Raw genomic sequence first — 57,671 nt, forward strand, 5'->3', positions numbered from 1 at the left:
TTTTCGTCCTGTTGGACAATCAATGGTCGATTTTCCTGAAGATGACAATGAAGTTGAGGAATCTCTAATAGAATATCAAAATAGTGCAGAAAAAGTTTCCTCAGAGCCTGTTATTGCATTACTTGATGGCTTTCCCTTACAAAATCATGAATTATTAAAAGACAGGTTAATTATTGACGACCCAGATAATTATGAAACAGCATATCAGGCAAAAGAAAGAATACATGGAACAACTATGGCCTCACTTATAATACACGGGGAATTAGATAGGAATGATGATACGCTATTACGTCCAATATATGTAAGACCTATTATGAAGCCTAATCCCATGGATTTTAACGGGAATTCTGAACATATACCCGAAGATATCTTACCTGTCGACTTAATACATAGAGCAGTAAAAAGAATATTTGAAGGAGAAGGTGAAGAAAGTGCTGTTGCACCTAATATAAAAATAATAAACTTATCAATAGGTGATCAATCAAGACCTTTTGATCTTCAAATGAGCCCAATGGCAAAATTATTAGACTTTCTGTCAATAAAATATAATGTGTTATTCATTGTTAGTGCTGGAAATTATCCAGGGTCAATAAAATTAGATGTAGAAAGAGATCATTTTCAAAATGTAAAAGATGAACCTTTTATAGAACACCAAGTAATTAAGTACATTGCTAATAACATAATGGATCGGAGAATTTTATCTCCTTCAGAATCCATTAACTCTCTTTGTATTGGAGGGAGTCATACTGATGCTTCGACTGTTGCGGTAATGGGTAGAAGAGTAGATTTAATTAAGCAACCTCAGTTAATGAGCCCTTTCAGTAGGGTTGGACTAGGATACCGAAATTCAATTAAACCAGATTTATTATTTTCTGGAGGAAGACAATTATACTTAGAAAATATAATGGGTGATAATGGACAGGCTTTGTTAGATGTTGCAAAAGCAACTGTTTCACCGGGACATAGAGTTGCAATTCCAGGTTCTCAAGGAAAGTTAACAGAGGTAGCTTATACTAGGGGAACAAGTAATGCCGCTGCCCTTGCAACAAGAATGTCAGCAAAAATTTTTGAAATGTTAGTAGATTTATTAAATGGGTTTGAAAGTGGAGAAGAAATTATTAAGGACTATGGAGTTCTAATGATTAAAGCCCTTCTGGTTCATGGTGCTAGTTGGAATCAGGCGTTTTCTTTTTATAAAGAAGTTCTTGGCAGACCGGGAGACAGTACATTTAAAGACAAGCAAGTACCTAGGTTTTTAGGATATGGGTTCGTAGATGAAAATAAAATTTTTAATGGTTCAGATCAAAAAGTAACTCTGATAGGTTATAGTAAAATCAGAAAGGAAGAAGGTCAAGTATTCGAGGTACCTTTGCCACCTTCCTTAAGTAGTAAAAAGATAAAAAGAAGGTTAACAGTCACGTTAACATGGTTTACACCACAAAATTTTAACAATCAAAAATACAGAAAGGCTCAACTTTGGTTTGCTACCAATGGTGTATTAGAAGTAAACAGGAAGGAGGTACATGGTAGAGCTGTTCAAAGGGGTACCGTTCAACATGAGATATTCGAAGGTGATTCAGCAGCAGCGTTTATAGATGATGATACTCTAAATATTAAGGTTAATTGCCGTGAAGATGCAGGTGGATTAAAGAAACAAGAAATTCCATATACTATTGCAATTACCCTAGAAGTCGCCGATGGACTAGGTATTCCAATATATAATGAAGTAAGGGATCGCTTGAGGACTCGTGTTAAGGCTTAAGGCGGGGGAAATGTACTGTTTGCTATTAGGTGTAAGTCCTTTAATGCCTAACCAGTAAGATTTCAGGATTTTTGCTTACTTACTAAATCAAATGTGGTAGTCTAACAAAGAAAATGATTGTATTAGGCATCAGCAGAGCGTTGTATATGTATTACGGGAATAAGGTCTGATGAACTTTAATGATTTAGACTAAGACTACTGGTCAATGTAAACTTCTGTTAGAAGGCGAAAAAATGTCATTTTATACCTTTGTTTATTAATTTGTTAAGGAGAAATTACTGAATTCCTCACCATTTCTTTTTATTTTATCCTACAAATCGGTACGGTGAAGAAGACTTAAGTAGGATAAAAATGGTCACATAATTGGTCACACATTCCAAATAATCACTAATAATTCCGGGAAACTAACGAAGCAATAAAATGTCCATACCCCTTGATATGAGTAGGGTTACGGACATATAAGCATATACAAGGAAATTTGCCAAAGAGAATTGACAGGCATGAGGTCGGTGGTTCGAGCCCACTCGGAATCATCCTATCAGGTATTGATATGACATCATTTCAACAGAAGTGGTGTTATATTTTTTTGTTATGAACGGAATTCAGAAAAAGTTGATGTCAAAAAATTCTCTCACCAACATAAACGGATTGAACTGTATATACGAATAACAAAAAAGGTGTTAAAATTTCTTTTGATATCAACCAGATTAATAAAAATATTAATCAGAATGAAAAAAATATTAACTGAACCGAGCCAAGGGTTGCAGCAAAAGATAAAGTGTTTCGCTTGTGTTAAATTGTGTTATAATAGAATATCCGAGCTGAAAAAAGTTAGGATATAAGCTGTTAGCGAATGAGTATAATGGATAGCAGTAGCAATTTGAACGAAAAGGTGAAATATGTTGAAAATCGGAATTGATAAACTAGGTTTTTACGCACCACATTTGTATTTAGATATGACTAAGCTTGCCGCCAGCAGGAATGTTGACCCTGATAAATATACAATCGGCATCGGGCAGGATAAGATGGCGGTTGCCCCAATCACACAGGATGCAGTAACGTTAGCGGCAAATGCGGCATTGGAAATTCTCGATGACCGTGATAAGGAAGCGATCGATTTTGTTATTTTCGGGACGGAAACCGGTGTTGACAGTTCCAAGTCAGCAGGTGTTTATGTTCATGAGCTGTTGGGACTGAATCCGTATGCCCGGGCGATTGAAGTGAAACAAGCCTGCTATGGGGCGACTGCCGGCATTCAAATGGCGAAAGGTCACATTGCCATGAATCCGGACAGCAAGGTACTGGTATTAGGATCCGATATTGCACGGTATGGACTGAACACATCAGGTGAAGCAACACAGGGAGCGGGAGCAGTTGCATTGCTGATTAGTGCAGATCCCAGTATTATGACGCTGGAAGATCAGAGTGTTTATTTCACGTCTGATATTATGGATTTCTGGCGACCTGTCTACTCAGATAAAGCTTTTGCGGACGGCAAATTATCCAATGAACAATATATGGCCTTCTTTTCCAAAGTATGGGAACAGTACAAAGCCAAAACAGGTATGGAACTGAGCGATTTTGCGGCGATATGCTACCATCTGCCTTACACGAAGATGGGCTACAAAGCACTGAAAACTATTTTGGGTGAAGGATCAGAGGATGTCCAGGAACGGCTGTCAGCCAACTATAAAATGAGTACAACCTATAACCGGAATGTCGGTAATATTTACACCGGATCATTGTACTTGAGTCTGCTTTCACTAATGGAACAAGCAGAAGATTTGGCAGCCGGTTCAAGAATCGGCATGTTCAGTTACGGTTCAGGGGCAGTAGGGGAGTTTTTCACCGGTATTTTGCAGCCGAATTATCAGCAGCATTTACATGTTGATCAGCATGCTCGGCTGTTTGCATCCAGAATAGAGGTAACGGTTCCGGAGTATGAAGCGATTTTTGAGGAAACATTGCCAACGGACGGAACGACAATCGAGCTGGATATTGATCATGATCCTGCCAACATTTGTTTGGCTGGCGTAACAGATGATAAGCGTCAATATGTGAATAAACTAAATTGAATATATCTATTAGAAATGTTCAAGCCGTCAGCATGCATGATGAAAAGGTGACGGCTTTAGTAACTGATTGTGTAATGACTTCTGGGAAAAATTACAATTGAAAAAGAGGCTTAAAATGTGATAATATAAGAAACTTATCTTAAAATAAGGAGGTTTGAAAATGGCTACAAAAGCAAAGACGACCACGTATAAAAATCAGAAATTTGCAGTGCGCGAATATACACGCTGTGAGCATTGTGGCAGACCACATTCAGTATATCGAAAATTTAAGCTTTGCCGGATTTGTTTAAGAGAGTTTGCTTACAAAGGTCAAATTCCCGGCCTGAAAAAAGCAAGCTGGTAACATTAAATATTGACAAGGAAGTTGCTGCATGAAGTACAAAAGAAGTATTTTTGAATAAGAAGTCGTAAATCTGAGATAAAGGTTTACGGCTTTTTTGATCGGGTATTATAAGAATAAATTGCTCCTTTATTTTATCCGCTTTTGGACACGCTATGAATGGGTGATAACGATGAAGGCAACTGAATTGGAAACGAAGCGCTTTGATAAGGCGTTGGACGAAATACTTGATTTGTTTAACAATCTTGAGGAAGATAAACCTGTAATTCAATTTGATGCCGACGTCCTCGAGAATATTGAGCGTGCTAAAATCAAATACGGCAGTGACATGGTCGATGAAAAAATCAATACAGTTGTACACGAAATGCTTTCCTGGCTCGACCTGGAGGATGTTAAAATAGATGAAGAAGAAGACGGAAAAGTAGAGGAAGATGATGGTGAAGAATGATGTTGGAAATGGTTGATTGGCAGATGATGATATGTCAATATATACCAAGTTCAATCAAAACGATGTAATTAGGGGGAATTTTAATGAAAGGTGTAACTGTATTACAGTCAGGCGGTTCAAACCAGATGGAACTGGCTGATTTGTCAGTGCCGGAATCTGGCCAGGATGATTTGCTTATCAAGGTTCATTCTGCAGCTGTGAACAGGACAGATATCATGACGCGGGAAGGTAAAGCAGGATATGCCGTTAACCCGATCCTGGGTGTTGAAGTGGCTGGAACGGTCGTTGAAGCAGCCGGCAGTGGGTCTTTCTCTGCTGGTGATAGGGTTATGGGGCTTGTGAACGGTGGTGGATATGCCGAATATGCAGTTATGCCGGCTAATCGCGCCATGAAAATTCCGGATTCTATATCATCTGCGGAAGCGGCTGCTATACCGGAAGTATTTCTGACAGCCTATCAAACATTATTTTGGATCGGTAAATTGCAGAAACAGGAAGCGGTCCTGATCCATGCAGGTGCAAGCGGCGTAGGGACAGCCGCCATTCAGCTCGCCAAACAGCTGTCTGATGCCAAGGTGATTGTCACTGCCGGCTCCAGAAGGAAACTAGATTTTTGTCGTGAACTCGGTGCCGATATCCTGATCAATTACAAAGAGCAATCATTTGATGAAGAAGTTTTAAAGGCAACTGATGGCAGAGGCACCGATCTGATCCTTGACTTTATTGGAGCCGATTACTGGGATAAAAATCTTGCCAGTATTAAACATGAAGGGCGCTGGGTTCTGATTGGTGTTCTCGGCGGAAGTGAACTGTCGAAGGTAAACTTAATGCCGATTATGTCCAAGTACATTCAGCTGACAGGAACATTACTGACCCCAAGAAGTGATTCATACAAAGCTGAACTGAGCAAAGATTTTGCAGAGGTCGTGACACCTTATCTGGAACAGGGAAAAATCCGGCCGGTGGTTGACAGTACCTTTCCGGTTGAAAAGGTGCACGAAGCCCATCAGCATATGGAAGACAATCAAAATATCGGGAAAATTATTCTAAATATCGCATCCGCTGAAGCATAAAAAAGAGGAATTTCCCTTTAGGACCGTAAGCCTTATATGTCAGGTTTACGGTTTTTTAGGAAGTGATACGAATAATAGTTCTCGTCGGAGGATGGCGTCATGAACCATTTGCTTGCAAGAGCGGCGCAAACTGGTCAAAAACTTGAAATGATCTATCTGGATGCTGATCATCATACGAGTTACAGAATAATTCGCATTCTCGGCTTCAATGCGGACAAAATCACGGCATATTGTTTCACTCGGGAGCAAATACGAACGTTCAAAAAAGACAGCATATTGTCAATCGGACCGATCTGGAAAAGAAGATTAGGGGCATAGTGAAGCAGGCAAAACATTAATATTAAAGGCAGAGGAAAGATAGAGAGAGATGACAATATTTTTTGATGAAGGCTGCCGCTTTAATTTCTGGTTATTGCAACCGGTCAAATCGACAGCATTTTGCAGTAATTCTTATCATACGCTTGTGTGAATACCTCTAACCGATTTAATTTCAGACTAAACCTGCAAAATCAGCAAATAACAAATTTTCGAAAGAGTACATTTACTGGTAACATTAATTTGTGATAGAATAATAGAAATATTTAGGGAGGGGAATACGAGTGATTCGAAAAAAGTGGAAATTCATTAGCGTCTTTTTGATTCTATTCGGACTCATCAGCCTGTTGGCAGCTTGTGGATCGGGCGGGGATGGAGAAGGATCCGATGACGGTAATGAATTGAATGATACTTACACTGTTGCAACCGACTCATCATTTGTTCCATTTGAATTTGAAGAAGATGGTGAATATGTCGGCTTTGATATTGACTTGATCAATGCCATTGCTGATGAAGCAGGATTTGATATTGAACTTGAAGTAACCAATTTCGATGGTATCATTCCAGGTCTGCAGACAGGATCGTTTGATATTGCAATTGCCGGGATCAGCATTACTGAGGAACGGGCAGAGAAGATTGATTATAGTGACCCGTATTATGAGTCGGGTCTGGCAATTGGGGTTCCCAGTGATAATAACGACATTCAGGATTTGGAGGATCTCGAGGGGAAAACAATTGCCACAAGACTTGGATCCACGAGTGCAGCATTTATCGATGAAAATATTGAAAACGCTGATCCAAGTCAGTTTGAGCAGCTTGATCAGGCATATTTAGCTGTTGAGAATGGCAGCGCGGATGCTATTCTGTATGATGCCCCCAACGTCAATTACTATATTCAGACAACTGGTGACGAATTAAAAGTCGTCGGGGATTTATATCAGGCTGAAGATTACGGTATTGCTATTTCCAAAGGACAGGAAGAATTGGTGTCAGCCATCAATGATGCTCTGGCAGAATTAAAGGAGAATGGCACATACGATGAAATCTATGAAGAATGGTTCGGTGAAAAGCCCGAATAGCCATAAGGAAAATGTATGATAATCAAAAACCCGGAAGAACTAAGGCTTATCGCCATTAGTATTGATAGGCCTTAGTTTTTCTATTTGGCGGATAGGATGTACTAAAACTTTCCTATGCACAAGTGCAAGGAAGGCTTTCGCCACAAAAGCTTTGCGATATAAAGAGGTGATCGAATGATAGGGAGATTTAATTGGGCAGGCATTGTTGATTTTCTGCCCCAGTTATTGACCGGGCTGTATTATACATTATTAATATCGGTTGTCGGGCTTGTGATCGGATTTATTTTAGGTGGGGTATTTGGACTTGGACGTATTTCGAAAAGGAAAACCATTCAAGGTATATCCACGGTATATATCGAAATCATACGCGGAACCCCGGTACTGGTGCAGGCTATTTGGATTTATTATGCTCTTCCGCTTATCATCGGGTTTGAGTTGGAATCGATAACAGCGGGTATTATCGTGATTGCATTGAACTCAGGAGCCTATATTGCGGAAATTGTACGTGGTGCAGTCCAATCGATTGACAAGGGGCAAATGGAAGCAGGTAGATCGCTTGGGCTTAATCATGGACAAGCTATGCGGTATATCATTTGGCCTCAGGCATTTAAACGGATGATCCCGCCGCTTGGTAACCAGTTTATCATCAGTATTAAAGATACCTCGCTTTTATCTGTCATCCTTGTTCCGGAACTGATATTCCAGGGACGTTTGATTGCAGCAAATCATTTTAATGCCGTTGAGATCTACACAACGGTTGCTGCCTTCTACCTTGTTATTACATTGACATTATCCTTTGTCCTGCAGCGAATGGAAAGGAGGCTGGATATTCAATGATTGAAGTGAAAGATTTGCATAAGAAATTCGGTGATACAGAAGTTTTAAAAGGAATCGATTGTGTAATCGAGCCATCAGAAGTTGTTTGTGTCATTGGCCCGAGCGGATCCGGGAAAAGCACATTCCTTCGCTGTTTAAACATGCTGGAGCCAATCACAAGCGGTGAGGTCATCGTAGACGGATACAATTTGAACAATCCTAAGACTGATATCAATATGGTGCGCACAGAAGTGGGGATGGTATTTCAGCAATTCAACCTTTTCCCGCACAAAAAAGTGATTGAAAATCTTATGCTTGCACCGCAAAAAGTACGTAAAATAACGGATGAGGAAGCACGCAAACGCTGTATGGATTTGCTGGAAAAAGTCGGTTTGGCGGATAAAGCCGAGCAGTATCCGCAGCAGTTGTCGGGCGGGCAGCAGCAGCGTGTGGCCATTGCCCGTGCGTTGGCGATGGAACCGAAAATGATGCTATTTGACGAACCAACTTCCGCACTGGACCCTGAATTGGTCGGAGAGGTGCTGGAAGTCATGAAACAGCTGGCCAATGAAGGGATGACGATGTTCGTCGTCACACATGAGATGGGGTTTGCCCGTGAAGTGGGCGACCGGGTTCTGTTCATGGATGAAGGGGTTATTGTTGAAGAAGGTACGCCTGACCAATTGTTTTCCAACCCCCAATCAGAGCGGACACAGGAGTTTCTAAATAAAATTTTATAGCACCCATTAAGGCAGGCGAAACCCGCTTGCCTTTTATTCGTTAAAATAATAATATCATCTAATTCTGTCCCGACGATTTAAACGTCCACTTATTTCCACTTATTTGGGAGCTTTTTTTAATTTGTGCCCGATTATTTTAATCAGACAGGACTTAAACAAGTTTAAACATTATAAATGGTATTTAATCCGTTTTGACGAAAGCGACTATTCTATTTATTCTTAAAAAGAATGTTTTTTTAACAATCCTAGGAGGTGGAATCATCTTAAACAGCGGTAATGGTGTCATGACCAAAACAAAGGAACAGGAAGAAGGACTAGGTTTTCGCAAGCCAACAAAAGATGATGGAGCAGAAGTGTGGGAGCTGATTAAGCATACAGGCGTTCTGGATCTTAATTCATCCTACAGCTATCTCATGTGGTGTGAAATATTTTCTGAAACCTCGATCGTGGTTGAACGAGAAGGGACCATTGTAGGGTTTATCTCAGGATTTATTCATCCCGATCAGCTGGATACGCTGTTTATCTGGCAAGTAGCTGTCGATGAATCGGAGCGAGGCAACGGGCTGGCAACCAGAATGTTATACGAGCTGCTTAAACGGGAGGGCTGTGAAGAAGTCAATTACGTGGAGGCAACTGTTTCCCCGTCAAATACAGCTTCACAGCAATTGTTCAAAGGACTTGCGAAAAAACTTCGTACCAAATGTGTGATTCATGACTATTTTACATCCAATGATTTTCCGAGTGAAGGTCATGAAGATGAACGATTGTTTAAGATTGGGCCTATTCAAAAAGAAAAAATTTTAGTGGAAGGGTGAAATGGTGACAACAACAGTAATTGAAGATGACAAAATGAAAACGTTTGAGGAACTGGAATCAACAGTAAGAAGTTACAGCCGTGGTTGGCCGACCGTTTTTGAAAAAGCTAAAGGTTATAAAATCTGGGATACGGATGGAAAAGAGTATATTGATTTCTTTGCAGGTGCGGGAGCGTTAAATTACGGACATAATGATGAAACCATGCAGGAGAAAATGATTGCATACATCCGTGATAACGGTATTATTCATAGCCTTGATATGGGAACAACGCCGAGAAAAGAGTTTCTTGAACGTTTTAAGGATATTATTCTTACGCCCCGTAACCTTGATTATAAGGTTATGTTTCCAGGACCTACAGGAACGAATTCGGTGGAAAGTGCATTAAAAATTGCCCGGAAAGTGACCGGACGCGACACAGTCATCAGCTTTACGAATGCATTCCATGGCATGACAATCGGCTCACTCTCTGTGACGGCTAATTCCTTTAAACGGCATGGCGCGGGTGTTCCGCTTCATCATTCGGTCTCGATGCCATTTGATGATTATGTGGAAGATCAGGATACCATTGCTTATCTGGAAAGATTTTTGGAAGACAGAGGAAGTGGTGTTGCCCTGCCGGCAGCAATTATTCTGGAAACCGTTCAGGGTGAAGGCGGTATTAACGCAGCCAGCATGGAATGGCTGAAAAAAGTGGATGATCTTTGCAAACGCTGGGATATTTTGCTGATTGTCGATGATGTCCAGGCGGGCTGCGGCAGAACCGGTACATTTTTCAGTTTTGAACCGGCCGGAATTGATCCGGATATCGTCTGCCTGTCCAAATCGATCGGCGGTGTTGGTTTGCCAATGGCGCTTACATTAATCAAATCGGAATATGATCAATGGGGTCCGGGTGAACATAATGGTACATTCCGCGGCAATAATCTGGCGTTTATTGCTGCAACAGAAGCGTTGACCAACTGGGAAACAGATCACTTCAGCAAATCCATTCAGGAAAAGGCAGATGTATTGCGTAAAGGCGTACAGGCGATCATCAGCAAATATCCTGAACTTGATGCTCATCAGCGTGGCAGAGGTCTGATGCAGGGAATCGCCATCGGAAAAGACGATCTCACTGATGATATTTGTGCAGAAGCTTTCCAGCGCGGGCTGATTGTTGAGACATCAGGTCCGAATGATGAAGTTATCAAATTTCTTCCTCCACTTATTATAGATAAGGAAGGTATCGAAAAAGGGCTTGGTATTTTGGATGATAGTATCGGAGCAACTCTTAGTAAATAACTACTTCAGGAAATGAAAGAGGGGACAGCAAATGATAGTCAAATCACTTGAAGATTTAGTTGGAACAGAAGATGAAACATCCGGTGAAAACTGGTCAAGCCGCCGATTTATCCTTAAAAAGGATGGTGTCGGTTTCAGCATGAATGATACAATCATTAAGGCAGGTACTGAAAATTATTTTTGGTATAAAAACCACATCGAAGCGGTTTATTGCATCGAAGGGGAAGGAACCATTGAAAAGATGGAAACCGGCGATGTCTATGATATTAAACCAGGCACGATGTATCTGTTAAATGAACATGATAAGCATATCCTTCGCGCAACAACACAAATGCGCATGGTATGTGTCTTCAATCCGCCGCTTGTCGGAACAGAGACACATAATGAAGAAGGATATTATCCACTGTTGACTGAGTAAGCGAGTCAATTAGCATTTACCCGAGTTATGGTGATTACCCATAATTCGGGTTTTTTACTGGTCCGGAAATTTTCATGTATCCTAAAAATTATATTGACTTTTTCCATGGATATATAGAAACTGAATATAGATTAAATATGGGGATGATGAATTGATGGGGCTGTTGATTGATTACCAGTGGGAAATTTTTATTGTAGCAGAAGTACTGTCAATGGTGGCACTTTTGCTCTTTGGTGTTGTCCGTTACCTGTTGAGCAAGCGGCAGTTGAGCCTGATGTTTTTACTTGTGTTCCTTATCCTGCTCGGAATTGAGGCTTTGCTGGGTATTCTTATTTATCGGGAAACGGGAGAGATTTCCAACTTCCAGATGATCATTACCATTTTTGTTATTTATGCCTGCACATTTGGTATTTATGATTTTAAGAAACTGGATCGGTGGATGCGGAAGACAATTAGCAGATGGCGCGGCGTGGAACTGTTAACTGAAAAAGATTATCGCATCATGGAAAGGAATAAAGATCCCAAGTTTATAGCGCGAAAGTACCGTTGGAGTTCCACAGCGCATTTAGTCGTATTTGTCGTAGTACAGAGTATTTTTTGGGCTTACGGAACGGATAGTTTTGGTGAAATGCTGGGGTATTTAACTGATTTTTCATGGATTGAATCGGGCACTGCAGCAGATTCACCGTATGCGAATGAAACGGTTTATGGCATTGGCATGCTCTGGGGAATCATTTTTGCTGTCGATTTTCTATATTCATGGTCGTATACGTTATTTCCATACAGTCCGAAGAAATGAAACCCTGGTTGCTTAATAGAACATAGCCATTGGATCGATCAATATTGATACTCAAAACAAGGGAAAATGCGCGTGCTTTGAAATCATGCTAGAGCGCTCGTCTAGTCCCATGTCAAAGACGGGCAGCAAGATTCCAGCCTGAAGACCTGAGATGATACCAGGAAGATAAGTGGTGATCGACTGCCCGACAGCCAAGTTAGTCATTTCCTATGCGTCGTAATTTCGATTCAATTAACATTCAGCGGGGCTAGAACGCCTCGTTGAATGAAATGTTACTTTATCTATCCCGTACAGTATCCATGGGGAAGGCAGCTCAAACTGATGACTCAAAGGAAGTGACTGTGCTTCCTCTTTAGTTAAATCCATCCATATGTAAGTTTCATCATCTGTTTGTTGTGCCAGCCTCCGGTAATCATTGGCAATCGTCTCCCATAACCCCTGCTGTGATACAATGTCGTTCCATGGATAAACAGCATGCAAGTAATGATGTTTCTTCTGATCATATTTTGTAATCAGGAAACGTGTTCCAGATTCGTTCTCATAAAAGGACCACTGCATCAAGTCATGATCCTGAAATAAATCCGGTGAGCCGGGGAAGGGATAATAGCATTCATACGGAAAAATGGATGCTGATTTAATGTACAGCCTGTTTATCCATTCCTGTTTGCGCTGCAGATCTGTAACAGGCCACCATGGTTCAGAGCCCGATTCAAGTAATGAAATATCCTTTGTAATCGCACCGTGCAAGGTCGTATAAGCAGACAGGCCTATTTTCTCCAAAACACGCCGGGCTGAACCATTATCCTCCTGAGTGTTGGCCCCCGCCCAATGAATATTGTTCAGCTGAAACACCTGGTTCAAAACATAGCTCACAAGTTCGGTTGAATACCCGTTTCCCGTAAAACGACGATCACTTCTTAAACGTCCGAGCATGGCATAACTGCCCGCATAAATTGAATATCCGCTCAGACTGACCAACTGACCATCAAGGAATAATCCATATAACCGGTTATTTCCAGTTACAAGCCTGTCAAATATATGTTTTATATAGTCAAATTCAATCCCTGTATCCATTACTTCCAGATGAGGATAATCATTACTGTGCAGAACCCGGATTGTTTTCTTCATATCTCGAACACTCCCAGATCATTTTTTCGGTACAACCATCCGAGAAAACTCCCCCCGACTTAGAAACATGAAGTGAAGGGGGCAGATAACGGAAAGTGGAAACACCGCCACTGAAGGAAGATTATCTTATCTGATTACAGGGTACCATGTCACCGTGTTATCGGGAAATGGTTTAGTTCATGTGGTGAAACATCTAAAAATTCTGCAAGATGATTGCTACGAATGAGATTGCGTTCTATAATGGAAGAAATATCTGAAGCGAAAAAGGAAGTGGTGTCCGTTGCCAATAAATATACCAAAACAATTGCCTGCCAGTGGTGTACTGAAGCAGGAGAAAATTTTTGTCATGGATGAGGATAAAGCCCGAACGCAGGATATTCGTCCGCTAAATATATTAATCTTGAATTTGATGCCTGAAAAAGAACGAACGGAATTGCAGCTATTGCGGTTATTGGGAAACACGCCGCTACAGGTCAATATCACCTTTCTCAGGACTGCAACACACCTGCCGACACACGTAAGCCGGCATCATCTGGAAAATTTTTATAAAACATTTTCAGAGATTCAGAGTCGCCGGTTTGACGGGCTGATCATCACGGGTGCGCCAGTTGAACAGATGGCATTCCAGGACGTGACCTATTGGGATGAACTGACGGACATTATGGATTGGTCTGAAACGAATGTAACCTCGACTTTACATATATGCTGGGGTGCCCAGGCACGTTTATATCACCATTACGGTATTGAAAAATTTGAAATGCATAGGAAGTGCTTTGGCATTTATGAACATCAAATTTCCGATCATACCATCAAACTCGTGCGCGGTTTTGACGACATTTTCCATGCCCCGCATTCCAGGTATACAAATGTATCCAGGGAAGCGATTGAAGAAAATCCGAATCTGACTCTGCTGTCTGTTTCTGAACAAGGTGCACCGTTTATTATCATGTCCAACGATGCTAAAAATATTATGATTACCGGACATCTGGAGTATGATGCAACAACGCTTGCCGAGGAATATGAACGGGATCACAGCAAGGGATTGGATACGGATATACCGGAGAACTATTTTCCGGGTGATGATGTCCATGCACAGCCGCCGCACAAATGGCGTTCACACAGTCACTTGCTGTTCTCGAACTGGCTCAACTATTACGTTTATCAGGAAACGCCGTTTGAGTGGGAATAGACACAAGTATGTGCTGTATGCCTTAGATCATAAGGGCTGCAGCTTTTTTAATCCAGTGGTGATGCGGATATGAATCTGCTGGCATAAGGAAGAATAGCAGCGGCATAGGAAATATCAGCAGGAAGAATGAGAGGAATCAACAGAAGAGGGGAAATATCGACAGAAAAACGAAAGGAATCAACGGAGGAGGGGGGGATCGACAGAATAATAGAGGATATCTGCAGAACGGAGGAAATATCAGGAAACAAATTAATCCAAACCAGTCATCCTTACATGAAAATATCATGTTATATTATAATAGACAGATAGAATCGGTCGTGAAAGGGGAGAGGATCATGAAGTTTTTTCATACCGCAGACTGGCATTTGGGCAAACTCGTTCAGGGCGTGTACATGACAGAGGATCAGCGTTATGTACTGGAACAATTCATAAAGGCGATAGAGGAAGAAAAGCCTGATGCAGTCATTATTGCAGGAGATTTGTACGATCGGGCTGTGCCGCCGACAGAAGCTGTGCACCTGCTGGATGAAGTGCTGGAGACGATTGTTTTGAAGCTGAATACGCCTGTGCTGGCAGTTGCGGGGAATCATGACAGTCCGAGCCGCCTGAACTTTGGCAGCAGGATCATGAAGCAGAACGGTTTTCATATCACCGGGAATTTCACCGGCAATCGGGAGCCTGTAATCCTTCATGATACGCATGGCGAAGTGCATTTCCATTTGGTGCCATACTGTGATCCGAGCGTTGTCCGTACAACATTGGAAGATGAATCGATCCGTACCCATAATGATGCTGCACGGAAAATCACTGAAAACATTCAACAGCATATGGATCCGTGTGCACGTCATGTTTACATAGGACATGCCTTTGTGACCCCGTTTGGCGAAGAAGAAGAGAATACAAGTGAATCGGAACGTCCGCTTTCAATCGGGGGAACGGAGTATGTTGATGCGCACCATTTTTCACCGTTCCATTATACAGCTCTTGGTCACCTCCATCAGGCACATTATGTACTTACAGAAAACATCCGCTATTCAGGCTCCATTTTAAAATATTCCATTTCAGAAGCGCATCATGCGAAAGGATTCCATGTTGTTGAGATAGATGCTGATGGAAACGTCACAGTTGAAAAACGCGCACTTACACCAAGACGAGACATCCGACGTGTAGAGGAAACATTGGAGAATTTGCTTCACCAGCCGGTTAATGATGACTATGTGTTTGTACGTCTATTGGATGAGACACCTGTTCTTTCACCGATGGAACGGATCCGATCGGTTTATCCCAATGCAATGCATGTGGAACGCGGAAATGCCATGTTACCGACTGAGCATGCTGAATTCAGCAACCGGAAGAGCCGAAGTGAAATGAGTGATCTGGATCTTTTCAAAGCCTTTTATAAAGAAGTGAAAGGCCATGATGCATCAGAGGATACGGAAACGATTTTTAAAGAAGTATTTGAGGAACTTTTAAAAGAAGAAAATGAAACGAACACAAAACGAAAAGAAACGATAGTGAACTAGAACGGAGAGGGGGGATATACGTTGAGACCATTGAAGTTGACCATGACAGCATTCGGGCCGTATAAGCGTACCGAGACGATTGATTTTAACGAGCTCGATCAGTACAATCTATTCGTCATATCAGGGAATACCGGATCAGGCAAGACAACGATTTTTGATGGCATCTGTTTTGCCTTGTACGGCAGTGCCAGCGGAACGGACCGGGAAGATAACCGGATGCTGCGCAGTGATTTTGCCGCGGATGATACGCATACAGCCATCGAACTGGAATTTGAAATCAATGACAGACACTATCGTATTCTACGGCAGCCGGGACATGTAAAAAAGGGAAACAAGTCCAAGACCGGTGAGCGTTATGAGTTTTATGAAAAAATGGATGGCAGGGAAGTTCCGTGTGTGGACCGGCAAATTGTTTCTGAAATTGATAAAAAAGTTGAAGAGATTATCGGCCTGACGCAAGATCAGTTTAAGCAGATTGTCATGCTGCCGCAGGGTGAATTCCGTAAACTATTGACATCACAAACGGAAAATAAAGAAGCCATTTTGCGCAGACTGTTCAAAACAGAAAGCTATAACCAGATCAATCTGCTCCTCCGGGACAGAAAAAACCGTGTTGATCAAACCTTTAAACAGGCACAGCAGATGCTGGATCATTATATTCAAAGCATCTATACCGCATTGCCGGAGCGGAAAGAGTCTGAACTGTTCAATCTACTTTCTGACGAATTCTATAATATCAATCAAATCGCTTCTTGCCTTGATGCAGAAATAGCGTATTATACAGAGCAAATTTCGATCGACGAGCAAAAATATCAGGATGCCTATCAAAAACATGACAGAAAGCAAACTGAGCTGCATCAGGCAAAAGCGTTGAATGACCAGTTTGCCGATTTGGACAAAAAACGGAATGACCTTGAAGAACTAAAAAAACAGGTGCCAGCGTACACTGAAAAAGAAAAGCACCTGGAAGACGCCGAGCAGGCCAGTCATCTGGAAATTTATGAAAAACAGACTGCTGACTGGAAACAGGATGAAAAAATAAAGACCGAATTTTTACACCAAGCGAAAAGCACCGACGAAGATGCCAAAAGGAAGCTTGAACAGGCCGAATATGTCTACCGGCAGGAAGAACATAAAAAAAGTGAACGGGAAGAAGCAGGCAGACAGCTGGAGAGGTTAAAAGGATATTTACCGACTGTGAAGGAATTGGATCAGCGGAAAAATGATCTGGAAACACTTGCGCAAAAAGGTAAAAAGGCTGCCGAAGATTTGCAAAACGTGAAAAAAGACCTTCAGAAAAAAACGGAGGAGACTGAAGCATATGATAAGAAAATAACCGAAATTGATCAAGCTGTCACCCAACTGCCTGAAAAACAGCAGGCGCGAACGAATATGCAGGAACAGTATAAGGCTGTAAATGCTTATTTGAACCTTCAGACAAAGTATTCCTCCCTAAAGCAGGATGTTGAACGAAAAGAAACATCTTTTTTGACCGTACAAAAGGCATACAGAGAAAAGGAACATATCTGGCTGAATAATCAGGCTGTCATTCTCGCCGATCACTTGCATGATGGGGAAGCTTGTCCTGTTTGCGGAAGCAACGAACATCCTCATAAAGCAAATAATCAGGGAGAAGTAATATCACGCAGCGAGCTCACTTCTCTGAAAAAAGAACTGGATAATAAAGAGAAGCTATACAGGGAAGCTGCTGCTGAAGTGAAATCGAAAGCCAAAGAGTTAACGGAAAAGGAACAGGAACTTGTCGATAACGGGATTAAGAAGGGTGATGCAGCATCCCTCAAGGAACACTTGCTGCAAAAAGGAACAAAACTAAAGCGTGAAGTGGAATTTCTGGAAAAACAGCGTGAGGAACTGAAACAATATAAAGCGGATCACAAAAAAGCAAAAGAAGAACAGAAGCGCTTGGAAACCAAAAAAGAACAGCTGGATAAAACTTATCAGGATCTTCAGTCTGACTATCGGGCGGCCAGCGAAGTCTATAAAGAAAAATTGCGAACCATCCCGGAAGACGTACAAACAGTTGCGGCGTTGGAAAAGCAAATCGAATCGATCGAGCTGCACAAAACAAAGCTCGAAAAAGCCTGGGATGATGCACAGCAGCAGCTAAATCAGGCAAAAGAATTGAGCACCAAGGCTGGTGCTGACCTCAAACATGCCCAAAAGCAGCTGAACGAAACGAAGGAAAAACGCACGAAAGCCGAGCAGCAATTTCAGCAAGCATTATCTGAAGCAAAGTTCGAAACAGAAGAGGCCTATCATACAGCAAAAATGCCTGCAGCAGAACGGCAGAAGTGGAAGGATACGATTCGTCGGTTTAACGAAAATCTGTCCGCCAAAAAACAGCAAGTAAATGACCTCTCCGAAATACTCAAGCATAAAGAGCGTGTTAATTTGTCCCGATTGCAGGAAGAATTGGAAATGCTGAAGCAAGCCTATGAACAGGCATATAAAGCATTAAATCAGTCTAAAGATTACAAACATCAGGCTTCCAATATCAGAGGAAATCTCATGCAAGCCCATGAACAAGTCGCCGATCGGGAAAAAGAACTGGCAGCCATTACGGATTTATACGATGTTTTACGTGGCCAAAACAATCAAAAAATTTCTTTTGAACGATACCTGCAGATCGAATATTTGGAGCGGATTATTGAAGCGGCAAATGGGCGCCTTAAACGTTTGTCTAATGGGCAGTTTTATCTGATGCGAAGTGAACGTCAGGAGTCCCACGGCAGACAAAGCGGTCTTGCACTTGATGTATATGACGCCTACACAGGGCAGACGCGCGATGTCAAAACATTGTCAGGGGGGGAAAAATTTAATGCATCACTATGTCTTGCATTAGGCATGTCCGATGTGATCCAGAGCTTTCAGGGCAACATCTCGATGGATACGATGTTCATCGATGAAGGCTTTGGAACTTTAGACGAAGAGTCCTTGAATAAAGCCATTGATACACTTATTGATTTGCAGCAGTCAGGCAGGATGATCGGTGTAATCTCGCACGTACAGGACCTCAAAACGATGTTCCCGGCAAGATTGGATGTTATCAAAACGAAAGAAGGACACAGCAGGACACAATTTCAGGTGAAGTGAAGAAGAAAATGAGCTCGGCCTGGAACAGGTGATAGCTTATATTTGACACAATAGTTCCAAACATTCTTTAAGGGGCCTTCTACCCGATGAAGGCTGATGGCTAGTCTTTTATTTATGATGACATGGATAAAAAAACAGAAAGAACCGCAAACGTTTAAACATTTGCGGTTCACGATGATGTATTTGATAGGCGATTTTGATACATCTCGAGATTCTTCGTGCATGGTTTAGCCCAAGCATTCCCTGAATTTCAGATTTTGTCATCAAAAACCCCCAGTGTTCAGAGGTGACCCAAAATTCGATTTTTACTCGAACTTTTGGGCTGCAGTACACGCTCACGATAAGAACACCGGGGATTACATGAAGTTATTCAGTTAGTTGTTCTTTGGCCCTTTGCCATTGTTTCCGTTATTCCCTTGGTTGCCTTTGAATTTCCCTTTTGCTTTACCTTGTGGTCCCATCACAACATCCTCTGTTACATTACCAACACTGTCGGTAGCTGTAACGGTTACAACTTGACTAGGGTGAATGCCTTCTAGTTCAAGTTCGTTTTCATCCGTTACAATGATTGGTTCATTATGATCAATTTGAACTTCCCATTCGTCAATTCCATTAGCATCGGATACTGCCAGCGATACTTCACGTTGACCGCGGTTTATGTCCGCCTCTACTTCCGGTCCGGCGGTATCCAAGGAGATTGGAAGTTCAATAGATTGCTGCTCTGCACCATCAAAGTCAATGACTGCTTCAGCCTGCAGGAAGTATTGACCATCCGGGGCAGATTCTCCATTAATAGTTCCATCCCATGTTCGCTCCGGATCAAGGGAGTAAGCTGGGGCAAGACCGCTATCATAATAGTTTTTCCGTACGTAGCTTTCTTCTGTTAATGTTTCGACTACATTTCCGTCAGCATCTAATACATTAAAGTTAACCGACTCAGCATTTCTTAGGAAAGAAACAACCAGCAATGCATCATCCAGCTCGCCATCACCATTCGGGGAGATGACAGCCTTTTCTTCAAAGAACCCATAGTTTTCATCGCCGAGATCTGTCGCAATACCAGTCATGTCATAGTAAGAATTTTCATCCGCTGTATCAAAGATAGGGGCCTCATCCCATTCACCTTTGAAACCGGCATATGGAACAGTCAGTGTTGGATGAACATCAGTTGGATCTGTTAAGGTTACAAAACCTTCCAGCCAATAGCCATTGGTAAAAATAGCATTCAAGTCTCCATTCCAATCATTGACATCAATGGTTACGTCAAATGTCACGGTACCATTTGCAGGCACCTCTACCGTATTATCAACAGTTGCTGCATCATCCAGTTCCGTTGCCGGGAATAAGTTTGGTGCAGTTACTAAAACGCCTCCACCATCGACCGGTGAATCTGTCTGTGCATTCGCTTCTACTTCATACGTGACAGCTTCATCTGTGAAGTTTTCAGCCGTTAATTCAAAACTGACGACATCTTCTGTTATTTCTTTCAATGCGACCTTTGCTTCACCTGTCTCGGATTCTGTAACCATTACAGGTGTTGACAATGCGGCATGCAATTGCATCATTCCGGAACCTTGACGGCGAGGAGAGACGGGTGCACCTTCAAAGTCGACCGTTTTGCCAGTGTTCATCATTATATTTTTGGCCAGATTGACACGATCAGCACCTTCATAGTCGAATTCCTGATCAATACGTTCGAGTACTAATGCACCACCGCCTGAAATATGTGGAGCAGCCATTGATGTGCCACTTTTAATGCCATACTCACCATTATTTAACGTCGAATATATTTGCCCGCCTGGTGCTGTGATTTCCGGTTTAAAATCGAGGTTTGGTGTTAATCCCCAAGATGAGAAATCACTCATTTGTTCTGCATCCGGATTTACAATCGATGTTGTTTCACCATGAAAGGACACGCTCACATCCTGGCCGTCAGCAATCGCCTCCGCAAGCAGATCCCCATCTGATTTTGATAAGAACAGCTGCGGGATCACAACTTCTGGATCAGATGCCATATGGACCATGCCATCTTCATTGTTATAAACAAAAATGCCAGCTGCCCCTGCGTCCTGTGCATTCAACGCCTTCGTAACAAAGTCTAATTCTCCGCGCTTAACCAGAGCAAATTTTCCTTCAACATCTTTTCCTTCATAATTTTCCGGATAACCAAGACCTGCTTCTACTAATTCGATGGCACTTCCATCAGTTGGCGGGTCCGCCTGGCTGGCTGATAAGTAACCGGTACTTCCTGTTTCACCATCAACACTGTATTCGAGTGCATCCACTGTCATCAGGTCATTTTCAAAAGATGCAACTTGCAGCGAGTCATCAGCAACACCTGGTGAACCGGCCACACCATAATCAGGATTGGAAGCATATGGATAGAAATATCCATCACCAAACATGGCAGAATTACCGGCAGAAATAGACATTAATACACCATTATCAACGGCTCTTGTTACTGCCTGCTGCTCCGGTGACTCATCGTCTACAAAACCGGCAGTAGAACCCAAGCTCATATTCAACACGTCGGCATCCAGTTTAATTGCATCATCAATTGCCTTTATGTAGACATCACCATAAGTTGACTGGAATTCCGGATCATTGCCGAAGACTTTCAAATTCAACAGTTGTGCTTTCGGAGCAACACCGAGGATTCCACCATTGTCTTTATCTCCATTTGCACCAACTGAACCTGCTACATGTGTCCCGTGGGAAGATGCACCTGGGAAATCATCGGTATATTCATGGTTCTCATCCATGTAGTTATAGCCATATGGAACTTTGTCCGTGTAATAACGGCCTGGCAGCTCTTCTTCTTCAATGGTTCCATTAACATAGTCTTCCGTTAATTTAACGCTCGAGCTGTCAGAAAGCACCATATCCTGGTGTTCATGATCAATACCTGTATCGATGACACCGACGACCATACCTTCTCCTTTGAAATCATAGTCACGCCATGCCTGCTGTGCTTCGACCAATTCCTTGCTGTGCGCCATGTCAGGCTCAGCAATCGGACGTTCATATTCATTGGCAATATAAACCTCTTTAACATTAGGAATGTCTTTAATAGATTCGAAATCTTTGTATGGCACTTTCACACTAAACCCATTGACAACAGTGTCAAATTCCTGCAACGCTTTTGCATTGACATTTTTGCCTTTCATAGTGTCTTTAACAGCTTTTTTCTTTGCCTTTGCTTCATTTATAAATTGTTTTTTCTCAGTGACGCTTAAGTTACCAAACTTAATCCCTTTCTTCGTTGCTTTCTCAATCGGCGCTTCTCCATCGATTTCAACGATTGCACGTACCTCTTTTTCCGGATCAATGGTCGGCTCCAGATTTTCCGGTGTCAGATTTTCTCTTTGAAGATCCCTCTTCTGTACTAGATCACCCGACGCAAATGCAACTTGACTAAATGCCATTAAAAAAATTATAAGTAATACACCAATACGTTTTAGCATGTACTTCCCCCTTATCTTTGTTTTGATCAGTAACTTTTTTCTGTCCGCTCCTTTCTATCAATTCTATTAAAATTATATGACCAATCAATACTTATGATAGATAATTGCAAAAATTTACACAAGGGTAAAAAGTAATAGGCTTAAATACTTAATTACAATATTTTAACAAAGTATTCTGACATAATTAAGAGGGTTCAAAAAATTATCCAGATGAGGCATGTGCTAAAAAGGTATTTTAATTCATGTTTGGTTAAAACTAATATTTAACAAATTTAATTCAAGGAGTGAAAACTGAATGCTGAAATTGGAGACGGGTCTTGAAGGGAAGAAGGCCTATTTTGGTGACGTATACAACATATTCAGGTTCAATGGATATACATTGTGCGGTAACTGGGAGTATGATCGGGGGATGTTTGACATGGTTTTATGCCGGGAAGGAGGCGAAACGATTTATATAAGAGTTCCTTTTCATGTATTGGAAGGAGTACTTGATAGTCCTAAAGCACACATTGAGTTCGGCACACCGTTTGTGATCAAACATGTCGTCAATACAGGTTTGGATTGGGATGAAAGTTCGTTGCTGACGACGACAGGATTTAATCAATTTCAGGATCCTGTTGACAAAGACGGAAATATTATTGATAAAAGTAGATGGGAAGCGGCTGGTGAACAGGAGATAGAGAAAGTAGTCAATTCGATGGGTGAATTGAAAATATCCTGATATTCATTTTTGAGGTCAAGTTTAGGGTGGTTTTTTACTGATATTTGAAAGTACCGCCAAGTATCTCGGCATGACTGACATGGACATGAAAGGGGACGCCAGAATATAATTCATAAATAGCCTGTTCATAACAAAAACGTCATGTTATATACCGGATGGAATTTGTATCGACACATCATTTTTAAAAATGTGTATTCGCCCGTGAACGTTAATAGGAATTCCTCGAGACACCCTTTTACAATAACTTTATATTATATTTAACTCTCCTTAATATCTAAATGGTAACTTGTAAATGAAATCATTTACATAGGAGGGGAGAGTATGGGGAAGCAAGGAAGAAAGGCACGCTCTTATTTTTCTGTGGTCCTGGTTGTCATACTTTTAATAACGACCATTTTTCCAGGACCATTGGCAACTTTGCATGCTGCTGAAATAGATAAGGAAGAAGCTGAGCTACCAGTCCAAACGAAGCAGCAAACAGACAACGGAAATACAATCTTGGAAGTAGAGCATGAGCATCCGTCTCAATTAACGGAAAGTCAGAATTTTACCGTTGAGGTTTCGAATGAAAAAGCTGTGGCGATGACCTTGCATTACAAATCGGAAGAAACAAAGAAAGACCTGCAGATGGAGCGATTGGATGAAAGTTCATTTACGGCGACGATTCCAGGCTCTGATGTAACCCCAAAAACAATTGAATATTGGTTTGAAGCAGAAATGGCAAACGAAGGGAATAAAACATCATTAACTTATCTTGCAGAAGTTGTAAAAGATACTACAGATGAAAATACCAAGGGTAAAACAAATCAATCTTTACAAAAAGAGAGCACTGACCGGAACAAACAGCCATCTGAAAAAACATCCAAAGACACTTCAACCTCCGCGAATGACACCGGAACACTTGCAGACAAAACAACCGAAACGACGGAATCGGATACAGCTGAAAAAACACAGACAGGTGCAGCATCTCAAAATAAAAAACAAAAGGAAGAAGCATTCACGATCGATCACAACCCAATTACAGAAATAAATGGAGAAGATGATCTGACCATTGAAGCAACTGTACCTAATGCAGCAAACGTTACATTAACCTATCATACAGGCGAACAAATGCAGGTTGATGAGCTTGCGTTTTCAAAAGTAGATGGGACAGATACATACAACGTCCAAATTCCAAGTGACAATTTCTGGTCACCAGTCTTCCGTTATCAGATTACAGCGGAAGATAAGGATGGAAATGCCGAAAAAACGAATTACATAGAAGCAGCAGTGACTTTTTCAGAAACACCTGACCCGAAAAACATGCCAACGTTTCTTATAACAGAAATCACACCAGATACAGCTAACATCGGCGGTTCGGATGGCTATGAATTTATCGAAATCTATAATAATACCGACCAATCCATCAATATGAAAGACTATAAACTGAAGTATGGGTATCCAGATGGAAGCGAAACAGAATGGAATTTGACGAAAGATAAAGAAATCGGTTCCCAGGAGACTTTGGTTGTTTGGATTCATAACGGCACAAATGATCACTTGAACCTTGACGATTTTAATGAAAACTATGGAACGAAATTAACAGAAGATCAAGTGACTATTATCGAATATAATGGCATGGCCAATGGATCAGAACGCACATTAAGCATAACTGATAATTATGGCAATGACATCTCAAAAGCAACATATAATGAAACAGAAACAGATGACACACAACCAAATCAAGGCATTACTTATCAATATCCAATGGAAGGAACCAGGATGACGAAAGTTGGGATCAGTGAAGAGGCGAACCCAGCCGCAATTTTGTCTGGACAAGTCCCCAATGATCCGGTAGCAATCGATGGAAGCCTGGAATCTCCGGTCATTGGCGAGCCTGTGATAGACGTTACGAATGATGCCATTACGGCAGAAGTGGACGTCACATCAGAAACCGATATTTCCGGTGTGAACTTATTTTATAAGCAGAGTGATGCGATGGGATTTGAGTCCGTGTCATTAAATCGGACAGACGATCCTTCCATCTATACAATCAGCTTACCGCTTAATGCAATTTGGAGTGACAAGATACGGTATTATTTTACTGCAGCTAATCAAGCCGGTGAATCAGATACCGAAACAAAAGACATAGCCATTCCTCAAGCAGAATACGATGCACAAACCGTGCCAAGGTTACTTATCACCGAAATCACACCAGATACGATGAACATGAATGGCAGTGATGCTTATGAATTCATCGAAATCTATAATAATAGTAACCAGCCGATTAATTTGCAAGATTATAAGTTGATTTATCGGTATCCGACCAGTACACCTGATCAAGATTGGGATTTGACTGAAGATAAAGTGATCGGACCACAAGAAAGCTTTATCGTTTGGATTCACAACCAAGGTAATCAGGAAGCGACTTTAGAGGATTTCAATGCTGCATATGGATTATCACTGCCGGAAAGTCATGTCACCATCATCGAAAACAACGGAATGGCTAATGGAAGTGAGCGTACACTGCTTCTAACTGATGATTTTGGCAATGTCATTACAGAAGCCACTTATAATAATGATGCAGATGACGTATATTCAGGCCAGGGTATCACTTACAAATACCCGACTGAAGGACATGTGATGGAAAACGTAGGCACAGCGGCCAGCATCTCCCCGCTTACTGTTTTTCCGGAACAAATTCCGCAAGAGCCGGTTAAAATCGATACCGATACCGAAGCTCCAAAAATTGGCGATCCCTCCCTGGAAATGACGGATGAAGCTATTCGAGTCCAGATTGACATTACATCTGAACAACAGCTTAATGGTGTGAATTTACATTTTAGGCAAAGTGAAAGTCTGGAATTTGAAACCATCCATCTGGCAAGTGAAAATGATAAAACTTATACTGCGAAAATTTCAATGGATGACATTTGGAGTGATCATATTGATTATTATTTCGCGGCCTCCAATCAGGCTGGTAAAACGAAAACAGTAACCAGAACATTTGAACTTCCGCAATCTGACGTGGATTATCAGACTATTCCACCACTATTAATAACAGAGGTGGTTCCTGATTCATCAAATGCAAATGGTGCGGATGCGTATGAGTTTATTGAGATTTACAATAACACAACCGAAGATATTGATTTGGATGATTACATTATCCGTTATCGTTATCCAAATACAGGAGCGGAAAATGATCTTTTATGGGGACTGTCTATGGATCAGGAAAATGTCATCATTCCTTCCGGCGAATCGATTGTATTATGGGTAATTAATAGCGGCAATCCAAATATGAACGGTGAGGATTTTAACACGCATTATGGAACGAATTTAACGGAAGGCACCGATTTGATTAAAATTTACAATAATGGCATGTCCAACAGTTCAGAACGTACATTGACAGTGGCTACAAAGACAGGTCATGAGCTCTCCTATGTCAACTATAATGACGTGAATGGCGTTGATGATACGGTTGCAAATAAGGGCATTCTTTACCGCTTCCCGCATGACGGAGGCACAACATCAACCAAAATCAGCTCGGGCGAATTCGATGCGACACCAGGTACAATAATGCCGGAACAAGTACCTGAAAAGAAAACCGAACTGCCGGCAGATAGCACCGATCCCGTTGTAGAAGATGCAACGAATAAAGAAGATCTTACATCCGAGGAATCGTTCAAAGTTTCGGCAACGATTACCGATGACCATCAAGTCAAATCGGTTTACCTGTATTACCGGACTGTGGAAGGCAACGAATTTTCTAAAGTCAGCCTGGAACGCGGTGACAATGACACCTATCAGCACACAATTTATGAGCCGGAATTGATTGGTCAAGAAAATCTAGCGTATTACTTTGTTGCAAGTGATGGAAAAAATCAGCATACAACCGAGAAAGAAACGCTTTCCATCGCACATCCGAATGCCGAAACAGGCTTGCGTTTAAATGTGGATGAAAATGAATTGCTGTCTGGTGAAAAGCTGATTAAGGCAACAGAGGATGCGTATACAGAAAATATTGACCTGTTCCTGGATGACGAGCAAGTGACCGACACGTATATGGCCATGGAAAATGAAGCCTATTTTGCATTTGACGTTTCGGAAACGAATATCTTTTTCCAAAACGGCGTCACTATGGGAGATGAAGTACTGGAAATATTTGATGATACGTATACTGATTTCGTAACACTTACCGTCCCGATTTCACCGGAAAAATTAGAGCCTGGTGAGAATACGATTACGATTCGTTCCGGAAATAAAGTGAGTCCATTTGATGAAACATCGACTGAAAACCGCGATGATTTTACCATTAAAAATGTCCGACTCGTGTTATTGGATGGAACGATCATCTATGATCCAGATTACAGTGATCCGAATACTAATTATGCTGTTGGGGATAGTACCGGAAAACAGTCCGTGTATGATTTTACATTCACACTGGAACAGGAGAAATTTGCATCTGCAGCCTATTTGTTCGATACAACAGCGGTGGAAGACGGCGATCATGAAATCAGAGCGGTTTTAGATGATGAAGATGTTACAACAACTGTCATAACAGATAATACAGCACCAGTCATCACCCCTTCTGTTAAAGGTGGCAAAGAATATAAAGGGGACTTGACGATTGATGCAGATGTACAGGATGCCAATGAGGTACAAGATGCCTCTGCCGAATTGGATGGCAACCCGATTTCACTGCCATATGAAACATCCTCTGCTTTGCTTGCACCTGGTGAACATGAAGCCGTCTTTACAGCAGAAGATGCTGCAGGGAATGTTAGAAAGACCGATGTCACTTTTTCTGTCGTGGAGGAACATCCCGGGCTTCCCGATTGGCAGGAGAATAAACCGGACAGTACAAGTGCCGATCTTTCCGTACGTTTGAATGACCCAACAGAAGATGCAATGGATGTTGGATTTTACCAAGGCTATCAATATACAGCAGAAGACACGGAAAATCTCCGTATATCACAGAATATGACAAAAACTGAACCACCACAGACGAAGGATCCTGAAGATGCAACAATGTTAACGGAGTATGAAAGAAGTCAGCTGTTACAAGAGGATGGCGAGAAATTTGCCACTGAATCCAATACGGCATTTCCATACCACCGATTTGATGTCACGGTTGATGAGAATGTTGATCCTGAAGATGAAATTGAAGTTGTTTGGGATGGTTCTTCCATCGAAGGCAGAAAAGTTACGATGTATGCATGGAATTACACTTCCGGGGAGTGGGTTGAACTGACATCAACCATTGCAGGTGCTGAGGAATTCCAGCTGATCGGTTCTGTAACAGGTGCAGACTACCTGCAGGACGGAAAAGTCAGTGTGATTGTTCAAGATCAAGTCGCATCATCTGGTGAGGACTTCTCCTTGGTGTGGATGACTGATACACAGTATTACTCGGAAAGTTATCCATACATCTATGAGGATCAAGTCAACTGGATTGTCGAGCATCAAAATGAGTTAAATATTGAATATGTCTTTCATACGGGAGATCTTGTCAATGTTTACGATGACTTTGATCAATGGGCAGTGGCCAATCAGAACATGAAAGTGCTGGATGATACGGGCATCCCATATGGTGTGCTTGCCGGCAATCATGATGTCGATATGAAAAATAACAACTATGTGAATTATAACGAATACTTTGGAGCCGATCGCTTTGAAGACCGTGCCTATTATGGCGATTCCTATGAGAATAACCGCGGGCACTATGATCTGCTCTCTGTAAACGGGAACGATTTTATTATGCTGTACATGGGCTGGGGTGTTGACCAAGCGGGCATGGACTGGATGAATGATGTTCTCGCTGCACACCCCAACCGGACAGCGATCTTAAGTTTCCATGAATATTTGTTAGCCAGTGGGACAAGAAGCCCGATAGGTGATGATATTTTTGAACAAGTTGTTGTACCGAATGATAATGTGAAAGCAGTTCTTTCTGGTCATTACCACAATGCGCAAACGCTTATTGATGAGATTGATGATGACGGTGATGGTGCTGCTGACAGATCGGTATACCAAATGCTTGCTGATTACCAAGGCGGACCAGAGGGCGGACAAGGGTATTTACGCATCTTAAATTTTAATATGGATTCGAATACGGTTGACGTCCAAACCTATTCTCCGTATTTGGATGAATATAATTTTTATGATCCAGAAGATTTTCCGGGAAAAGATGAATTCGCGGTCGATTGGAACCTGGAAGCCGAGAAAAAACGAGTCGCTACCGATTATGTGGAAGTTAACGTCTATACGGATGAACAAATCGGCCTTGCTGAAAAGGTACCTAGCGGGGAAGACGCAACGGTTACATGGGATGGACTTGAGCCGGAAAGTGAATATTTCTGGTATACCATCGCCACCGATGCGTATGGTGGCAACACCCGTTCAAATATTTGGGGTTTTACAACCGTTGAGGGAGAAGTGGTTCCGGAAGAGCCAGAAAAACCTGAAGTTCCCGAAGATCCGGGTGATCCGAATGATAAACCAGAAGATCCAGGTGAACCTGACGATCAACCGGGTGAACCGGAAAGACCTGATGATCAAACGGGAAAACCTCTCCCTAATAACCAGAAACAAACCGTTGAAGCAGATGTCTCAGACGGCAGAGCTGTGATTCAGGATAATGTCTTTGAAGCAGTTGATCAAAGTGGCAACATCATCATAAAATTAAATGCCGAAACAGCTGTTCTTGACCTAACGAAAGAACAAGTGGCAGCATTGAAAGATAAACAGATCATCCTAACGATTACCAATAGCGACATCACGCTTGATATCCCTGCTTCCGTATTTTCTGGTACTGGAGTGGCATCCATTGACTTTGAAAAGCTGGATGATGTCAAAGATGCGTTAAGTCCAGTTTATGATTTTTCAATAACACAAGGTGATACAGTTATTCATGAGTTTGCAGAGGGAATCACACTGACCTTTCATGTAGACGAGGAGCGTGTGCAGGACCCATTAAGCGTTAAACTTTATCATTTAAATGAGGAAACCGATGAATGGGACGTCATTGGCGGCGAATACGCGAACGGAAAAGTAACAGCGCCACTAACGCACTTCAGTACATTTGCCGTTTTTGAAAAAGAAAAAGCGACTGACGATCAGGAAACATCTGTCCCTGAAAAACCAACGGCTGACAGTGGAAGTGGAAAGGGACTGCCAGATACTGCGACAAACATGTTTAACTATTTGTTCACTGGGGTTATACTGTCAACCATTGGCGGTGGAATGTTGGCTATGTGGTATGTCAGGAGAAAGCGATTTGTAAAAATTGAATAATTTATGAAGGAAGGACTCCGGGGTGTGGAGTCCTTTTCCTTTAACGACTGCAATTTGGGGTGAGTAAAAACGCATCCTGATTGTCGATAGTTTGAAAAGAACTTTTTTCGAGCATGTCAAAAGGGCAGACGTTGATATTATAAACTATTTCTTAAAGAAAAGAATTGTATAATCCTCTTAAAAAATTGCGATGGATGTCTTTGAATGATATTTAAAATGGCCTGATGTGACCACTATTTTCTGTTTGAAATGATTGTTCTACAATTTTGTAGTACATCATAAAATGTTGTAAACGTTTGCCTGAGGGAGGGTGAGAAATGGATGGCGCTTCGACATTGGGGGTTGTATCAGTATTACCACCGCTCATTGCGATTGTACTTGCTTTCTGGACAAGAGATACGATTTTATCGTTAGCTATTGCGTGTCTTGTTGGCATTCTTTTAGCTGGAGAGGGACTGCTCGGGTTTCCGAATTTGATGATGAAAGCATTGGGTAATGAAGATTTTTCATGGATCTTTCTTCTGGAAATTTTCATCGGTATTTTAATTGCATTTTTTCAGCGCACTGGAGCAATTCAAAGTTTTGCTGATGTTATCGGTCGAAAAAATTATTCAAGAAAACGTATAGGAATCACTTCATGGTTTATGGGACTGTTCGTATTTTTTAGTGATTATTTCAGCCCAGTATTTGTTGGATCAACGATGAGAAAAGTAACAGATAAGGTAAGGATTTCCCGTGAAAAGCTGGCGTATATTTGTGATTCTACTTCAGCGCCTGTAAGTGTTATTGTACCAATTACTGGTTGGGCTGTGTTCATTTCAGGGCTATTAATTGGGCTGGGGCCAATACAGAATGAAACGGATGCATTAGCTGTATTTACAAGAGCTATTCCTTTCAATTTTTATGCGGTATTGTCTGTACTGTTTGTTGGGCTGATTGTTTCTGGAATTATCAAGGATTTTGGCCCAATGAAAAAGGCTGAGGAACGGGCTATTACTAAAGGAAAATTAATTCGTGATCATTCAACTCCATTGATATCAAAAGAATTAACCAATATTGATCCATATTTTAAAGACCGATTGCTGAGTATCGTATGGAATTTTTTTCTGCCGGTTCTACTGATTATTACAATCGCTGTAGGCACGTATATCGGGCTGGGTTCTGCAAAAACCATGGAAGCATTCCTTGCTGCAGTCATCTTTTTAGGTATTTTGATGCGTTTTCAGGGAATCCCAGTTAAAGATATTATGGATACTGCCATGAATGGGATCAAAGGTATTATGCCGGCCATTATGATACTAGTTTTTGCCTATACAATTAATACACTAAGTGAACAGATGGGAACAGCGAATTATTTAATTCAAGTAACCGAATCATGGCTTAATCCAGGTTTGCTTCCAGCTATCACTTTCCTGCTTGCTGCATTGATTGCTTTCTCAACCGGTACTTCGTGGGGAACATTTGGTATCATGATTCCAATTGCAGTTCCAATTGCCATCGGATTTGCTGGCGGCGACATCAATACGATAGTTCTGGCAACAGTAGCAGCAGTCGCGGGTGGTGGTGTCTTTGGTGATCACTGTTCTCCGTTGTCTGATACAACCATACTGGCTTCCACCGGAGCTGCAGTTGACCATATCGATCATGTTCGTACACAAATTCCATATTCTCTTATTCTTGGGGGAATTGGTACATTGATCTATTTAATACTTGGATTACTAGGATAATAGGGAGGAATGAATCAAATGAACATTATTGTATTAGGCGGCGCTGGATTACAAGGAAGAGCAGCTTTACAGGATCTTGGGGACAATTCAGCAGTCACAAGCATAATCTGTGCAGATGTCTCATTTGAGGGGATCGATTCATTTCGTCATCATCTTGATATGGATAAGATTGAAAAGCAAAAAATAGACGCTTCATCGGAGGAAAATCTAGTAGCACTTTTTTCAGAGGATATTGATGTTTTGATTGACTTATTACCAAAACAATACAATGAAACAGTAGCAAGAGCGGCAATCAAAGCTGGGATTTCTTTAGTGAACTGTTCTTATGCAAATGGTCTGTCTCATGAGATTCATGAAATGGCTAAGGAAAACAAAGTAACCATCATGCCGGAAGCTGGGTTAGATCCAGGGATTGATTTAGTGTTATGCGGTTACGGAGTTAGTCAATTGGATGAGGTCTATGAACTATATTCCTATTGCGGCGGAATACCGGAACCTGACGCTGCTGATAACCCGCTGAAATATAAAATTGCCTGGAATTTTGACAGCACATTGATGTCTTATAAACGTCAGGCTGTTATGAAATGTGACGGAAAGATTGTTGATATTCCAGCAGAAGATCAGCATAATGAAGAGTGGTTGACAGATGTCACATTATCCGGAATCAAAGGTCTTGAATCGATACCAAATGGAAATGCCATTAACTTTGCAAAATTACTTGGGATTGACAAAGAAGTCATCCGCACGGAACGAAGAACAATCAGGTGGTCAGGACATGCCCGTTTTTGGAGAGATATGGTAAGATTGGGTTTTTTGGAAACAACAAGAGTTCCAGAATTGAATAGTTATGTTACACCTTACGATTTTCTGTTAAAGCATCTGGAGAAACGTTTACAATATAAAGAGCATGAGAAAGATCTTGTTTTGATGAAAAATATTATTAGAGGTAAAAAAGATGGGAAGGATATGGAAATCATATATTCGATGGTTGACAAACGCGATTTGAAAACTGGATTATTTGCCATGAATCGAACAGTTGGATATACAGCAAGTATTGTAGCCCAGATGATTGCAAATAAAACCATTACAGAAAAAGGACTGCTTTCACCGACAATTGATATACCATACCGAATGTTTATAGATGAAATCGGCAAAAGAGGTATTACAATCCATGAAAGCAAACGTCAGCTAAATAAATCGCTTGGCTGATGAAACTGGTTAATTCGGCCTTTATATTCATCAATGGTCGTGCTAATGTGTTTATCCAATAATTGTGAGAAACCTTTCATTTCTTTTTGTTCAAGGAATTCAATTAACATCTGATGCTCATTTGGGCCTCGGATGTCTTTTTTTTCATTAATATGATAAAAATGATCATAAAGAGCCAGATAAATATGTGTTTGGTTTATCATGTTTAATGTATGATTCTTCAAAAATCGATTATTGCAACCTTTGATCAGTATATAGTGAAATTCCTTATTTACCTCAATATATGTCACTAGATCTTTTTGTTTATATGTTTCTCTTTCCAACTGAACAAGTTCATTCAATCTGGCAATATCATTAGGTGTTATGATTGTCATGATGGTTTGGGTTGCTAATAATTCCAGTTGCTTTCGGTGAATAAATGCTTCATCGATTTCATCTTCCGAAGGGTTTATGACCTGAGCTCCTTTGTAAGGTAATAGCGTGAGAAAACCTTCCTTTTGTAATTGTGCAAATGCTTGACGGATAGGTGTGCGACTGATTGAGAGCGAATTTGAAATGTCGTTTTCGATTAGTTTTTGTCCGGGAAGCAGCTTTTGTTCATATATTGCATTTTTTAATGTTTGATAGACATATGCTTTTATTGATTGTTTTCCCATTGGCTTACCTCCAATTCACATCTTTTCGAAAACAGTGCGATATAATAAAGTGAGAAGCCAATTTATTATATGACTGTTCTGTTGCAGACATTCTGAAAAACTGAAAACGGCTGGAGTGTTACAATGGAATATATAAGAGACTATCAGGTGGATTTCATAGAAAGCGCTTTATTTAAAGGGGATAGGGGGAGCTATAAGTGGACATCAACCAATTAGAAACCGAAGTACATAGCATTATATCCGGTATTGATGCGCCAATTGGACTGGTTATCAAAGAACGAAATCACAGCATAAACGTAAATGAAAATATGCCAATGCCTGCTGCAAGTGTCATTAAAATCCCAATCATCATGGAAGCGTTCCGTCAGGCTGAAATTGGCGATTTGATTTTGTCTGAAACCTTGAATATTCCAGCTGAAGCTAAGGTTGGCGGTTCTGGCGTATTACAGACTATGTCCAAAGATGTTTCCATAACACTGCTTGATGTATTGACGCTGATGATCACTGTCTCGGATAATACAGCATCTAATTTGGCACTTGAACGGGTTGGTATAAGTAATGTGAACAGGCTTTGCAGGGAGCTGGAACATCATAACACAGAAATTCAGCGTTATTTCATGGATACGAAAGCAGCCGAAAAAGGCCTGGAAAACATGACAACAGCAATAGATATGGTTAATTTTCTTGAAGAAATTGCATCGCCGCAGCTGTTAAATCAAGATTCCGCAAATCGTATTTTACAAATAATGTCCCAACAGCAGTTGACCTCTAAATTACCAGCCTATCATATAATCGATGATGTCATGATTGCCAATAAAACGGGAGAACTTGTGAATGCTGAACATGATGTCGCAATCTTTCAATATAAAGGTCGAACGTTGTTTGCTGCTGTTATGGTCAATGAAGTCAGTGATCAAGTCGAAGCCCAGCAAACAATTGCCAATATCGGTAAGGAAGTAATGGCCTATTTGACGAGATAGGTGATAGATTACTTTAGTATTTTCAATTGATATATCAACCTGAATCGATCAGTGTGCGGCAGCAAATATTTCATTGAGACAACATCAATAAAGATTGTCGGATCAGATGAATGACGGTTTTGACAAGGTAAATGTTCGATTTGAAAACTGGATCAGCGAATGAATCCATTGAATAACGACTTGCTTTTTCAACATTTTCCCTTGACTTGAAAAAGTCACTATATCCCGAGGGAATCGTAATTGCCTGCTCAGGCACTTTTGCTATGGAACGCTCCTCTCTGGCTTCATACATGATTTGTCCACTCCCTGAATAGTTATAAAGAAAGAACGTCCAGCGGAGGGAGAAATTATGCTGCAGTTAATTCTGGAGTTGTTTACAAGTGAGCGTATAGCAGAAGATATTCTAGCGAATCCAATCACTGAATTAATTTTTGTGATTTTGTTCATGACATTTTTCCTTACACTTGTAATTCATCTAAGCCTATTTACCAAACTAAATAAAATCAGACATTACCTCGTTACGACAAATCAAATGTCTATCGAACCACTGAACACCATTAAAGCGCAATATGATAGAAGCATGCAGGAGGAGTCAATCAAGCCGGAAACGTTTGTACAGGAAAAGTTTTCAGCCTGGCGTATATTTAACATACCCGTTGTTAATCTCATTAAAATGGTGCAGATGACTGTTTCCGTATTCATATTAATTGGGGTATTAGGAACATTTATCGGTCTGACTGTCTCATTGGGTAGTATCAATACAACGGGCGGCCAACTTGTTGAAAATGTAACAGCCGTTCTATCAGGAATCGATGTCGCATTTTATACAAGTATTGCGGGGATGGGGCTCTCCCTCATCATGACTGTCTTGATTAAAGTTTTTAATACCGAATATATGCTGACGGATATTATGTTAAAAGTCGAATCTCATTTGGAAGGAAACCAACAGGATGGGATAAGCCAGCTGATCGATGTATCAAAAGCCATTAACCATTCCATTCAACATCTGGAGGAAACAAATCAACAATCACTGACAGAGATTGAACATGCGTTTTCAGGATTTCAGGAATATACAAGTGGACTGCAGCAATCAGCAAAAGATCTGACGGCATTTAATGATGGGCTTTCCAGCAACCTGGAGAAATTCCAGGAATTGTTCCACCATATGAAAGACGTGACGGATGGTTTTGGCGAATCGACCTCAAGGCTGAACAACAACTTTGATTCGTTGTTTTCTTATTTTAAAAAGATGGATGGTAAAAACGAACGAATGGCCAAAGCATTTGAAAATACGTATGAGCGCATCAAAGAAGTTTCGGAAGCACATATGGATACCTTAAATCATTTCGAGGAGTCGGTTGGCGAGCTGAAATCATTTACGTCATCCATTATGGAAGAACAGAAATCCATTCATGATAAATTTGAAAGCATCACAGAGAAAAGCCATGACCTCGCAGAAAAAATGGGGGCACACAACCAGGAATTCAAGCAGGTATTTGGGGCTGACCTCAGCGCAAAACTAACCGGAATCATCACGAATCTCGGTGAATTATCAAAGGACTTTGATAAAATGGGCGATTCGATCAGCCAATTACCTGAAGCCCTTGACGTCATCAATCGAACACAAGCTGAGTATAAGTATCTATTATCCGATCGTTTTGATGAGCTTAAGGAATTTAACCGGACGTTCAATCGTCATCTCAAAGCGCACTCCTATGAATCACAGGCATTTGAAAGAAAAATACAGGAGGCTGCCCAAACGTATGAGAAACTTGGAAAGCAGAATAACGAGCTGATTCATGATATAAACAAGACGATATCCCAAATGAACAATACATTTAATCAACGGGAAAACCAGGTTGAAGCAAGCGTTGACGTTTTAAAGAATACGCTCACTAATTATGTAAACGGGCTGGAAGGAATACTGGGAGACAAGCTTGATAAGGTGGCCGGGAACATTAATGAATCGGTGGACATGATGAATGCTGGCATCAAGGAAGAATTTCAAGACATAAAGCGTTTATCGGAAGACATTCAACAAAGCAATTCACGCTATATCCAGCAAATGCTTCAGGATCTCAGCAGGGAAATACAAGGCTTCAACCGGCAGCTGAATCGTATGGGTGAGCAAGGAAGGCCTAACGAAGGGCAGGCTGGGACACGATGAATACTAAATACCAACGGCTTTTCAAAAAGGAACAGGACGAAGGACATTTTTGGCCATCGTTTACCGACTTGCTGACCATCATTCTTCTATGTTTCATCTTGATTTTCATCGCAATGATGATTATTAAATCCTTACAAATTGAAGAGATGAAAAAGACGATCGACCAGATCATGGGCGTTCGTTCCCAGCTGGTTAATGATTTACAGACGGAATTCAGCGATTCGCCAATGGGAATTGAAGTAGATAAGGAGACAGGTGCGATTATTTTTAATACCGAGATTTTATTTCCATATGATGAGTCCGAACTGAAGCCGGAGTCCTTTCAGTTTTTGGATGAATTTGTACCGAAATATTTGGACATTTTGCTGCAAAGCGGGTACGAAGACTATATTGCTGAAATCATTATCAAAGGCCATACCGATCGTGATGGAAGCTATATATATAACCTGGAGCTGTCACAGGAACGGGCGTATAGTGTGGCTGAATATGTTCTGAGCGAAGACTTTCCATATAAAAACATTCAGCAGCACTTGAAGGATAAATTAACCGTCAACGGCAAGTCTTATACCGACTACCGAACCGATGATTCAGGTGATTACAGCGCAGAAGACTCGAGAAGAGTGGAATTTAAATTCCGGCTAAAGGATGAAGAAATTCTGGAGAAAACACGGGAGATTTTGGGGGAGTGAGTAAGGAAATTATCCAATAACCCATTTTAAATTATTAGGTTTTGAAGTTCCTTCTAATATCCCCTATATAAGGACAACCCTATGTTATAATAGATTCAGTGTATAAGGCTATCATGGGTGGTGGTTCAACGCCCTTTTGAGAAGGGGAGTGATACCTATGACAGTTTACGAGTCATTCATCGTCATGATCTTGTATGCAGCTCCTGTAGCTGCGGTTCTGTCTAAAGTAACCACCCTGTGAGCCTGACAAGCATGTGGGGTGGATAACTTTCCCGATGTAATTCGCCCCCCTAAAGAAGGGCTATTGCACTCAAGGCCGTCTGGTGTTAGCAGCATCATTCGGTCTTTATTAATATATTTTCTGCCTATTTAGTGTTATACATTATTTATTGGAATAATAAAACAGGAAAATTGGCGGACTGAGATAGGCCTCTCCGTATGACAGATTCTTTAAAATTTGGTGAAATTAACGTATTAGGATCGACTGGTGGAGGTGGGTAAATGAGCCGTAAATTGAAAATCGGTGAACTAAAGGAACAGTACATGACGGATGAAGAGGTATCGCGCATTTTTACAATAGTGCTGTCCTCAAAGTCCGTTAAATCCTCCACTTGGCCATCATAATTTAATTTTTCTAATTTCTTTTCTATTGTCTTTATCTCCTCCCAATTGATAGTTTCTTCTTTCTTTCAATATTCTTTGTATTTTTTCTCTACTTGATTCAAAGTTATTAGTTAACTTTCCACCCTCAAATAAGGTCTTAACTAATTCAAATGATGCATGGGAATATCTGGGAGAGTTGATGTTATACTGTCAAACCCACCCTTTTGCAGATGAAATAAAACATATTTAAAAGAACTACGAGTTAGCACAAGCAGTACTAACAGAGCGGGTAATAAAAAAGCTGTATAAGGTGGCAAAGGGAAGAAAGAGATGAATGATTCTTTTTTAATAGCCACTAATTTCTTCGTTTCTCGAGAATCCTATAGTATCACCTCAAAATTTCTTTCTCCTCTTTTATTACAGAAACTATAGGTTCAGCAACATCTTTAGCTGTAAAAATTCGTCGAATCCGATTTTATATATTCCCATTAGCCCTATCTCCTTCAAATTTAATATACTGATTATTTATTATTTTCGTTAACCCTTCACATGTATAACCAATTTTAAAGCTGAATTAGAGTAGTCCATGATAACCCATATAAAGATATACAAATATTTGCATAGTTGAAACGTTATACTTAACACAATTAACAATTCATATAGGAGGCATTATTTTATGGGGATTTTTTTGTCAACAGTCGGGTTTTTGGGGTTTGCGGTATTTATTATAGTAGCAATTGTTGGGCTTATTAAGAAATCTGGAAAGGCAAAGTTCAACTTTGGTATTGCCGGTGGGTTGTTTATTTTGTTTATCATAGGAGCGGTTAACACAGACACATCCGAAGTGGAACAAAATTCTTCACAAGCACAATCTGAACAAATTGAAGAATCCGAAACAACACAAAATCCAGAGCAAGAAAAAGAGGAAGAACAGGAATATGAACTTAGCAAGGTATCAGATTTACGTCAGGCAGTGAATAAAGGCATGTCTGAAGATGAGTTCCAGCAAGTGATTGAAACAGCCAATCTGAAAGATACGAAAGAAAATGCCATCGGTAATGGTGAAAAAGGATATATTTTAGAGGCTGAAGACGGATTTTTGTTCGTCAACTCGAATGGTGAAGAAATTTTAGATGTTAAAACGTTTGATACGAAGGCAGAAGTTGATGAACATGAAACAAAAATGGTCGCTGCGGCAAAAGAAGCGGAGAAAGAAAAAGCTAAAAAAGAACGTGAAGAAACAGCAATTCATTTATCAGGTCAAGGTGATACAGCAACAGACGAGATTGAGTTAAAAGCAGGATGGGCCACATTCACCTCAGCACATAACGGCAGGAGTAACTTTGCTACCCATTTACAAGATGAGATGGGGAATGATTTAGACCTGCTAGTTAATACGATTGGGGGATACGATGGGACCACATTTGCCCAAATCCCCGAAGATGACACTTATTATCTGAATGTTAAGGCTGATGGCGAATGGGACTTTACTATTCATCAGACACCACCGGCAGAGATGGAGGAGGCACCGACAACATTTGAAGGGACTGGTGATGATGTTGTGTTCTTTAACATAAAAAATGGTAATTATAAATTTACCTTTGACCATACTGGCGAATCTAATTTTGCAGTGCATCTTAATGGCGTCAGCCTATTAGTCAATGAGATAGGGAACTATAATGGTTCCACAAGACAAAACCTGCAGGATGACGGTATGTATCTATTTTCTATAACTGCTGATGGCGACTGGCGCATAAAGATTGAATAGAAGCCTTGTTTGGCCATGTTCAATTGGCAATTAATGAAACGATGGTGGCGCCTCTATGTTTGGAGGCGCTGTTTTCGTTATTAGTCTACAATCACAAGTTTGAAGCGAGGAAAACCCAGCTATTCACCAAAATTTTCTAAGCATCGACTTTTAAAGACTATTTATATGAGATAAAATGAAAAGTAGTATAGTGGCTGAAGCATCGGCTATTTATTGGAAAACAAAAGGAGTATTGAGAATGAATGAGTTAAAATTGGGCTGGATTGATTACTCCAGTGAACACCGGGAAAAGGTTATGGCAGTATTGGATGCGCTTTCCGCTCCTGGGGCTGTGGATGAACTCGGTATTGGCCGGATTCGGGATGGGTTCGCTGATATTCTTTTCCCGGGTACATCGACCATCCAGACCAGAGCAAAGTATTTTCTGATTGTTCCATACTTACTGATGGAGTTGGAGAAGGAAAGATATGCAAGATCTGAGGATCTATTAGAGAAGCTTGGGGATGAAGAGGTTGCTTTAATTGAAACACTTAATAAAGAAGGGCAAAGTGGTGTGATTGGCGGACGTGCAGGGACAAACTTGAAACGGAAGCCTTCTAATATCTATTGGAATGGTCTGCGGACATATGAGATTTTCCGGCATGAATCACTTTCACTCACTAATTATACTAAAGCGGTTTTCCGGATGAAACATAACAAAGAATTAGTGAATACTTACGGTAATGAGGAACTGGATGATGCGGGCAATAAAGATGGTGCGTATATCGGGACTTTTTGGAAATGTATTTTGCCTGAACCAGGGTGGAAGCATAACCTGTCGATGGATCTTTCCTATGAAGAGGCGCATCTTTTAAAAACCCGCATTACTTCAGCGGAGAAGTCTAAAGATAGTCTATTATCCTACTTGCTAACGATGGATTATGATAATTGGAGAGAGATTGATAGCTTTGAAGCACTGGATACTATTATTCCGGATAAGGGCAGTTTGCGAGACAATTTTAATCAAGCAAATAAATTCAGTGAGTTTTTACATGGGGCGCATATTCGGTATAACCTGATTGCATCCAATGGACAAAATAAAACAGCTGTTAAAAAATGGACCAACTGGATAAATAGTAATTTTGTGAAATACGAATTTGCGACATTTCCATTCAGGAAAGTACTTCATCGACTCTCCATACACAACTCTAAGCTGACCCTTTTTCTTCGTGATTGGCAGGAAGCAGTTGTTTCGCGTGATGAAGTGGCAATGGATGAGTTGATCATTAAACGTGAAATTGAACTTAAATCAAAAGACAGGGCAAAATTACACAACTCCAAAATGTATAGTTATCAAGATGGTGATTGGATAGGCAATGATAAACTGCAATATCGTTTTCAGGATGCCAAAATAATCATGGAAGACATCGTTGCAGGATTGGAGGGTAAGTATGCTGAAGCCAGATGATAACAGGCTGAACTACTCTGATTTACTAACACCTCCTTCCGGGTATGATGTCGAATTTGCGTTGGGAACAACATATTCCCTGGATTTGGAAGCTTTAGTCGGTGTTCCTTTATCATTGGGTTTATCGGAAGAGATGGATCAAACGATAATGAATGATCCGATTTATGTATTAGAGGGATTACGCAAAAGTGCGAATAAGTTTGCGATTTTTTGTGAAGGTGGGCAAATTAAGATTCCAAGAGAAAATAATTCAATATTTGCACTGATGGAAAACAGTGTATTTGAGGTGTCTCTGGATAATGATAAATCATTTCATCCGAAATTATGGCTCATTAAATATCGGAATGAAGAGCAAGAGGAATTATACAGATTTCTTGTTCTAACACGTAACATGACCTTTGACCGAAGCTGGGATATTGCAATCGCCCTTGAAGGTCAAAAAGTATCCGAGCAGACAGAGAAAAACCGTCCATTAGCTGATTTACTGCAGTTTCTTACCGATTTTTCAACAAAAGAGGAAAAGACTGAGCAGATTAATAACTTAATTTCAGATTTGCGTTATGTACAGTTTGATCCTCTTCAAAAACAGGTTACCGATTTTGAATTTTGTCCAATTGGAATTAATGGGTATGAGAAAGAGTCAGCAGGCGTATTTGATAGTTTTCATAAACTGATTGTCATATCGCCTTTTATCAGTGATTCGACCATTAAGGAACTTTATGAGAAAACATTGACCGGATCAAAATACAATACGCCTGAAAGAGTCTTGATTACAAGAAAGACGGAATTACATAAGCTGTCACCTAAATTGATGGCTGGATTCAAGATTTATACGTTAAAGGATTCTGTAGTTGACGGGGAAAGTGCGATTAGCGGGGAAAATGAATCGGATGAAGTAGCCCAGCTTCAGGATATTCATGCCAAATTGTACGCTAAATCGAAATATAATCATCATTTAATCTTTATTGGTTCAGCGAATTGCTCCCAAAATGCGTTTTACGGAAATGTTGAGTTTTTATTGAAGTTAAACTATCGAAAACGTGGCTTTCAGATTATGCATTTGTTGGATGATTTATTCGGTGAGGATGATGATAACCCATTTGAACGAATAGAAGAGATTCCAGAGCAAAAAGCAGAAGAATCTGATGTGGTTGAGCAACTTCAGAAAGGGATTAAGTTGCTTTGCAGATCTCAGTTGAATGCAGCAGTAATACAGAAAAACGATGCGTATTCCGTTGAAATTACTTTTGCTGATTTTCACGGGAATGAAGATATCGCATTTACGATTGGACCATTGCTCAGTACAGCAACTGAAGTACTCCAAGAAACAACATTGATTAAAGGATTGAGCATTCTTGAAATTGGACACTTTTATAAAATTAAAGCAGAGAAAAATAGTGAATCAATTGAGCGCGTTATTAAAATTGACACAACCGGTGTGCCTGATGAACGCGAGCATGAAATCTTCCGTTCAATCATTAAAGATTCGCATACATTTTTAAAATATATTGCGTTTTTACTGGCGGATGATTTTCTGATGGCTGCACTGGAAAATAAGGATAAGCAGAATTCTGGATTTGGTTCATGGAATTTGCTGGAAGGAGATCACCCGGTTATCTATGAAAATATGTTAAAGACGACGGCACATTCATCGGAAAAGCTGGAGGATATTGAAAACATGATCCGCATGATTGGGGATGATTCGATTGTTCCTCGTGAATTTAATCAGTTATATCAGACATTTATTCAAGCAGCAAAGAAGGTGAAATAATGATTGATTTACCGAATAAGGAAAAGGAAATACTGTCTGGTTTGAAGGATTTTCAAAAAGCAACAGTCGAACGCGTGCATCAGCTATTTACAACCGAGTATTCCAGGGTGCTTGTTGCAGATGAGGTTGGCCTTGGAAAGACAATGGTGGCACGTGGCGTAATCGCAAAAACCGCCCGTTACCATCGAGATCAGAATGATAACTTGTTTAAAGTGGTCTACGTATGCTCCAATCAGAATATTGCTTCCCAAAACCTTAATAAGTTAAGAATTGACCATCGGATTACATTGGACGGGCTTTCGGATACACGCTTGTCTATGCAGCATCTTAAAATTTTTGAGGATGAATTTAGGCAGGAAATACAAGAAAATTATATTCAGCTTATCCCCTTAACACCTTCCACTTCATTTAAAATGACACAGGGGTGTGGCAGTGTCAGGGAAAGGGCATTGATTTTTGCAATATTGAAACGTCATGAATTTTTTGAGCCTTACCTAAACGAATTTGAAATTATGATGATTGATTCTGCTTACAAAAGCTGGACGCCTTGGAAGGATGAGTATGATAATAGGGTCGAAACATGTGATAAAAATGCAGACGGAGAATACCTGAAAACGATGCATTTGAAAATAGATCAATTTTTTCATGAAAATCCGGGGTTTCAAAATGAATTTATGGATGTCTGTACGATATTTAAAGAACAGGGTGATCCAGGAAAGCGGGTAGAAGGTCAAACGCAAGTCATTCAAAAGCTAAGAAAAATGATGGCGGAAGCAAGTGTTGACTTAATCGATGCAGACCTTGTGATTATGGATGAATTTCAGCGTTTTCCGGAACTGATTAACGCTGAACGCGAAAGTGAAACGGCGATGCTTGCAAGCAAGTTTTTTAATAATCCTAAGACAGATAATTCACAGGTGAAAATACTGCTGTTGTCTGCTACTCCATACAAACCTTATTCAACTTTGGAGGAAATATCAGAATCAGGCAGTGATGAGCACTATAAAGAGTTCATGCAGGTTACGGACTTTTTATTTGAAAAACATCCAGAACATAAGCAAGAATTCAAACGTATATGGGACGATTTTTCCACTTCTTTAAGTGAGGCGACGCAAGATTTTGCGATGATTTTAGCAAAAAAACAGGCTGCGGAAGACAGTCTTTATAAAGGAATTGCCAGAACAGAACGTATTTTGGAAGAGGATACTTCAGGTTTCAATGATGCAACGGTTGATAAAGTACCATTGCAAATTACGGAAGATGATGTTGCTTCCTATATAGAAATGGATAGACTATTGCAGGAAGTTGGATTAAAGGACAGGGTTCCGGTCGAATATGTAAAATCTGCACCATTCCTAATGTCGTTTATGGATCATTACAAACTAAAGGAAAAGATAACGCATGAAATAAAAAGAAATCCTGTCAATGCAAGGTTTAAAAATCCGCTTTTATGGGTGGATAGAAAAGTGATTGCCAGATATGGAAGGTTACGGGAAACGAACGCGAGACTGACAAAGTTGAAGGAAGTTGCACTATCTGACGGTGCCGATCGGCTAATGTGGATTCCCCCGTCCCTTCCATATTATGAATTCGGCGGGTGTTACGCAGGGATGAACTCCTTTTCTAAAGTACTTGTTTTTTCCGGCTGGGAAATGGTTCCACGCTCTATCGCAACACTTCTATCTTATGAAGCAGAGCGGAAAACGGTAGGAGAGTTAGTGCGGAGAACGCCGAAGAAAAGAAGGTCAAAGGCGTATAAATATTTTGCTGAGCAACGATTTCCCCGCCCAAGATTAACGTTTACAATAAGGGACACCGCACCCGCCAACATGAATCATCTAACACTTTTATATCCATCAGTCACACTTGCGAAGCTCTTTGATCCAATCGATGTATTGAACCGGGGACTAACATTTGAAGGGATAAAAGGGGAAATTAAAGAAAAGCTTGCCAAATTATTGGCTGGACTTGCCTATGAATCAAATACAGATGAAACAAGGCGCGACGAACGATGGTATTATATGGCCCCACTGCTATTTGATTTAGAAGAGACAATTATTTCGAACTGGTTTAAACAAGACGCTCTTCTATCAGCAGATGGTGAAGAGGAGCAGAAAAAAGGGGAGGACCTTGCAGGAATCGCCAAGCATTTTGAAGTGCTTCGAGAAGTATTTCATGAGGACTCGTTACCGGTTCTAGGCGGACAGCCGGATGATTTGCTGGATGTATTAACGACAATGGTATTAGGTTCTCCTGCGGTTTGTGCATTACGTTTAATGAAGGATGCCGATCGTGACATTATTCCTCACGTCATTCAACTTGGAAAAACGATGATTGATCGTTTCAATTTACAGGAAATGACTTCTATTGTCGAGTTACAATATGCGAAAGGTGCTCATTGGAAAGGTGTTCTTAAATATTGTGTGGATGGAAACTTGCAAGCAATGCTTGATGAGTACGCCCATATGCTGCTAGAAGAGGGTGGGCTGAATAGAATGGAACCGCAAAAGCGGAATAAGCGCCTTATGGATGTCATGATGACCGCATTAAAATCCCATTCAGCAAGTTTAAATGTCGACACGTATCAATCATTTCAAAAACGTGTTTCAAGTGATAGATCGGATAAGAGGGATACTTCCATTAAAATGAGAACTAATTTTGCGGTTGGATTTTATGATAAACGGAATGCTGATAAGTCTATGGACCGAAAAGATAATGTCAGGTTAGCCTTTAATTCACCATTTCGTCCATTTGTGCTGGCGACAACCTCCATTGGTCAGGAGGGGCTTGATTTTCATTACTACTGCCGGAAAATTATGCACTGGAATCTTCCTGCCAATCCAATTGACCTGGAGCAGCGGGATGGTAGAATTAATCGCTATAAATGTCACGCCATCAGACAAAACATTGCAAATCGTTATGGAGGTATTTCTTTTGATACAGATGTTTGGAATGAAATGTTTAGCCGAGCAAATGAGATGGAAAGAGACGATAACACGTCGGAACTCGTTCCATTTTGGTCATTGCCGGAAGAAAAGGGAAAAGGTATTGAACGAATTTTTCCAGTATATCCACTTAGCCGGGATGGTGCGAAGTACAACCGACTGATGAAGATTTTGGCGCTTTATCGTTTAAGTCTTGGTCAAGCACGCCAGGAAGATTTACTTGAACATTTATTGCGTAATGGTGTAAAGGAAGATCAACTGAATGAATTATTTATGAATCTGAGTCCGTTTGTGAAGGAGAAATCAACAGAAAATATTTATTAGATAATTAGTGAGTCAAAAAAGGACTTTGATAAGTGAATATGAATAATGCAGGCCATTCGGGAAAATACCGGGTGGCTTACATTATGGCGTATGGTGGCTCGATTCATTAGGTGGATGAATTCTTGCAGTATTAAATTAGAATGCAGGATTAAATGACAGGTGCTTAAAAATCTTCTATTACAAACTCCAGGAAAAACCTCTACCCTCTATGATAGAATATAATAATGTGTGTGAAAATATGCACACTAACTATCAACTTAGGAGTGGAACAACGTTGGACAAACAAGACATCGCAAATATCCGGAAACAATTCAAAGTGGATAATGATTTGTTGAAAATACATGACATTTTTAATGTGTACATCATGAAGGAATCGAGTGATATTTACCATCATCAGAGTATGCCGTTTGAAATGCTGGAAGAGGAACAGAAAGAGCTGTTCATGGACAATTTTAAAAAAGTATTATCCGGCCAATTGGATGAAAAGTTATTTGAATTGAAGTTTCAGCGTGATGTGGAAAACAACAGTCAGCTCATTCTTCACCAGGGCATCTTAAGTAATGATACAGAAGAGTGGAAAGAGCTTATGCTTCAACTCGTCGAGAAAATGCTGAAGGATAAACAATACGACATGGATATTGTCGTAACCTTTATTCGGGGAGAATATATGAAACCGATGAAGAACATGAGTGAAGAGATAGAAGAAAATGAACGGGATACTGTTTATGCTCATCCTTTTATTTTATGCAGTATGAATAAAACGCAGGATCCGAAAAAAGAATTACTGTTTGACTATGTTGAAAAGGCGTTTAAATATAATATTGTCGTCGATCCAATTATCAATCTGAAAGCGCCCATATCAGGATTTCTTTTTCCAACAATCACGGATAATGCAGCGGATGTCAACCATGTACTTTATACGGCAGGGAAAAAGAATAAACCAAATTACCATTTTATCGAAGAAGTATTAAATGCGGAAGAAATCATGACCGCTGCACAGGATAAATTGGTTTTTGAGGAAATTGTGAAAAATGTTGCTGGTGATCAAACAATCAATACCTCCACACTGTCCAATGTTTATGATGAAATTCATCGGGTCGTGGAAGAAAATGAAGAGGAAGATAGACCAAAATTAGACTACAAAGATATCGAACAAGTTTTAACAAGCAGCGGAATAGAAGATGTTAATTCTGAAAAGGTTGAGTCTGCCTTTAAAACGGTGGTTGATGATGAACGTTATGAGTTCAAAGCCAACAACATTGTACCGAAGTATCATTCAAAGTCTATTAAAATAGAGACGAAAATAGCGAATATCGCCATCAGTCCACAAGACTTAAGATATGTCCGCCAAGTTCATTTCGGCGGAAAACGTTACTTAATGATGGAAGTGGAAGAAAATACAGTGATTGAAGGATTTGAAATGATTCCGGAAGCTTTAGTTCAAAAAGCGCCAGAGAATGGACAATGATGAACAAAAGTAAACTGCCATTTCCAACTAGATCCACTGCCTATTATTTTATAATTACCGACACGTTAACTGAACTGGCGCGGCATTAACAGGTGTATGACGAATCAACAATTTTAATTGGTCTTTTGTCTGATGGGCGGTTTCATCATAATCTACAGCGTTTAATCCCAAAGAAAGCAGCAGTTATGGATCTCGAATAAAATGATCCAAGAGAATGGTATGAGTCAACATTCATGTTGTTACGATTTGATGTTGAAGTAAGGGAACACGCAGCAACTCAACGCCTGTTTTGACAAGGTAAACTGCAGATTATCAGCGATTGCATCACATGTTGTATTTAACAGATAGAAAGTTGGTATTCAAATCATTCAGGTCATTTCCAGCCCTTCAAATGCGTGATATGATAATTTATATAATTCTATTAAATCGTTGGGAGCTGAAAGTTGTGGCCATACTAACGAATGATTGGGCGCCGATCATGGAAAAAGAGTTTCAAAAAGATTATTATTTAGAGTTGCGTTCGTTTTTGAAGTCGGAATATGGTTCTTCTACCGTCTATCCGAACATGTACGATATTTTTAATGCGCTTCATTATACGGATTACCACAATACGAAAGTGGTTATTCTCGGGCAGGACCCGTACCATGGTCCGAACCAGGCACATGGATTAAGCTTTTCGGTCAAACCGGATGTCAGCATACCACCCTCGTTAAAAAATATTTACAAAGAGGTGTATGATGACCTTGGTATTCCGATCCCCAATCATGGGTGCCTGACAGACTGGGCAAAACAAGGTGTCCTTATGTTAAATACGGTTTTAACGGTCAGGGCGGGGCAGCCGGCATCCCATAGAGGAAAAGGTTGGGAACAATTCACCAATGAGGTGATCCAGCAGGTCAATGCTAAAAAAGAACCCGTTGTCTTTATCCTTTGGGGCCGGCATGCCCAAGCAAAAAAAGATTTGATAACTGCTCCGGATCATCTCATCATTAAATCACCACATCCAAGTCCGTTTTCTGCCCATAAAGGGTTTTTTGGCAGCCGGCCGTTTTCACGCGCCAACGAATTTTTGGAATCTTCCGGGCGTACGCCAATTGACTGGCAGGTGCGAATGTGATAGATGATGAGCAGAACAACATTTCTAAAAAATAGCATTAACCCGGAGAAATCCCGGGTTTAGCTATCCTCACTAATAATATAAGCATCTTCAACGCCGGCATTCTGGACTTCCTGCAGGCGTGTTTCTGCATTCTCACGGTTCAAAAATGCTCCGGCCTGTACACGATACCATTGTTCTCCGGAAATAGTGACCGTCAAAATAAAGGATTCAATTCCATTTGACTGCAAGTGATCAACACGATTTTCTGCATTTTCTCTTGACTGAAACGAACCTGCTATGATTTTATACAGTGTTCCGTTGTCTTCTTTCTCCTGCAAATTAAATGCCATGGCCACCCCATTCACATGTCCACGTGCAACACTTTGACGCCATGAAGGATCACTCATTAAAGCTGCATCATGTGCATTATCGATAAACCCATTTTCTGTTAAGAGGGCCGACATTGTTGTTTCCCGCAGTACGTGGAAATTTGCCTTTTTTTTGCCGCGGTTTCTGAGTTGATTCACTTTTGTAATCTCTTCGTGCATTGTATCGCGATAAGCAGCTGTGGTGGAAGAGTCGGACAAACTGCTGTGGATATAGTCCTCGTAACCTTGGGCAGATCCATTAAACGCATTGCAATGAATGGACAAGTAATAGTCAGCTCCCCAGGAATTTGCCTCATTTGTACGCTGCGTTAAATTTTTCGTGCTGTCATCTGTGCGGCTCATGCGTACATCAGCATCACTGTATTCACTGGTTAAAATTTTACGAATCTGCAGTGCAATATCCAGATTGATATCTTTTTCATTCATTCCATTTCCCTGCGCTCCTGGATCTGACCCGCCATGTCCCGGATCTAAATAAAGTTTCATCAAAATGCTCCCTTCATATTAATAGTCTTGCAATATATTGTATTGAAAGGAAGCGAATCGCAATTGGACAAATTGGTCAGTTTTAACCAAATTGAGAAAAGTGACGGAGGATGAACGTAGGTGTTATAGCTTTTCATGGAGGGGGATATGGTTAGCGATGAGTTGATTTTTGGTGGATGCCACTTTTACCTGTCCGGATGCGATTGTAGTCGTGATACTTCCTATAACTACAATCGAAAGTTTTGGGGAAAAGGGGGCATGCTTCTTGGAAAATTTCTTGATAAGGATAAAAGTTTATCATAAGGCAGGCGGATAAGACGATGGAGCCAGTATTTCATTTAGGGGATTAATGGATAATCATTTAATTTCTGATATTTGTAAATACTAGAGCGGCCATTAAAATGATATTATAAACATATAGATGATAAGGGGTTCAATATAATGAAAAATATCATTCCCTGGAAGAGTTATACGAGACATCGGAAAAGTTGAATAAAATTAATTCTGTGTCTATGGTTTCCGTTCTAGGTAGCCGAAGCTATCATAAACTAGGAATATATTTTAAATAATAAGGAGGGATCAATTTGAGAGTTTCCTTATTCATTACCTGTTTATGCGACATGTTTTCCACAGATGTCGGCAAAAACACGGTGGAAATCCTGGAACGTGTCGGCTGTGTAGTTGATTTTCCTGAAGAACAGACGTGCTGCGGTCAGCCCGCATACAACAGCGGATATTCAACAGATGCCAAAGAATCTATGAAACAAATGATGAAAGCGTTTCAGTTCTCTGATTATGTTGTCGGCCCATCAGGCTCGTGTGTGGGCATGCTGAAGGAATACCCTAAAGTTTTTGAAAATGATTTAGTCTGGCGGGAGGAGGCGAAACGGCTATCAGACAAATCATACGAAATCACGCAATTTCTCGTTGACGTATTGGGAGTAGTGGATGTCGGTTCCACATTCAAAGGCAGGGTAACCTATCACCCTTCCTGTCATATGACAAGGATATTGGGTGTTAAGGATGCACCTATGAAACTACTCAAAAATGTAAAGGGTGTTGATCTGGTTGAACTCCCGGTAAAAGAAGATTGCTGTGGTTTTGGTGGGACATTTGCTGTCAAAAATTCCGTCATTTCCGGAGAGATGGTAAAAGAGAAGTCAGCCCATGTATCCGAAACGGGTGCAGAATATGTAGTCAGTGGTGATATGGGCTGTCTGCTTAATATTGGCGGACGCATGACACGGGAAGGAAAGAACGTAAAAGTTGCACATATAACAGAGATTCTGAATCATCATTAAAGTGGGCGACGGGTATTACGACAATGAAATGGAGGGGAAAATTGTTGAGTATCAAACTTGGTGACATTTCATATGAAGATCGTGTGCAGAAAGGCGTAGAGAATGATTTTATGCGCCAGGCTGTTGCTTCTGCGCAGGGGCGGTTCAGAAGCGGAAGGCAAAATCAGGCGGATAAATGGGGGAATTGGGAAGATTGGCGTACACTTGGCGATGAAATCCGTACACATACACTGGAAAACATTGATTATTATTTACAACTGTTAAGTGATAACGTATCTAAACGTGGCGGGAATGTCTTTTTTGCCCAAACGGCTGAAGAGGCCAACCATTACATTCAAAATGTAGTCAAGGAAAAGAATGCAAAAAAAATTGTCAAATCCAAATCGATGGTTACTGAAGAAATCGGTATGAATGAGGCACTGGAGGAAGTGGGTGCTGACGTTGTTGAATCCGATCTGGGTGAGTGGATTTTGCAATTGGATGAAGATCCGCCATCCCATATTGTCGCACCGGCAGTACATAAGAATAAAGAGCAGGTAAAGGAAACATTTGCCGAAAAGAAAGGGTATCACCAATCGTCAAAACCAGAAGAACTGGCAGGATTTGCCCGTGAACAGTTAAGGCAGGAATTTTTATCCGCTGATGTCGGGGTAACCGGCTGCAATTTTGCGGTGGCGGAGTCTGGTGCTGTCACGTTTGTTACCAACGAAGGCAATGCCAGAATGGTTACGGCAATTCCGGATACGCAAATATCTGTGATGGGGATGGAGCGTGTTGTACCGACTTATGAGGAACTCGATATCCTTGTCAGCCTGTTGACACGCGCGGCAGTAGGCCAGGATTTGACTAGTTATGTTACTTCCATTACTGGGACCTGTCATGAAGGGGAAAGCGATGGTCCGGAAGAATATCATCTGGTCATTGTTGATAATGGCCGTTCCAGTATTTTAGGGACGGAATTTCAGTCAGCACTTCATTGTATCCGCTGTGCAGCATGCATCAATGTTTGTCCGGTTTATCGCCATGTTGGCGGGCATGCGTATGGATCCGTTTACCCAGGGCCGATCGGTGCTGTATTAACGCCTCTCTTGGATGGGTATGAAGATCATAAGGAACTGCCATATGCCTCCTCATTGTGTGGGGCTTGCACCGAGGTTTGTCCTGTAAAAATTCCGCTTCATGAACAATTGATTCGCCATCGTGAAATCATCGTCGAACAGGAAAAAAAGTCGCCAAAATCGGAGCAATTGGCGATGAAAGGTTTTGCAAAATGGGGATCGAATCCAGCGGCATATAAAATGAGTACAGCCATGGCTCGTTCTGCGACCAAACCATGGATGAAAGATGAAACGATCACAAATGGTCCAGGTCCGTTAAAAGGCTGGACGGTCAACCGGGATTTTCCCGCTCCGGCCAAACAAACTTTCCGTTCATGGTTTAAAGAACGGCAAAAAGGAGGCGAAAGCCAATGACCATCATGAACAGGGAGGCGTTTTTAGAGCACGTGACAGCGAATTTACACCGGCCGCGGAGAACGAACGGAGTCGAAAGGCCGCAGTGGAGCATTCGTCCGCAAGATGAGGTGCTGAAAGGCTTATCGAAGGACGAACTGGTGGATGTATTGGAAGAGCACTGTAAGGTTATTCATACAAATTTTAAAAGGACTGATCGGGATGGGCTGGCAGCTATTCTAAAAGAAACAATTGAAGGTTATAAAGCCAAAGCAATTGTCGCTTCCAGTGATTCACGTAACGAAGATTATGGTTTACATGACTTTTATCAAAAATTGAAAGATGACGGCAATGAGGTCCATTTATGGGATGAAACAAATGGTAAAGAAAATCAGGCATTCGCTGAGCGTGCAGATGTCGGTATAACATTCAGTGATATAACGCTTGCTGAATCCGGTACGGTGACATTATTCAACAACAAATATAATGGCCGTTCGATTAGCCTGATGCCCAGAACTTATATAGCCATTATTCCGAAGAGCACAATTGTGCCTAGAATGACCCAGGCAACAAAGCAGATCCACGAAGCAAATCAGGCTGGAGATGGTGTTGCGTCATGCATTAGTTTTGTGACAGGGCCCAGCAACAGCGCAGATATTGAAATGAACCTGATTGTCGGTGTGCATGGGCCAGTTGACGTGACGTATATCATGGTGGAAGATTGATGAGGTTTGGCATATTTTTTAATACTCTGGAAGGTGCTAAAGTGAGTGGTACGAAGGATGAAAAAGTACAAAACATCATCGATTACTATGAAAATGTATCAACGCCTAATTCTACTGATCCAGCAGATGAAAGAGCCAGACTATATGACTTTTATGAGGAACTGGCATCAAGAGATTATAAAGCGTTACGTGTTAATAAAATCATTGATAAAGACCTTAATGTGGAGAAATATTTTGAAGAAGCAACGCGTTATCTATTTGAAAAGAAATTAGGGTTACAACTAGTTAATATGAAGGGGTCAAAACATGCTGATGGGAAATTGAAGTATAACGCTGGGGAAGCCATACTATGGGATAATAAAAGCACTGAAAACGCTTATACTTTTCCCGAAGAGCATTTTAGCCAATTTTTAGGTTATATCCGTTCAGATGAAATGCGTATAACCACCTTTTTAGTTATAGTTCATGACTATACAAAAGATGCTGTTGCACAAGCCCAAAAACTAAAGGCATTCTCTGAACAGGATACAGATGTTGCACTTATAAAAGCCTCAGATTTAAAGTATGTAGCTGAAGAATGGAAGAGCTTTTCCGATCAAAAAAATCCAGCATTTGATTTGCAGGTGTTTAATTTAACAGGTGAATTGAACCGTAATTTATTAATGAGCAGGATGAAATGGGTACTTAAATAGTAACGAAAAAATTTGGAATTTATCTGATTGGATCTTAAAAACATTGGCATTGGAACTTGGCAGAGTTGCAAGTAGTTTCTGTCACTGAATGGAGAATAGACTCTGCGGTTTTATCCAAAAGTTTACTAGACTATTTAGGATAATAATATGAAAATAAATGTGAAATAAAATTGAACTATCAGGTTTAAGGGCTGCAAAATAGAAAAGGAAGGAGCGGCTGAAATGAAAACGATCGTTATCGGAGCAGGAATTGCAGGCGCCAGTGCTGCTTACCATTTGGCAAAAAATCATAACGAAGTTGTTATGGTTGATAAACAGCATCAAGGGAATGCAACTGCTGCCGGGGCAGGGATTGTCTGTCCGTGGATTTCCAGAGTGGATAATAACAATTGGTATGAAATTGCCAAGCGGGGTGCCAAATTTTACCCTGAGCTAATTTCCCAGTTGAAACAGGATAATGAAACGAATGTTGGTTATAAAAAAGTTGGGGCGCTGCGTGTAAGTTCAGATCCTGCTGAATTGGATGAGCTTGAACGTAAATTAAAAGATAAACAAAAAGATGCACCGGAGATGGGAGATATTGAAAGAATTGACTCTGAGCGGGCACGTGAATTATTTCCACCTTTAAATAATAATTTGGAAGCCATTTATCTTTCTGGAGCTGCTCGTGTTGATGGACGATTATTAAGAGATGCTTTAAAACGTGCAGCACAAAAGCATGGAGCAAAGTTAATCAGCGGTGGAGCTGAATTGATTCAAGAGGATAAGCACGTTAAAGGTATTACAGTGAATGGGGACGTCATTCATTCCGACTCGGTTATTGTGGCGGCGGGTACATGGGCACCTTCATTATTAAAACCCTTGGGTGTTGATTTGAAAATAGAGCCTCAACGGGGACAGATTGCCCATATTAAACTGCCTGAAACGGATACATCCAGCTGGCCTGTCGTATTGCCGCAGACTGGTCATTATATGCTGGCCTTTGACGATTCCAGAGTCGTAACAGGGGCAACCCGAGAAACGGGATCAGGATTTGATTATCGCAGAACTTTCGGAGGAATTTTTGAAGTGATGAATGAAGCATTAACGCTAGCACCGGGACTGATCGACGGAACATTAGAGGAAATGCGGATTGGCTTTAGACCGATGGGACCAGATATTTCACCGTTACTCGGACCGATAGAACCGTTTGAAAATGTCGTCCTGGCCAATGGGCTGGGTGCTTCTGGTCTGACAATGGGGCCATATATTGGCAATCTGGCAGCGTCCATCATAATGGGAAAAACCAGTGATATTGATTTATCGCCTTACGATCCAATGCGGGCAGCTGCATTCAGGAATTCGTTCTATTAAGTGAAATTACTAAGTTATAATGTGCATGTTTCCCTCATAATATGCAAATAATTATATTTTTTAGAAAAAATCATCAGAATACTCGTTTTTAATTTGGGGTCATGAGTCATGATATACTATGGTCAGAATGAACACCCCGTTAAGTTCCCACAAATTCATAGAGGATGTGTACATATGGTACTTACTAAGCCCACTTATGTGAATGCTGCTGATTACACTGCACCTATGAAAGTAGGAGAAGCCCCCGATGATTACGAAGACAAAGGAAAACCACACAAAGTGATAGAACAAATCTGCAGAAACGAGTACCGCTTGAAAAACGCATGGATTTGAAAATTGATTACGCTTTTAAACAGCTTTTTGGAAATGAACAGAATAAAGATATCACAGTTGTGTTTTTAAATGCGATTTTGCATCAAACAGGCCGGAATTGGATTAAGGATACGCTTTCGCTGATAAGGAAATGGGTAGCGAGTACTATGAAGATAAAAAGTCAAGGCTGAATTTGCTGATCTGACGGAAAGTAATGAGTGGATAGTTAAGACAGGTGAAGGGCTAAAATTCGGACAGGTTATCAGTTTTTGTTCGTATATTTTGAATGTATCTATCAAAAATAAGGCTTATAAATAACAACGCAGCTTATTTTAAGTCAACAATAAAACTGGAGGAAGGCAACATAAGATGAAACAGCCAATTAAACCTGTCATTGGAATTACCAGTTCGGTTGTCAACCACAATAATATTAAGAGTGTTAATCTGCACGAAAGATTCATCAGTTCGGTGATACAAGCAGGGGGTATTCCCATTGTCATTCCAAATGGCACGAATGATATGCCGGAAGTGTGGACGTCTATCTGTGATGGCTTGATTTTAAGCAGCGGTGAGGATATCGATCCTAATTCTTTTCAGGAAAATCCTGATCCCAAATTACAAAAAATCAATGTCAATCGTGATGAGATCGAAATGGCACTGGTCCATCATGCACTTAAACAGAAAAAGCCCATCTTCGCTATCTGCAGAGGCATCACATTGTTGAATGTTGCTTTAGGGGGTACGGTCATTCAGGATATTGAAACCAAAGCCCCTCATGCCATCAAACATTATCAGCTTGCAGGCAGGTCTGAAGCGACACATGATATACAGATTGAGTACGGAAGCAGGTTATATGAATTAGTAAATCGTTCAGAAATACGGGTTAACAGTATGCATCATCAGGCAATTGATATGCTTGCATCGGGTCTGAAGGTGACAGCAGTAACGCCTGATGGTATGATTGAGGCAGTTGAGGCTATCGACGAATCCTCCTCACTTTTTATGGGCGTTCAATGGCATCCAGAAGAGATGGCAAGCGATGATCCGACGATGCAGAAATTATTTAAAGCCTTCGTAAATGAATGCACTAATAGCCAATAAGTTCTGAAGAGACATCTAAAGCTTTAGGATGTGATCGTTATTGATACAAAACTAGAAAAAGAAACTTATGTATGGTATGCCAGTTTTGGATCTAATTTAAGCAGAGAAAGATTTTTTTGTTACATTAAAGGCGGTAAACCCGAAGGATCTGAAAAAGTGGAGATTGGGTGCAGTGATCGGTCACTTCCAGTAAAAGAGGCAACGCATGTGATGCATTACCCTTTATATTTCGCAAAACAGTCCGATCGTTGGCAGCATCAGGGTGTTGCTTTTATAGGATTGAATCATGATGAAAAATATCACACATACAGCAGGAAATATCTCATAACAGTCGGGCAGTTTATGGATGTTGTGAAACAGGAAAATGACGGCGCAGACCTTAATATCGATTTAGATGAAATAATGTGGATTGGGGCGAAAACCTTGCGCGATTCATGGTACGGAACAATTTTATATTTAGGTAAGGAAGATGGATACCCAATTTTTACATTTACAGCTGACTGGAATTTGGATGTTCCTTTGAATAAACCGTCTCATGAATATCTGAGCATGATCATTAAGGGTTTAAAAACAACGTTAAAACTTGATGATACAGAAATTATTAATTATCTGATTATAAAACCGGGAATCGACGG

44 protein-coding genes (2 of these 44 only partly in view) are annotated in these 57,671 nt (G+C 40.7%); 39 read left to right on the forward strand and 5 right to left on the reverse strand.

Annotation, left to right across the window (positions count from 1 at the left end):
• The 13 genes from BM195_RS03595 to BM195_RS03655 form a co-directional block, all read left to right on the forward strand.
• Positions 1 to 1,762, forward strand: the 3' portion of a protein-coding gene (locus BM195_RS03595) for a S8 family peptidase (protein WP_090233744.1). Its footprint begins 815 nt before the window's first position; the window shows 1,762 of its 2,577 coding nt (coding positions 816-2,577); its start codon lies off the left edge, out of view; it ends in the stop codon at positions 1,760 to 1,762.
• Positions 1,763 to 2,664: 902 nt separating this feature from the next.
• Positions 2,665 to 3,837: a hydroxymethylglutaryl-CoA synthase gene (locus tag BM195_RS03600; RefSeq protein WP_090233746.1), complete on the forward strand. Its 1,173-nt coding sequence runs from the start codon at positions 2,665 to 2,667 to the stop codon at positions 3,835 to 3,837.
• A gap of 160 nt (positions 3,838 to 3,997) precedes the next feature.
• Positions 3,998 to 4,180: a type Z 30S ribosomal protein S14 gene (locus BM195_RS03605; protein WP_090233748.1), complete on the forward strand. Its 183-nt coding sequence runs from the start codon at positions 3,998 to 4,000 to the stop codon at positions 4,178 to 4,180.
• A 169-nt stretch (positions 4,181 to 4,349) separates the two neighbouring features.
• A complete protein-coding gene (locus tag BM195_RS03610) occupies positions 4,350 to 4,625 on the forward strand; it encodes a hypothetical protein (protein WP_090233752.1) in 276 nt (91 codons plus the stop codon).
• Positions 4,626 to 4,708: 83 nt separating this feature from the next.
• Complete coding sequence (locus BM195_RS03615; protein WP_090233754.1) at positions 4,709 to 5,698, forward strand: NAD(P)H-quinone oxidoreductase; 990 nt, start codon at positions 4,709 to 4,711, stop codon at positions 5,696 to 5,698.
• A gap of 99 nt (positions 5,699 to 5,797) precedes the next feature.
• Positions 5,798 to 6,016, forward strand: a complete 219-nt coding sequence (locus tag BM195_RS03620; RefSeq protein WP_090233756.1) for a hypothetical protein — start codon at positions 5,798 to 5,800, stop codon at positions 6,014 to 6,016.
• Positions 6,017 to 6,297: 281 nt separating this feature from the next.
• On the forward strand, positions 6,298 to 7,092 hold the full coding sequence (locus BM195_RS03625; RefSeq protein ID WP_090233758.1) for a transporter substrate-binding domain-containing protein: 795 nt from the start codon (positions 6,298 to 6,300) through the stop codon (positions 7,090 to 7,092).
• Positions 7,093 to 7,266: 174 nt separating this feature from the next.
• On the forward strand, positions 7,267 to 7,929 hold the full coding sequence (locus BM195_RS03630) for an amino acid ABC transporter permease (RefSeq protein WP_090233761.1): 663 nt from the start codon (positions 7,267 to 7,269) through the stop codon (positions 7,927 to 7,929).
• Positions 7,926 to 8,648, forward strand: a complete 723-nt coding sequence (locus tag BM195_RS03635) for an amino acid ABC transporter ATP-binding protein (RefSeq protein ID WP_090233763.1) — start codon at positions 7,926 to 7,928, stop codon at positions 8,646 to 8,648. Before BM195_RS03630 ends, BM195_RS03635 begins: the two co-directional genes overlap by 4 nt.
• 284 nt (positions 8,649 to 8,932) lie before the next feature.
• Complete coding sequence (gene ectA / locus BM195_RS03640) at positions 8,933 to 9,463, forward strand: diaminobutyrate acetyltransferase (protein ID WP_090233766.1); 531 nt, start codon at positions 8,933 to 8,935, stop codon at positions 9,461 to 9,463.
• A gap of 1 nt (position 9,464) precedes the next feature.
• Positions 9,465 to 10,745, forward strand: a complete 1,281-nt coding sequence (gene ectB / locus BM195_RS03645) for a diaminobutyrate--2-oxoglutarate transaminase (RefSeq protein ID WP_090233769.1) — start codon at positions 9,465 to 9,467, stop codon at positions 10,743 to 10,745.
• Positions 10,746 to 10,776: 31 nt separating this feature from the next.
• A complete protein-coding gene (locus tag BM195_RS03650; protein WP_090233771.1) occupies positions 10,777 to 11,163 on the forward strand; it encodes an ectoine synthase in 387 nt (128 codons plus the stop codon).
• A 154-nt stretch (positions 11,164 to 11,317) separates the two neighbouring features.
• Entirely contained in the window at positions 11,318 to 11,962 is a 645-nt protein-coding gene (locus BM195_RS03655; protein WP_170848135.1) for a hypothetical protein, read from the forward strand.
• A 231-nt stretch (positions 11,963 to 12,193) separates the two neighbouring features.
• Here BM195_RS03655 and BM195_RS03660 read toward each other — a convergent pair whose 3' ends face one another.
• Entirely contained in the window at positions 12,194 to 13,090 is an 897-nt protein-coding gene (locus tag BM195_RS03660) for a GNAT family N-acetyltransferase (protein WP_090233775.1), read from the reverse strand.
• 280 nt (positions 13,091 to 13,370) lie between these two features.
• Between BM195_RS03660 and metA the strand changes: the two genes are divergently transcribed.
• The 3 genes from metA (at position 13,371) to BM195_RS03675 (ending at position 18,916) form a co-directional block, all read left to right on the forward strand.
• Complete coding sequence (gene metA, locus BM195_RS03665) at positions 13,371 to 14,279, forward strand: homoserine O-acetyltransferase MetA (RefSeq protein WP_090233778.1); 909 nt, start codon at positions 13,371 to 13,373, stop codon at positions 14,277 to 14,279.
• Between the two features lie 335 nt (positions 14,280 to 14,614).
• Complete coding sequence (locus BM195_RS03670; protein ID WP_090233781.1) at positions 14,615 to 15,802, forward strand: exonuclease SbcCD subunit D; 1,188 nt, start codon at positions 14,615 to 14,617, stop codon at positions 15,800 to 15,802.
• Between the two features lie 21 nt (positions 15,803 to 15,823).
• Positions 15,824 to 18,916 carry an AAA family ATPase gene (locus BM195_RS03675; protein WP_090233783.1) on the forward strand — a complete coding sequence of 1,031 codons (3,093 nt, stop codon included), beginning with the start codon at positions 15,824 to 15,826 and terminating at the stop codon, positions 18,914 to 18,916.
• Between the two features lie 374 nt (positions 18,917 to 19,290).
• Here the strand turns inward: BM195_RS03675 and BM195_RS03680 are convergent, their stop codons facing one another.
• The gene (locus BM195_RS03680) at positions 19,291 to 22,380 is read right to left on the reverse strand and encodes a S8 family serine peptidase (RefSeq protein WP_090233785.1); all 3,090 of its coding nucleotides are present in this window, start codon (positions 22,378 to 22,380) and stop codon (positions 19,291 to 19,293) included.
• Between the two features lie 295 nt (positions 22,381 to 22,675).
• Here BM195_RS03680 and BM195_RS03685 point away from each other — a divergent pair, with 295 nt between their 5' ends.
• From BM195_RS03685 to BM195_RS03700, 4 genes are all read left to right on the forward strand, one after another.
• Complete coding sequence (locus BM195_RS03685; RefSeq protein ID WP_090233787.1) at positions 22,676 to 23,101, forward strand: YugN family protein; 426 nt, start codon at positions 22,676 to 22,678, stop codon at positions 23,099 to 23,101.
• 321 nt (positions 23,102 to 23,422) lie between these two features.
• Positions 23,423 to 30,373: a lamin tail domain-containing metallophosphoesterase family protein gene (locus tag BM195_RS18195; protein ID WP_090233791.1), complete on the forward strand. Its 6,951-nt coding sequence runs from the start codon at positions 23,423 to 23,425 to the stop codon at positions 30,371 to 30,373.
• A gap of 317 nt (positions 30,374 to 30,690) precedes the next feature.
• The gene (locus BM195_RS03695) at positions 30,691 to 32,100 is read left to right on the forward strand and encodes a Na+/H+ antiporter NhaC family protein (RefSeq protein ID WP_090233794.1); all 1,410 of its coding nucleotides are present in this window, start codon (positions 30,691 to 30,693) and stop codon (positions 32,098 to 32,100) included.
• Between the two features lie 18 nt (positions 32,101 to 32,118).
• The gene (locus BM195_RS03700) at positions 32,119 to 33,309 is read left to right on the forward strand and encodes a saccharopine dehydrogenase family protein (RefSeq protein WP_170848136.1); all 1,191 of its coding nucleotides are present in this window, start codon (positions 32,119 to 32,121) and stop codon (positions 33,307 to 33,309) included.
• On the opposite strand, the gene BM195_RS03705 is transcribed toward BM195_RS03700, so the two are convergent.
• A complete protein-coding gene (locus BM195_RS03705; protein WP_090233799.1) occupies positions 33,285 to 33,965 on the reverse strand; it encodes a GntR family transcriptional regulator in 681 nt (226 codons plus the stop codon). The two genes, BM195_RS03700 and BM195_RS03705, sit on opposite strands and share 25 nt — an antisense overlap.
• Before the next feature lie 197 nt (positions 33,966 to 34,162).
• Here BM195_RS03705 and BM195_RS03710 point away from each other — a divergent pair, with 197 nt between their 5' ends.
• Positions 34,163 to 34,945 carry a serine hydrolase gene (locus tag BM195_RS03710; RefSeq protein ID WP_090233801.1) on the forward strand — a complete coding sequence of 261 codons (783 nt, stop codon included), beginning with the start codon at positions 34,163 to 34,165 and terminating at the stop codon, positions 34,943 to 34,945.
• Between the two features lie 70 nt (positions 34,946 to 35,015).
• On the opposite strand, the gene BM195_RS03715 is transcribed toward BM195_RS03710, so the two are convergent.
• On the reverse strand, positions 35,016 to 35,237 hold the full coding sequence (locus BM195_RS03715; RefSeq protein ID WP_090233803.1) for a hypothetical protein: 222 nt from the start codon (positions 35,235 to 35,237) through the stop codon (positions 35,016 to 35,018).
• Positions 35,238 to 35,294: 57 nt separating this feature from the next.
• Here BM195_RS03715 and BM195_RS03720 point away from each other — a divergent pair, with 57 nt between their 5' ends.
• The 9 genes from BM195_RS03720 to BM195_RS03755 all read left to right on the forward strand — a co-directional run bounded on the left by BM195_RS03720 (position 35,295) and on the right by BM195_RS03755 (position 49,244).
• Entirely contained in the window at positions 35,295 to 37,112 is a 1,818-nt protein-coding gene (locus BM195_RS03720) for a MotA/TolQ/ExbB proton channel family protein (RefSeq protein WP_090233805.1), read from the forward strand.
• The gene (locus tag BM195_RS03725; protein WP_090233810.1) at positions 37,109 to 37,801 is read left to right on the forward strand and encodes an OmpA family protein; all 693 of its coding nucleotides are present in this window, start codon (positions 37,109 to 37,111) and stop codon (positions 37,799 to 37,801) included. Before BM195_RS03720 ends, BM195_RS03725 begins: the two co-directional genes overlap by 4 nt.
• A 501-nt stretch (positions 37,802 to 38,302) precedes the next feature.
• Positions 38,303 to 38,425, forward strand: a complete 123-nt coding sequence (locus tag BM195_RS18780) for a hypothetical protein (RefSeq protein WP_280141233.1) — start codon at positions 38,303 to 38,305, stop codon at positions 38,423 to 38,425.
• 655 nt (positions 38,426 to 39,080) lie between these two features.
• Positions 39,081 to 40,172 carry a hypothetical protein gene (locus tag BM195_RS03730; protein WP_090233812.1) on the forward strand — a complete coding sequence of 364 codons (1,092 nt, stop codon included), beginning with the start codon at positions 39,081 to 39,083 and terminating at the stop codon, positions 40,170 to 40,172.
• Positions 40,173 to 40,410: 238 nt separating this feature from the next.
• Positions 40,411 to 41,619 carry a DUF6361 family protein gene (locus tag BM195_RS03735; protein ID WP_090233814.1) on the forward strand — a complete coding sequence of 403 codons (1,209 nt, stop codon included), beginning with the start codon at positions 40,411 to 40,413 and terminating at the stop codon, positions 41,617 to 41,619.
• Positions 41,603 to 43,390 (forward strand): phospholipase D family protein, encoded by a 1,788-nt coding sequence (locus tag BM195_RS03740; protein ID WP_090233816.1) that lies wholly within the window; start codon positions 41,603 to 41,605, stop codon positions 43,388 to 43,390. The genes BM195_RS03735 and BM195_RS03740 overlap by 17 nt, the downstream gene beginning before the upstream one ends.
• Positions 43,390 to 46,659 (forward strand): DEAD/DEAH box-containing ATP-dependent helicase, encoded by a 3,270-nt coding sequence (locus BM195_RS03745; protein ID WP_090233819.1) that lies wholly within the window; start codon positions 43,390 to 43,392, stop codon positions 46,657 to 46,659. The genes BM195_RS03740 and BM195_RS03745 overlap by 1 nt, the downstream gene beginning before the upstream one ends.
• Before the next feature lie 274 nt (positions 46,660 to 46,933).
• Entirely contained in the window at positions 46,934 to 48,127 is a 1,194-nt protein-coding gene (locus BM195_RS03750; protein WP_090233821.1) for a DUF4317 domain-containing protein, read from the forward strand.
• Between the two features lie 445 nt (positions 48,128 to 48,572).
• Complete coding sequence (locus BM195_RS03755) at positions 48,573 to 49,244, forward strand: uracil-DNA glycosylase (protein WP_090233823.1); 672 nt, start codon at positions 48,573 to 48,575, stop codon at positions 49,242 to 49,244.
• 59 nt (positions 49,245 to 49,303) lie between these two features.
• On the opposite strand, the gene BM195_RS03760 is transcribed toward BM195_RS03755, so the two are convergent.
• Positions 49,304 to 50,101 carry an N-acetylmuramoyl-L-alanine amidase gene (locus tag BM195_RS03760; protein WP_090233825.1) on the reverse strand — a complete coding sequence of 266 codons (798 nt, stop codon included), beginning with the start codon at positions 50,099 to 50,101 and terminating at the stop codon, positions 49,304 to 49,306.
• A gap of 584 nt (positions 50,102 to 50,685) precedes the next feature.
• Between BM195_RS03760 and BM195_RS03765 the strand changes: the two genes are divergently transcribed.
• From BM195_RS03765 to BM195_RS03805, 9 genes are all read left to right on the forward strand, one after another.
• Positions 50,686 to 51,402 carry a (Fe-S)-binding protein gene (locus BM195_RS03765; RefSeq protein WP_090233828.1) on the forward strand — a complete coding sequence of 239 codons (717 nt, stop codon included), beginning with the start codon at positions 50,686 to 50,688 and terminating at the stop codon, positions 51,400 to 51,402.
• 44 nt (positions 51,403 to 51,446) lie between these two features.
• Positions 51,447 to 52,874, forward strand: coding sequence for a LutB/LldF family L-lactate oxidation iron-sulfur protein (locus tag BM195_RS03770; RefSeq protein ID WP_090233830.1), 1,428 nt, complete (start codon positions 51,447 to 51,449; stop codon positions 52,872 to 52,874).
• A complete protein-coding gene (locus BM195_RS03775; RefSeq protein ID WP_090233833.1) occupies positions 52,871 to 53,578 on the forward strand; it encodes a LutC/YkgG family protein in 708 nt (235 codons plus the stop codon). Before BM195_RS03770 ends, BM195_RS03775 begins: the two co-directional genes overlap by 4 nt.
• Positions 53,578 to 54,270, forward strand: a complete 693-nt coding sequence (locus BM195_RS03780) for a hypothetical protein (RefSeq protein ID WP_090233835.1) — start codon at positions 53,578 to 53,580, stop codon at positions 54,268 to 54,270. Before BM195_RS03775 ends, BM195_RS03780 begins: the two co-directional genes overlap by 1 nt.
• 222 nt (positions 54,271 to 54,492) lie before the next feature.
• Complete coding sequence (locus BM195_RS03785) at positions 54,493 to 55,623, forward strand: NAD(P)/FAD-dependent oxidoreductase (RefSeq protein WP_090233837.1); 1,131 nt, start codon at positions 54,493 to 54,495, stop codon at positions 55,621 to 55,623.
• Positions 55,624 to 55,797: 174 nt separating this feature from the next.
• A complete protein-coding gene (locus tag BM195_RS18200) occupies positions 55,798 to 55,956 on the forward strand; it encodes a hypothetical protein (RefSeq protein WP_170848137.1) in 159 nt (52 codons plus the stop codon).
• Entirely contained in the window at positions 55,947 to 56,126 is a 180-nt protein-coding gene (locus tag BM195_RS19050) for a PD-(D/E)XK nuclease family transposase (protein WP_090233844.1), read from the forward strand. The genes BM195_RS18200 and BM195_RS19050 overlap by 10 nt, the downstream gene beginning before the upstream one ends.
• 178 nt (positions 56,127 to 56,304) lie before the next feature.
• Positions 56,305 to 57,036: a gamma-glutamyl-gamma-aminobutyrate hydrolase family protein gene (locus BM195_RS03800; RefSeq protein WP_090233847.1), complete on the forward strand. Its 732-nt coding sequence runs from the start codon at positions 56,305 to 56,307 to the stop codon at positions 57,034 to 57,036.
• 207 nt (positions 57,037 to 57,243) lie between these two features.
• Positions 57,244 to 57,671 carry the 5' portion of a hypothetical protein gene (locus BM195_RS03805; protein ID WP_244535656.1) on the forward strand. The gene runs 37 nt beyond the window's last position, so only the first 428 of its 465 coding nucleotides appear in the window; its start codon is at positions 57,244 to 57,246; its stop codon lies off the right edge, out of view.

Origin of the sequence: Lentibacillus halodurans, assembly GCF_900112045.1 — a bacterium.
Classification (GTDB): Bacteria; Bacillota; Bacilli; order Bacillales; family Amphibacillaceae; genus Lentibacillus; species Lentibacillus halodurans.

Coding starts and splice junctions, on each gene's coding strand:
- BM195_RS03680 (WP_090233785.1), bottom strand. CDS start 22,380: ATGCTAAAACGTATTGGTGTATTACTTATAATTTTTTTAATGGCATTT.
- BM195_RS03630 (WP_090233761.1), top strand. CDS start 7,267: ATGATAGGGAGATTTAATTGGGCAGGCATTGTTGATTTTCTGCCCCAG.
- BM195_RS03780 (WP_090233835.1), top strand. CDS start 53,578: ATGAGGTTTGGCATATTTTTTAATACTCTGGAAGGTGCTAAAGTGAGT.
- BM195_RS03635 (WP_090233763.1), top strand. CDS start 7,926: ATGATTGAAGTGAAAGATTTGCATAAGAAATTCGGTGATACAGAAGTT.
- BM195_RS03730 (WP_090233812.1), top strand. CDS start 39,081: ATGGGGATTTTTTTGTCAACAGTCGGGTTTTTGGGGTTTGCGGTATTT.
- BM195_RS03740 (WP_090233816.1), top strand. CDS start 41,603: ATGCTGAAGCCAGATGATAACAGGCTGAACTACTCTGATTTACTAACA.
- BM195_RS03620 (WP_090233756.1), top strand. CDS start 5,798: ATGAACCATTTGCTTGCAAGAGCGGCGCAAACTGGTCAAAAACTTGAA.
- BM195_RS03615 (WP_090233754.1), top strand. CDS start 4,709: ATGAAAGGTGTAACTGTATTACAGTCAGGCGGTTCAAACCAGATGGAA.
- BM195_RS18780 (WP_280141233.1), top strand. CDS start 38,303: ATGAGCCGTAAATTGAAAATCGGTGAACTAAAGGAACAGTACATGACG.
- BM195_RS03670 (WP_090233781.1), top strand. CDS start 14,615: ATGAAGTTTTTTCATACCGCAGACTGGCATTTGGGCAAACTCGTTCAG.
- BM195_RS03650 (WP_090233771.1), top strand. CDS start 10,777: ATGATAGTCAAATCACTTGAAGATTTAGTTGGAACAGAAGATGAAACA.
- BM195_RS03610 (WP_090233752.1), top strand. CDS start 4,350: ATGAAGGCAACTGAATTGGAAACGAAGCGCTTTGATAAGGCGTTGGAC.
- ectA (WP_090233766.1), top strand. CDS start 8,933: ATGACCAAAACAAAGGAACAGGAAGAAGGACTAGGTTTTCGCAAGCCA.
- ectB (WP_090233769.1), top strand. CDS start 9,465: ATGGTGACAACAACAGTAATTGAAGATGACAAAATGAAAACGTTTGAG.
- BM195_RS03745 (WP_090233819.1), top strand. CDS start 43,390: ATGATTGATTTACCGAATAAGGAAAAGGAAATACTGTCTGGTTTGAAG.
- BM195_RS03775 (WP_090233833.1), top strand. CDS start 52,871: ATGACCATCATGAACAGGGAGGCGTTTTTAGAGCACGTGACAGCGAAT.
- BM195_RS03725 (WP_090233810.1), top strand. CDS start 37,109: ATGAATACTAAATACCAACGGCTTTTCAAAAAGGAACAGGACGAAGGA.
- BM195_RS03785 (WP_090233837.1), top strand. CDS start 54,493: ATGAAAACGATCGTTATCGGAGCAGGAATTGCAGGCGCCAGTGCTGCT.
- BM195_RS03655 (WP_170848135.1), top strand. CDS start 11,318: ATGGGGCTGTTGATTGATTACCAGTGGGAAATTTTTATTGTAGCAGAA.
- BM195_RS03695 (WP_090233794.1), top strand. CDS start 30,691: ATGGATGGCGCTTCGACATTGGGGGTTGTATCAGTATTACCACCGCTC.
- BM195_RS03735 (WP_090233814.1), top strand. CDS start 40,411: ATGAATGAGTTAAAATTGGGCTGGATTGATTACTCCAGTGAACACCGG.
- BM195_RS03660 (WP_090233775.1), bottom strand. CDS start 13,090: ATGAAGAAAACAATCCGGGTTCTGCACAGTAATGATTATCCTCATCTG.
- BM195_RS03700 (WP_170848136.1), top strand. CDS start 32,119: ATGAACATTATTGTATTAGGCGGCGCTGGATTACAAGGAAGAGCAGCT.
- BM195_RS03705 (WP_090233799.1), bottom strand. CDS start 33,965: ATGGGAAAACAATCAATAAAAGCATATGTCTATCAAACATTAAAAAAT.
- BM195_RS18195 (WP_090233791.1), top strand. CDS start 23,423: ATGGGGAAGCAAGGAAGAAAGGCACGCTCTTATTTTTCTGTGGTCCTG.
- BM195_RS03605 (WP_090233748.1), top strand. CDS start 3,998: ATGGCTACAAAAGCAAAGACGACCACGTATAAAAATCAGAAATTTGCA.
- BM195_RS19050 (WP_090233844.1), top strand. CDS start 55,947: ATGGATTTGAAAATTGATTACGCTTTTAAACAGCTTTTTGGAAATGAA.
- BM195_RS03685 (WP_090233787.1), top strand. CDS start 22,676: ATGCTGAAATTGGAGACGGGTCTTGAAGGGAAGAAGGCCTATTTTGGT.
- BM195_RS03760 (WP_090233825.1), bottom strand. CDS start 50,101: ATGAAACTTTATTTAGATCCGGGACATGGCGGGTCAGATCCAGGAGCG.
- BM195_RS03715 (WP_090233803.1), bottom strand. CDS start 35,237: ATGTATGAAGCCAGAGAGGAGCGTTCCATAGCAAAAGTGCCTGAGCAG.
- BM195_RS03720 (WP_090233805.1), top strand. CDS start 35,295: ATGCTGCAGTTAATTCTGGAGTTGTTTACAAGTGAGCGTATAGCAGAA.
- BM195_RS18200 (WP_170848137.1), top strand. CDS start 55,798: ATGGTACTTACTAAGCCCACTTATGTGAATGCTGCTGATTACACTGCA.
- BM195_RS03800 (WP_090233847.1), top strand. CDS start 56,305: ATGAAACAGCCAATTAAACCTGTCATTGGAATTACCAGTTCGGTTGTC.